This window comes from Ruegeria sp. Alg231-54, assembly GCF_900143525.1.
Taxonomy (GTDB): Bacteria; Pseudomonadota; Alphaproteobacteria; order Rhodobacterales; family Rhodobacteraceae; genus Ruegeria.
Genome location: NZ_FREZ01000007.1, coordinates 167727 through 224039, shown reverse-complemented (window position 1 = coordinate 224039; position 56313 = coordinate 167727). Strand labels below are relative to the sequence as shown.

General features: G+C 56.6%; 55 protein-coding genes and 1 pseudogene (2 of these 56 running past the window's edge). 22 read left to right on the top strand and 34 right to left on the bottom strand.

Going from position 1 to position 56313, the window contains the following annotated elements:
* Window positions 1–1284: the 3' portion of a bifunctional aspartate transaminase/aspartate 4-decarboxylase gene (locus tag DHN12_RS14495; protein WP_108860839.1), read on the top strand. It extends 348 nt beyond the left edge of the window; 1284 of the gene's 1632 nt are visible here — the last part of the coding sequence; its start codon lies off the left edge, out of view; it ends in the stop codon at window positions 1282–1284.
* A 107-nt stretch (window positions 1285–1391) separates the two neighbouring features.
* On the opposite strand, the gene aspT is transcribed toward DHN12_RS14495, so the two are convergent.
* On the bottom strand, window positions 1392–3092 hold the full coding sequence (aspT, locus tag DHN12_RS14490) for an aspartate-alanine antiporter (RefSeq protein ID WP_108860838.1): 1701 nt from the start codon (window positions 3090–3092) through the stop codon (window positions 1392–1394).
* 815 nt (window positions 3093–3907) lie between these two features.
* Here aspT and DHN12_RS14485 point away from each other — a divergent pair.
* On the top strand, window positions 3908–4603 hold the full coding sequence (locus DHN12_RS14485; RefSeq protein ID WP_108860837.1) for an alpha/beta fold hydrolase: 696 nt from the start codon (window positions 3908–3910) through the stop codon (window positions 4601–4603).
* A 225-nt stretch (window positions 4604–4828) separates the two neighbouring features.
* Here the strand turns inward: DHN12_RS14485 and DHN12_RS14480 are convergent, their stop codons facing one another.
* On the bottom strand, window positions 4829–5731 hold the full coding sequence (locus tag DHN12_RS14480; RefSeq protein WP_108860836.1) for a LysR family transcriptional regulator: 903 nt from the start codon (window positions 5729–5731) through the stop codon (window positions 4829–4831).
* Window positions 5732–5821: 90 nt separating this feature from the next.
* On the opposite strand from DHN12_RS14480, the gene DHN12_RS14475 reads away from it, so the two are divergent.
* The gene (locus DHN12_RS14475) at window positions 5822–6550 is read left to right on the top strand and encodes a pirin family protein (RefSeq protein WP_108860835.1); all 729 of its coding nucleotides are present in this window, start codon (window positions 5822–5824) and stop codon (window positions 6548–6550) included.
* Window positions 6551–6568: 18 nt separating this feature from the next.
* On the top strand, window positions 6569–7159 hold the full coding sequence (locus tag DHN12_RS14470) for an isochorismatase family protein (protein ID WP_108860834.1): 591 nt from the start codon (window positions 6569–6571) through the stop codon (window positions 7157–7159).
* Window positions 7160–7363: 204 nt separating this feature from the next.
* Here DHN12_RS14470 and DHN12_RS14465 read toward each other — a convergent pair whose 3' ends face one another.
* From DHN12_RS14465 to DHN12_RS25085, 6 genes are all read right to left on the bottom strand, one after another.
* The gene (locus DHN12_RS14465) at window positions 7364–8290 is read right to left on the bottom strand and encodes a DMT family transporter (protein ID WP_108860833.1); all 927 of its coding nucleotides are present in this window, start codon (window positions 8288–8290) and stop codon (window positions 7364–7366) included.
* Between the two features lie 197 nt (window positions 8291–8487).
* A complete protein-coding gene (locus DHN12_RS14460) occupies window positions 8488–9501 on the bottom strand; it encodes a GlxA family transcriptional regulator (protein WP_108860832.1) in 1014 nt (337 codons plus the stop codon).
* A 343-nt stretch (window positions 9502–9844) separates the two neighbouring features.
* Complete coding sequence (locus DHN12_RS14455) at window positions 9845–10549, bottom strand: SDR family NAD(P)-dependent oxidoreductase (RefSeq protein WP_108860831.1); 705 nt, start codon at window positions 10547–10549, stop codon at window positions 9845–9847.
* Window positions 10550–10926: 377 nt separating this feature from the next.
* On the bottom strand, window positions 10927–12075 hold the full coding sequence (locus DHN12_RS14450) for a hypothetical protein (RefSeq protein WP_159090037.1): 1149 nt from the start codon (window positions 12073–12075) through the stop codon (window positions 10927–10929).
* Window positions 12059–12283 carry a hypothetical protein gene (locus DHN12_RS24455; protein WP_159090036.1) on the bottom strand — a complete coding sequence of 75 codons (225 nt, stop codon included), beginning with the start codon at window positions 12281–12283 and terminating at the stop codon, window positions 12059–12061. Before DHN12_RS24455 ends, DHN12_RS14450 begins: the two co-directional genes overlap by 17 nt.
* A gap of 552 nt (window positions 12284–12835) precedes the next feature.
* Entirely contained in the window at window positions 12836–12970 is a 135-nt protein-coding gene (locus DHN12_RS25085; RefSeq protein ID WP_255415467.1) for a hypothetical protein, read from the bottom strand.
* Between the two features lie 369 nt (window positions 12971–13339).
* Between DHN12_RS25085 and DHN12_RS14435 the strand changes: the two genes are divergently transcribed.
* Genes DHN12_RS14435 through DHN12_RS14425 form a run of 3 tightly spaced genes read left to right on the top strand, consistent with a single transcriptional unit; the run spans window position 13340 to window position 16087 of the window.
* A complete protein-coding gene (locus DHN12_RS14435; RefSeq protein WP_108860828.1) occupies window positions 13340–14998 on the top strand; it encodes a TadE/TadG family type IV pilus assembly protein in 1659 nt (552 codons plus the stop codon).
* Window positions 14995–15528, top strand: a complete 534-nt coding sequence (locus tag DHN12_RS14430; RefSeq protein ID WP_108860827.1) for a TadE/TadG family type IV pilus assembly protein — start codon at window positions 14995–14997, stop codon at window positions 15526–15528. Before DHN12_RS14435 ends, DHN12_RS14430 begins: the two co-directional genes overlap by 4 nt.
* A gap of 1 nt (window position 15529) precedes the next feature.
* Complete coding sequence (locus DHN12_RS14425) at window positions 15530–16087, top strand: TadE/TadG family type IV pilus assembly protein (RefSeq protein WP_108860826.1); 558 nt, start codon at window positions 15530–15532, stop codon at window positions 16085–16087.
* Window positions 16088–16257: 170 nt separating this feature from the next.
* Here DHN12_RS14425 and DHN12_RS14420 read toward each other — a convergent pair whose 3' ends face one another.
* The 3 genes from DHN12_RS14420 to DHN12_RS14410 all read right to left on the bottom strand — a co-directional run bounded on the left by DHN12_RS14420 (window position 16258) and on the right by DHN12_RS14410 (window position 19411).
* On the bottom strand, window positions 16258–18231 hold the full coding sequence (locus DHN12_RS14420) for a pyridoxamine 5'-phosphate oxidase family protein (RefSeq protein WP_108860825.1): 1974 nt from the start codon (window positions 18229–18231) through the stop codon (window positions 16258–16260).
* 68 nt (window positions 18232–18299) lie between these two features.
* Complete coding sequence (locus DHN12_RS14415; protein WP_058277264.1) at window positions 18300–18776, bottom strand: nuclear transport factor 2 family protein; 477 nt, start codon at window positions 18774–18776, stop codon at window positions 18300–18302.
* Entirely contained in the window at window positions 18773–19411 is a 639-nt protein-coding gene (locus tag DHN12_RS14410) for a glutathione S-transferase family protein (protein WP_058277263.1), read from the bottom strand. The genes DHN12_RS14415 and DHN12_RS14410 overlap by 4 nt, the downstream gene beginning before the upstream one ends.
* Window positions 19412–19519: 108 nt before the next feature.
* Between DHN12_RS14410 and DHN12_RS14405 the strand changes: the two genes are divergently transcribed.
* Together DHN12_RS14405 and DHN12_RS25080 are read left to right on the top strand one after the other, a co-directional pair.
* Window positions 19520–20419: a LysR family transcriptional regulator gene (locus DHN12_RS14405; protein WP_058277262.1), complete on the top strand. Its 900-nt coding sequence runs from the start codon at window positions 19520–19522 to the stop codon at window positions 20417–20419.
* Window positions 20420–20856: 437 nt separating this feature from the next.
* Window positions 20857–20991 (top strand): hypothetical protein, encoded by a 135-nt coding sequence (locus DHN12_RS25080; protein WP_255415466.1) that lies wholly within the window; start codon window positions 20857–20859, stop codon window positions 20989–20991.
* A 482-nt stretch (window positions 20992–21473) separates the two neighbouring features.
* Here the strand turns inward: DHN12_RS25080 and DHN12_RS14400 are convergent, their stop codons facing one another.
* From DHN12_RS14400 to DHN12_RS14360, 8 genes are all read right to left on the bottom strand, one after another.
* On the bottom strand, window positions 21474–22079 hold the full coding sequence (locus tag DHN12_RS14400) for a hypothetical protein (RefSeq protein ID WP_234416648.1): 606 nt from the start codon (window positions 22077–22079) through the stop codon (window positions 21474–21476).
* Window positions 21968–24625: a hypothetical protein gene (locus DHN12_RS14395; protein WP_108860823.1), complete on the bottom strand. Its 2658-nt coding sequence runs from the start codon at window positions 24623–24625 to the stop codon at window positions 21968–21970. The genes DHN12_RS14400 and DHN12_RS14395 overlap by 112 nt, the downstream gene beginning before the upstream one ends.
* A gap of 288 nt (window positions 24626–24913) precedes the next feature.
* On the bottom strand, window positions 24914–25147 hold the full coding sequence (locus tag DHN12_RS14390) for a hypothetical protein (protein ID WP_108860822.1): 234 nt from the start codon (window positions 25145–25147) through the stop codon (window positions 24914–24916).
* Window positions 25148–25437: 290 nt separating this feature from the next.
* The gene (locus DHN12_RS14380; protein WP_108860820.1) at window positions 25438–25692 is read right to left on the bottom strand and encodes a hypothetical protein; all 255 of its coding nucleotides are present in this window, start codon (window positions 25690–25692) and stop codon (window positions 25438–25440) included.
* The gene (locus DHN12_RS14375) at window positions 25689–25991 is read right to left on the bottom strand and encodes a helix-turn-helix domain-containing protein (RefSeq protein ID WP_108860819.1); all 303 of its coding nucleotides are present in this window, start codon (window positions 25989–25991) and stop codon (window positions 25689–25691) included. Before DHN12_RS14375 ends, DHN12_RS14380 begins: the two co-directional genes overlap by 4 nt.
* Before the next feature lie 104 nt (window positions 25992–26095).
* Window positions 26096–26359: a hypothetical protein gene (locus DHN12_RS14370; RefSeq protein WP_108860818.1), complete on the bottom strand. Its 264-nt coding sequence runs from the start codon at window positions 26357–26359 to the stop codon at window positions 26096–26098.
* Between the two features lie 81 nt (window positions 26360–26440).
* The gene (locus tag DHN12_RS14365; protein ID WP_108860817.1) at window positions 26441–26626 is read right to left on the bottom strand and encodes a hypothetical protein; all 186 of its coding nucleotides are present in this window, start codon (window positions 26624–26626) and stop codon (window positions 26441–26443) included.
* Complete coding sequence (locus DHN12_RS14360) at window positions 26623–27909, bottom strand: site-specific integrase (protein WP_108860816.1); 1287 nt, start codon at window positions 27907–27909, stop codon at window positions 26623–26625. The genes DHN12_RS14365 and DHN12_RS14360 overlap by 4 nt, the downstream gene beginning before the upstream one ends.
* 157 nt (window positions 27910–28066) lie before the next feature.
* On the opposite strand from DHN12_RS14360, the pseudogene DHN12_RS24830 reads away from it, so the two are divergent.
* A pseudogene (locus DHN12_RS24830) lies at window positions 28067–28171 on the top strand (MBL fold metallo-hydrolase); the annotation flags it as partial.
* A 4-nt stretch (window positions 28172–28175) separates the two neighbouring features.
* Here DHN12_RS24830 and DHN12_RS14350 read toward each other — a convergent pair.
* The 3 genes from DHN12_RS14350 to DHN12_RS14340 all read right to left on the bottom strand — a co-directional run bounded on the left by DHN12_RS14350 (window position 28176) and on the right by DHN12_RS14340 (window position 31885).
* Window positions 28176–29504 carry an FAD-binding oxidoreductase gene (locus DHN12_RS14350; protein WP_108860815.1) on the bottom strand — a complete coding sequence of 443 codons (1329 nt, stop codon included), beginning with the start codon at window positions 29502–29504 and terminating at the stop codon, window positions 28176–28178.
* Window positions 29505–29658: 154 nt separating this feature from the next.
* Window positions 29659–29883, bottom strand: a complete 225-nt coding sequence (locus DHN12_RS14345) for a hypothetical protein (protein ID WP_108860814.1) — start codon at window positions 29881–29883, stop codon at window positions 29659–29661.
* 343 nt (window positions 29884–30226) lie between these two features.
* Window positions 30227–31885: an NAD+ synthase gene (locus DHN12_RS14340; RefSeq protein ID WP_108860813.1), complete on the bottom strand. Its 1659-nt coding sequence runs from the start codon at window positions 31883–31885 to the stop codon at window positions 30227–30229.
* Window positions 31886–32032: 147 nt separating this feature from the next.
* On the opposite strand from DHN12_RS14340, the gene DHN12_RS14335 reads away from it, so the two are divergent.
* Window positions 32033–33490, top strand: coding sequence for an MORN repeat-containing protein (locus DHN12_RS14335; RefSeq protein ID WP_108860812.1), 1458 nt, complete (start codon window positions 32033–32035; stop codon window positions 33488–33490).
* Between the two features lie 5 nt (window positions 33491–33495).
* On the opposite strand, the gene DHN12_RS14330 is transcribed toward DHN12_RS14335, so the two are convergent.
* Window positions 33496–34161: an SDR family NAD(P)-dependent oxidoreductase gene (locus DHN12_RS14330; protein ID WP_108860811.1), complete on the bottom strand. Its 666-nt coding sequence runs from the start codon at window positions 34159–34161 to the stop codon at window positions 33496–33498.
* A gap of 288 nt (window positions 34162–34449) precedes the next feature.
* Here DHN12_RS14330 and DHN12_RS14325 point away from each other — a divergent pair, with 288 nt between their 5' ends.
* Window positions 34450–36024 carry a 2-isopropylmalate synthase gene (locus DHN12_RS14325; protein WP_108860810.1) on the top strand — a complete coding sequence of 525 codons (1575 nt, stop codon included), beginning with the start codon at window positions 34450–34452 and terminating at the stop codon, window positions 36022–36024.
* 55 nt (window positions 36025–36079) lie between these two features.
* Here DHN12_RS14325 and DHN12_RS14320 read toward each other — a convergent pair whose 3' ends face one another.
* The 4 genes from DHN12_RS14320 to DHN12_RS14310 form a co-directional block, all read right to left on the bottom strand.
* The gene (locus DHN12_RS14320; RefSeq protein ID WP_108860809.1) at window positions 36080–36577 is read right to left on the bottom strand and encodes a DUF2141 domain-containing protein; all 498 of its coding nucleotides are present in this window, start codon (window positions 36575–36577) and stop codon (window positions 36080–36082) included.
* A gap of 18 nt (window positions 36578–36595) precedes the next feature.
* Complete coding sequence (locus DHN12_RS14315; RefSeq protein ID WP_199913511.1) at window positions 36596–37237, bottom strand: sterol desaturase family protein; 642 nt, start codon at window positions 37235–37237, stop codon at window positions 36596–36598.
* A complete protein-coding gene (locus tag DHN12_RS24630; protein WP_234416647.1) occupies window positions 37192–37494 on the bottom strand; it encodes a hypothetical protein in 303 nt (100 codons plus the stop codon). The genes DHN12_RS14315 and DHN12_RS24630 overlap by 46 nt, the downstream gene beginning before the upstream one ends.
* Window positions 37495–37670: 176 nt before the next feature.
* Entirely contained in the window at window positions 37671–38462 is a 792-nt protein-coding gene (locus DHN12_RS14310; protein WP_108860808.1) for a 23S rRNA (adenine(2030)-N(6))-methyltransferase RlmJ, read from the bottom strand.
* A gap of 155 nt (window positions 38463–38617) precedes the next feature.
* Here DHN12_RS14310 and DHN12_RS14305 point away from each other — a divergent pair, with 155 nt between their 5' ends.
* From DHN12_RS14305 to DHN12_RS14280, 6 genes are all read left to right on the top strand, one after another.
* The gene (locus DHN12_RS14305) at window positions 38618–39664 is read left to right on the top strand and encodes a rod shape-determining protein (RefSeq protein WP_039523195.1); all 1047 of its coding nucleotides are present in this window, start codon (window positions 38618–38620) and stop codon (window positions 39662–39664) included.
* A 59-nt stretch (window positions 39665–39723) separates the two neighbouring features.
* The gene (mreC, locus tag DHN12_RS14300) at window positions 39724–40626 is read left to right on the top strand and encodes a rod shape-determining protein MreC (RefSeq protein ID WP_108860807.1); all 903 of its coding nucleotides are present in this window, start codon (window positions 39724–39726) and stop codon (window positions 40624–40626) included.
* A 115-nt stretch (window positions 40627–40741) separates the two neighbouring features.
* Window positions 40742–41155: a rod shape-determining protein MreD gene (locus DHN12_RS14295; RefSeq protein ID WP_306418406.1), complete on the top strand. Its 414-nt coding sequence runs from the start codon at window positions 40742–40744 to the stop codon at window positions 41153–41155.
* Window positions 41152–43101, top strand: a complete 1950-nt coding sequence (gene mrdA, locus DHN12_RS14290; RefSeq protein ID WP_108860805.1) for a penicillin-binding protein 2 — start codon at window positions 41152–41154, stop codon at window positions 43099–43101. The genes DHN12_RS14295 and mrdA overlap by 4 nt, the downstream gene beginning before the upstream one ends.
* Window positions 43098–44237 carry a rod shape-determining protein RodA gene (gene rodA / locus DHN12_RS14285; RefSeq protein WP_058273483.1) on the top strand — a complete coding sequence of 380 codons (1140 nt, stop codon included), beginning with the start codon at window positions 43098–43100 and terminating at the stop codon, window positions 44235–44237. Before mrdA ends, rodA begins: the two co-directional genes overlap by 4 nt.
* Before the next feature lie 15 nt (window positions 44238–44252).
* The gene (locus DHN12_RS14280) at window positions 44253–45185 is read left to right on the top strand and encodes a glyoxylate/hydroxypyruvate reductase A (RefSeq protein ID WP_108860804.1); all 933 of its coding nucleotides are present in this window, start codon (window positions 44253–44255) and stop codon (window positions 45183–45185) included.
* A 5-nt stretch (window positions 45186–45190) separates the two neighbouring features.
* On the opposite strand, the gene DHN12_RS14275 is transcribed toward DHN12_RS14280, so the two are convergent.
* From DHN12_RS14275 to DHN12_RS14250, 6 genes are all read right to left on the bottom strand, one after another.
* Window positions 45191–47206: a M3 family metallopeptidase gene (locus tag DHN12_RS14275; protein ID WP_108860803.1), complete on the bottom strand. Its 2016-nt coding sequence runs from the start codon at window positions 47204–47206 to the stop codon at window positions 45191–45193.
* Window positions 47207–47311: 105 nt separating this feature from the next.
* Window positions 47312–48361, bottom strand: a complete 1050-nt coding sequence (locus DHN12_RS14270; protein ID WP_108860802.1) for a molybdopterin-synthase adenylyltransferase MoeB — start codon at window positions 48359–48361, stop codon at window positions 47312–47314.
* Complete coding sequence (gene dut, locus DHN12_RS14265) at window positions 48361–48816, bottom strand: dUTP diphosphatase (protein ID WP_108860801.1); 456 nt, start codon at window positions 48814–48816, stop codon at window positions 48361–48363. Before dut ends, DHN12_RS14270 begins: the two co-directional genes overlap by 1 nt.
* A 15-nt stretch (window positions 48817–48831) precedes the next feature.
* The gene (coaBC, locus tag DHN12_RS14260) at window positions 48832–50028 is read right to left on the bottom strand and encodes a bifunctional phosphopantothenoylcysteine decarboxylase/phosphopantothenate--cysteine ligase CoaBC (protein ID WP_108860800.1); all 1197 of its coding nucleotides are present in this window, start codon (window positions 50026–50028) and stop codon (window positions 48832–48834) included.
* Window positions 50029–50090: 62 nt separating this feature from the next.
* Window positions 50091–50906 carry a ChaN family lipoprotein gene (locus DHN12_RS14255; RefSeq protein ID WP_108860799.1) on the bottom strand — a complete coding sequence of 272 codons (816 nt, stop codon included), beginning with the start codon at window positions 50904–50906 and terminating at the stop codon, window positions 50091–50093.
* Window positions 50903–51781, bottom strand: a complete 879-nt coding sequence (locus DHN12_RS14250; protein ID WP_108860798.1) for an RNA polymerase factor sigma-32 — start codon at window positions 51779–51781, stop codon at window positions 50903–50905. The genes DHN12_RS14255 and DHN12_RS14250 overlap by 4 nt, the downstream gene beginning before the upstream one ends.
* A gap of 49 nt (window positions 51782–51830) precedes the next feature.
* On the opposite strand from DHN12_RS14250, the gene cobU reads away from it, so the two are divergent.
* Genes cobU through DHN12_RS14230 form a run of 4 tightly spaced genes read left to right on the top strand, consistent with a single transcriptional unit; the run spans window position 51831 to window position 55481 of the window.
* Window positions 51831–52403 carry a bifunctional adenosylcobinamide kinase/adenosylcobinamide-phosphate guanylyltransferase gene (gene cobU / locus DHN12_RS14245; protein ID WP_234416646.1) on the top strand — a complete coding sequence of 191 codons (573 nt, stop codon included), beginning with the start codon at window positions 51831–51833 and terminating at the stop codon, window positions 52401–52403.
* Complete coding sequence (locus DHN12_RS14240) at window positions 52400–52978, top strand: histidine phosphatase family protein (RefSeq protein ID WP_108860797.1); 579 nt, start codon at window positions 52400–52402, stop codon at window positions 52976–52978. Before cobU ends, DHN12_RS14240 begins: the two co-directional genes overlap by 4 nt.
* Window positions 52979–53036: 58 nt before the next feature.
* On the top strand, window positions 53037–53921 hold the full coding sequence (locus DHN12_RS14235; protein WP_108860796.1) for a glutathione S-transferase: 885 nt from the start codon (window positions 53037–53039) through the stop codon (window positions 53919–53921).
* A gap of 45 nt (window positions 53922–53966) precedes the next feature.
* Window positions 53967–55481, top strand: a complete 1515-nt coding sequence (locus DHN12_RS14230; protein ID WP_108860795.1) for a YifB family Mg chelatase-like AAA ATPase — start codon at window positions 53967–53969, stop codon at window positions 55479–55481.
* On the opposite strand, the gene gshB is transcribed toward DHN12_RS14230, so the two are convergent.
* Window positions 55478–56313, bottom strand: partial view of a glutathione synthase gene (gshB, locus tag DHN12_RS14225; RefSeq protein WP_108860794.1) — the 3' portion only. Its footprint extends 97 nt past the window's final position; 836 of the gene's 933 nt are visible here — the last part of the coding sequence; the start codon falls outside the window, past its right edge — the gene reads right to left on this strand; its stop codon occupies window positions 55478–55480. The two genes, DHN12_RS14230 and gshB, sit on opposite strands and share 4 nt — an antisense overlap.

The following is a 56313-nucleotide window of genomic DNA, read 5'->3' as shown; positions in this document are numbered from 1 at the left end:
GCGATTGAAAAATTTGGTTTTGCACCGGATGATTTCGTGCTCGAGTTGACCGACGGTATTGTCGGCGACCACTACCCGATGCCCGACCGGTGCATGGAGCACAACGAGGCGATTGTCCACGAATACGTTATGTGGGCGATGTGCGCGGGGCACCGACCGGATGCGAAGTTCGATATCTACGCAGTTGAGGGTGGAACCGCTGCGATGTGTTATATCTTCAAGGCACTCAAGAACCAGCGGTTGCTGAATGCCGGCGACACCATTGCGTTGGGCACACCGATTTTCACGCCCTATCTGGAAATGCCGGTACTTGAAGACTATGGGCTGAAAACAGTGGATGTATCTTCGAAAGAAGAGGACCAATTTCAACTGAACGACGATGATTTCGAACTTTTGTCCGACCCGAAAGTCAAAGCACTATTTCTGGTCAACCCGGGCAACCCGTCTTCAGTCGCTATCAGCCCCGAGGTCACGACTCGGCTTGTCGAGTTCGTAAAGAACCGCCGCCCGGACCTGATTATTTTGACTGACGATGTTTACGGGACCTTCGTTCCAAATTTTCAGTCGATCTTGGGGCATCTGCCTGAGAACACCATCGGGGTTTATTCCTACTCCAAGTATTTTGGTTGCACCGGTTGGCGCTTGGGCGCGATTTTGGTGGCCGAGAACAACATCTTCGACAAGATGATTGCGGAGGCTCCGGACGAAACCAAAGCCGTTGTCAACGCCCGGTACGAAACGTTGACGCCTGATCCATCCTCGTTCAAGTTCATCGACCGGATCGTCGCCGACAGCCGCGATGTTGCGCTGAACCACACCGCAGGTCTATCACTCCCGCAGCAGGTGATGATGACTTTGTTTTCACTGGTCGAGCTTATTGACGAAGAGAAGGCCTATCAGAAATTCTGCTGGGGTATTCTGAAACATCGCTTTGACGAATTGGTCGAAGGGATGGGCATCGAAGTTCCAGATAACCCGCTATTCGACAAATACTACGGTATCATCGACTTCGAATTCTGGCTCCGTAAATACGTGGGCGAAGAGGTGGTCGAATGGATTAAGGAGAATGTCCACCCGCTAGATATATCCTTCAAACTGGCTCAGGACCACGGGATCGTTTTGCTGAATGGATCGGGCTTTGACGCGCCCAACTGGTCAGCGCGGGTATCGTTCGCCAATTTGGATGATAGCGCTTACCGCCAGATCGGAAGAGCGGTGCGCGCGGTGGCCACTGGTTACGTGCAGGCCTACCGTGCCTCGAAAGGACTGCCTTTGCACGGTTGAGATCTAGCAATAGCAAAGAGGAAAGGATCAGCGTGATGATTGGCACACACGCTGATCCCACCCTTCCAAGTTAGGACCACGGTTGTTGCGCCCATTTCCGATTTGACTCACGGAACAAAAGCCACAACCAACGGTCCCCAGAGCGTCAGGAAGATGTTGGCCACGGCATAGGTCATGGTGAAGGCTGGTGTGGGAGTTGAGTTTCCGGCCTTTTCCAATAGTGTCGCAAAACCGGGATTGCCCGAGCGTGATCCGGTCACAACCGCACAGGCCTCAATCGGGTTTTTTATACGCAGGGCGAAATAGTTGATTGGGAACTGCACGATCATGGGCATCAAAGTAACCACTACACCCAACAGCAGCAGCGTGATCCCGTATTCCTGAATCGCCTCTAGTGCGGGCTTGCCTGCATTGAGGCCAACGACACCAACAAACACAGCTAATCCAAAGCTCTGAAGGAAATTCGCGGCCCCACGGTTAATACCGCCGATCTTGGGTCGGCGGATGCGCATGTAGCCGATGATCAACCCTGTAACTAGGCAACCGAGGCCGGACCCCAAAGCCACCTTGGTTCCTGCGATGACAAAACTGATCTCTCCTATCAGAAAGCCGATGGCGACGCCGATCCCCAATGCAATGAAATTGGTTACCGAGGCCGAAGGCGGAACGTAGCCCGCAACTTTCGCAACTCGATTCAGATCGTCCTTGTGACCGACAATACTGACCTCGTCACCTGCGTGTATCTCGGTGTTGTGCAGGACAGGGACATCATGGCCCATGCGGGTGATCTTTGAGATGTGAACACCGCGCCTCTGATCCGCTGTCAGAGCCTCGCTCAATTCTGCCAACGTTTTGCCAGTCAGTTTGCGGTTGGTGACCACTACGTTACGACGTTCCTCTACAACCGTCAGTTCAGGAGGATACTCTCCGATTTCACCACTGGCGCTACGCTCGAACTGGGTCAAAGTCGCTACGAGGCCAGAGACGACCACAACGTCTCCGGCATTGACCACTGTTTCAGGATTCGGATCCACAGGAGCGCCATCGTGGAGTAACCGTTCAACGATTAGATCACCATCATAACCGCTTTCGATGTCTTTGACGGTTTTTCCGGCAATGGTTGCATCGGCATTTACCTGATAGGCTCGGGCGTCAAACCGGTTCATAGGAAGGAACTCACCTTCCTCTAGTTTGCGACCGCCGCCGCTGAGTTTCTGAGCCAGCTTAATCGCTTCTTGCCGCAGGTCGACACGCATGATGATTGGAATGACACTAACTGCCAATATTGGGCCGATCGAGCCGAAGATATAAGTAACCGAGTATCCTACGGCGATGTTGGTTTTTAGCTTTTCTGCCTCATCTGCGGCCAGCCCAAGCAGATCGATGGCATTTCCAGCGGTGCCGATGATTGCAGACTGTGTCAGACCACCAGCGGCCAATCCAGCCGCCAACCCTTTGTCCAAGCCGGCCAACCGGGCAACAACAATAACAAAAAACAACCCCCAGAGGGTCATCATAAACGCGGCAAGTAACTTGGTCAGCGCAGTTCGGTTCAAGGCCGCAAAAAATTGAGGCCCGCCATTATAGCCGACCATAAATATAAAGAGGGAAAAGAAAACATTCTGAACATCGGTGCTAAGGTTGATACCGCCGATCTGGCCAATGAAGACCGCCACCAACAACGTGCCAGCGATGCCCCCCAGTTCGAACTTGCCGACCCGAAACTTCCCTACGCCGTATCCCAGACCCAGACAAAGAAACAGTGCCATGATCGGGAAGGCGCGCAGTTGTTCTGTAATCAATTCCATTGTGAAATCTCCCGCGTCCCAACGGTGGTCCTTTCCGTTCAAGATACAGCGCCTTACTGTATTGAAAACAAAAAATTTAGACGACGGGCGGGGTGCGAACTTTTCGAAAGTACTTGGAACAAAATTTTTTGAAGGGCAGATTCATTTGGAACCTAAAAAGCTATTTCTTGGAATGTAGGTCACGCCATTCACTCTTTGTTTTTTTGGGGAGTGAGTTTTGGCCATCTCGATGGATTTTTGTGTTCCCTTCGGACATGCTGCAGATATTCACGTAAGTTGCAGCGAATGGCGGTTGTTTTTCTGACCTGATCTGCAGGAATGAAGCCATAAGTTTGAACCTCGGGCGACTATGTACAGGACAGCGTCTTCATAAACGCAGTTAAGTATTCAGTCTCTTTCTCTGAGAATTTCAGTTCCGAGAATATGGCGGCGTTGTTGGCGTGCAACTTTTCTTGAGTCTATTGGAAAACAACCAACAAATTTACGCTAGGGAAAAGACGGTCATCCAAGCTGGCAGCTTTTTGCGCTGACCCGACAAGTGCGCCTCAAATCCAATGTCCGCTTCAGGCTGAGATTAGCCAATCGAACGGATTGCGGATAATGGTGCCTCTGAACTCATTTCAGAAGTGTGCTTTTGCAGATGCTCGCGCATTCGAAAAAGAAATGGATCGCAGTCGTCAGATGCATTCTGCGGCCCGTCCAGAGTGGTAGCGACTAAATGCAAGGGATCGGCGCTGAACGTCCAAACGATGCTGTGGACGAGGCGGCCCTGTTGAATCTAATGTCATTACAGTATCGGCGGAGTTGGGCGGGTTATGGCGACATTTGTATTGGTCCATGGAGCGTGGCAAGGGGGATGGTGCTGGGCTCGCGTAGCCGCCCTTCTGCGCAAGGAGAGCCACGACGTTTTCACCCCGACACTGACAGGGTTGGGTGAACGTGCTCACCTCGTGAGTGACGAAACCGATCTGGCCATGCATATCGAAGATGTCCTAGGGGTAATCAAGTGCGAAGAACTCTCTGACATTGTTTTGTGCGGTCATAGCTATGGCGGCATGGTTGTCACCGGAGTGGCGGATAAAGCGCCCGACCACATTCGCTCACTTGTGTACCTCGATGCGCTCGTGCCGGACGATGGGCAGGCGGCCTTGGATGTTTTGCCTGCGGATATCGCGGCAGGGCTTCGTGATAGTGCCGTCGATGGCAAAGTCGCGCCGGGCCCAGCGGAGGCTTTTTCGGTGAATGGAGCAGACTGTGCGTGGGTGGACCGCCGAAATGTCGCCCAACCAATCAAGACACTTGAGCAACCGATTCAACTGGTGAGCGGCGGAGCCGAGCTGTCAAAGCGGACCTACATCTATGCCACCGGCTGGGTCCCAGGGCTTGGCCAACCATTTTTCGAGCGATATCAACATCAGTCGGGGTGGACGGCGATTTCGGTGCCATTCGGGCACTACGTGATGATCGATAGGCCTGACGACTTGGCCCGAATGCTAATGTCCGCAATTTGAACTTGGCCGCCGGCTCCTGCACGAGCGCGCGGACAGCGAATTCGCCCGCATAGGAGTGGTTATTGCTTCCTTCCCGATTGTCCTACTTCAACCACCGCTTCGGGGAAGATGTTGCACATCAATACGTCAACCAGGAGGTCTCGCACCATTAAATTTTTAGCGGCTTGTTGATTTGAGCTGAGTGGATTCCACGTACCGTCATACAGCTCAGTCGAGATTGACTGGCTACAACAGATGTGCGGATTTTAGTGCCTCTATAACGTATTGCCGAACCGCAGCGACCTGCGGAGCGGCCAAGCGTTCAAGGCGGCAAAGTAAATTCAGGGGAACTGGTTCGGTAGACCATTCAGGAAGAAGGCGCACGAGGTTGCCAGCGCGTTCATCCTGTTGCGCCAGCAATGTGGGCAGCATGGCAACTGCATGCCCCGTTAAAACTGCTGTAATTGCGAGCTCCATCGTATTGACTCGCAAGCCGACGGGCGGCGCAACGGCCTCACTTTGACCTGCTTCGTTCTTGAATAGCCATTTGCCTGATTCTTGTGTGCGCAAAACGCATGACACCGAGAGTAAATCAGCAGGCTGGTTGACGGTTCTCATCCGCTCCAATAGCAGCGGGCTCGCGTAAGGTGCCCGCTGCGCTGGCGGTAAGGCTGCCGAGATGAACCGTCCTTTATCGGCGGGGCCGGTCCTGAATGCCAGATCGATGTCTTCTGTCGCAAAATCCGACCTGGAATCGTCTGCATGAAGCTCAAGTTCGACATTTGGATAGCGGGATTGAAGCCCAGTCAGGAGCGGGACAAATACGGTGCCAAGCAGGCTATTGGGGCCCGAGACCGACACTCGACCAGCAATCTTCCCGCCTCTGGCGAAGCCAAGCTCTGCCTCTGCCTCAAGCGCTGCGTCAACAGGCCCCGTGCAGATCTCGAATATTCTGCGCCCGGCTGAGGTCGGGGTCACCGCCCGACCTGACCGGTCCAGCAATACCAGCCCCAATTCAGCTTCGAACAGCGCAAGCTTCTGACTGATCGAGGATTTCGTGGTGTTCAGCTCCGCCGCTGCTGCACTCATCGAGCCAGCACGAACAGTAGCCACCAGGGCCTTGGCGCAGGAATAGAATCTATCGTTCATAATTACGAACAGTAGTTAACAAAGGGATCATTTTCCAGAACGAATGGAGTCCCTAAATTCTGTCCCAGCGAACAGGCCAGGATATGAGAAATGCAGACAGATACGGTCTACCACCCCGCCGCGACACGAGAGTTCAAGGACTTCGGCTTCATGCAAGCGTATATGTCGTTTAAGCCGCATCTGGAAGCAGGGCGGCGCAGGTTCGGCCCGCTGATCACAATCGATGACGGCACGCTGTCCCCCGGCGCCAAGGGATTTGGCCTGCATCCGCATCAGGATGTCGAGGTGGTTACCTTCATGGTAGACGGAGAGGTGTCGCATATCGATCCGGTGGTGCCCGTTCACAACGGCACTGTAAAAGCGAAGGGCCTTCAGGTGATCTCCGCTGGCACCGGTATCCTCCACAACGAAGTGAACAACTCGCGGACAATGCCGATGCGAGCTCTGCAAATCTGGTTCGAGCCGCAATTCGAAGGGTTGGCGCCGGCTTATTCCAGCAAAGAGCTGGAAACCGCGGACCACACCAATCGGTTCCAGCTGGTGCTGTCGCCCGACGGTGCCGAAGGCTCCCTTGTTGTACAGCAGGAAGTGCGTCTCAGTTACGGCAAAATGGACCGCCACGGCGTGCTGAGTTTCAATCCGCACAGCCCTGATCGCAGCCTCTACATCTTTATGATCGAAGGCGAGGCAACTGTTACTGGCCTCCCCCTTGGCAAAGGAGATGGGCTGGGACTGCTCCGCTCCGGAAACCTGGAGATTACGGTCTCAGCCGAAGCCGAACTCCTGATCTTCGATCTGCCTGCTTCCGAAATCTCTTAACCAGAAAAGGACATCAACATGACCTCCCCGAAAACGACCCCCGACAACGCAGCCATCGTTCTGATCGACCATCAGGTCGGCACAATGAATTGGGCAAAATCCGTTGACCGCGATCTGATCGAAGCTAACACCCGCGCCCTCGCGCGGACGGCGACCGAGCTTGGCATGCCGCTGGTGTTGACCTCCAGCATGGAAGACAACATGCAGGGGCCGCTGATGCCCACACTGGAAGAGATCGCGCCAGATGCCTTCGCCGCGCGTATCAAACGCCCCGGCGTAGTGAACTGCTGGGATGACAGCGCCTTTGCAGATGCCTGCCGCAACACCGGACGCAAGCATTTCATCATGGCAGGCATCACCACCGACGTGTGCCTTGCCCCGCCCGCAATCAGCGCCGCCGACGAAGGCTTTGCTGTGACCGCTGTGGTCGATGCCTCCGGTTCCCCGACTGCGCTGACGGATGAGATGGCGTTCCGGAAGATGGAGCGCGGCGGTGTTGACCTCACCACAACCAGCGCGCTGCTGGCAGAGCTTGCGGTCAATTGGGCTAGCGAGACCGGCCAGAAAATCATGCAGATCCTTGGTGAGGAAATCCTGAGCCGCGGATAAACTCTCCGATCCGTCACAAACGATACGGGAGCGGCCGCCCTATCACAGGGCGGCAGCGATTCGCGTTTGAATGCCGTTCAGAATGAAGTAGCAAATGGCCTTTTCTTTGCGCACGAAACTGCAAAGTCTAGTTGCGAAGGTCCGGATTGGGCTGCCACCAGTCTATCAAACTGACTGTAAAAAATGGTAAATCTGAGCCCGGTACTACTGCTTCGGCGATTTCGCGAGAACGGCAGATACTGTGCGTGTCTTGCGGCTTCTAGTGATCGCGATTGCACCCAGGACTAACGCACATGCCAAGGCTTGAGGTAAAGTAATGGTTTCGCCAAAGGCTAGAAATCCAACAGCAAACATCGTGGGTAACTCTATGCTTCCGACCACCGCAGTTTGGGAAGCCCCAATTACAGGCGAGCAGATCGTGTAGATAAGTTGGGGCACGAACGCGGTGACAAGTCCAATACCAACAATGAGAAGCCAATCGGATTGTTCCCCTGGGAGCAACTCTCCAACTTCAGCGCCAAGGATGAGCGGCGCAAGACCCAGTACAGACCCCAGAGAGACTGACGCGATGCGTGCCAACGGCGCAATCCGTGACAACCTGTGTACGAGCACGCAGATTCCGAAGCCAAACCCAAATGGGGCAGCAAGGGATAGCAGCAGAGTTGGTAGATGCTCCGCAGGCACTGATGCGGGCGAGCCAGCAATGACGGCTGCCACCACAATCAGACCAGCGGCCAACAATGCGCGCCTCGTTGGTGCATCAGCGAACACGGCCCAGGCAATGACCAGAGTGAATACTGGATAGGTCATGTAAAGCACACCCACTGTCGATGCGGGCAACTTCTCCAGCGCCGTTACATACCCGATCCACCCAAGCCCCATCACGGCTCCAGCTGAAAGGCCCCAAGTGATCTCTCGCCATTCTTTTCGGTGCAAAATGAGAACAGGAAGCAGAAGAATCGCCGCAACAATGTAGCGGTAGAATGCGACTGCATAGGGTGCGACGCCCTGTTCGGTCAGGCTGCGGCTGAAATAGGGAACTAGTCCGAAACAGATTGAAGCAAAAAGAACACCAAAAACTGCAAATGCGTAAGGGATGGACGGTCGATTTCGCGCAGATGTCGTTGCCATAATCTGGAGCTATCACGCATTTGCTATTTCGTCTTTAGAGATTCGAAGAACGACAGCTTTGTCCGCATCTAAGAGAATGCAAAGCCTAGTTGAGAATGCCCGCTTCGGGCAGCGAGCAGTCACTTATGTGTAAGGCCGTGAAAAGCGACACCGAGCCCTAAGCGATCAATAGGATTGCCAATCTTAAACACCGTCCATCAGGAGTAGTTTGAGAACCGAGACAGGCCGAACATTGTGCGGTGTTCGACAGGAGTCAGTCCTGTCTTTCGTTTGAACAACCTCCTAAACGAAGGCGTATCGGCATATCCGACTGCTTCTCCGACCTCCACCACGGAGCAGTCGGTAGTTTCAAGCAACTGGCGGGCTTCTTCAATTCGCAGCGCCAAAACGTAATCTTGCGGTGACTTACTCGTTGCTTTGCGAAAGCGTCGTGCAAACGTAGTTGGCGACAACCCGGAACGTTTAGCCATTTCTGCGACTGGGTTATCGACGGAGTAATTGTCGGAAATCCATAGTTGAGCCTGTGAGATTATGGCGTCAGCATGAGGTGCCGTAGTGATCATTGAACTGAATGGTGACTGAAGTTCTCCGCGGTTGGCCATAAGCCAGACTTTTGCTGCCCGCACCGCCTTTTGCGTGCCGCCGTAATGCGCGATCAGGAACGTTGCGAGTTCCTGCCACCCGGTTGTCCCACCCGACGTAACGGGTCCGCGGGACGCATCGGCAAAGCAAAGGCCGCGGTCGATGCGGAGCCGCACATTCGGATAGAGCCTTCGAAAAAGGCCTTCCCAAGCCCAATGTGTGGTCGCTTCAAACCCATCCAAAATACCTATTTCCGCCAAATAGACCGCCCCTGTACAGGCTGACACGATACGCGTCTTGGCCAAGTCGCGCTTAGCAAGCCACGCTAAACAAGGATGTAGTTCGGGGTCGAGCCGGTCGTGCGGTGAAAGTGTCAGTCCAGGTACGACAATAATATCAGCGTCGTCTGCGTTCTTAAATGTCTGGTCTGGCACGATCCATATGCCACTTCCGCAACGAAACCCTTCAATGTTCGGGCCAACGAGACTGACGTCAAACACCGGCATAGGCTCCTCGCCGCTCACCAAATGTTCCCAGTCCCGCCCAGCGGCCACCAAAGTGTCGTACAGGCCAAACACGCTGGAGGCGCTGGTTTCTGGGGTGGCAACGATTTGAACCGAATATGGCATCGGCAAAATTCCCAAAGTGGTGAATTTGCCCCCTTATTAGCCGTTCCGCCACTCACGCAAAACGAAAAATGTCGTGCAGTCTTCAAAGGCACGAAGTTCGCTGGAGGTGTTAGCGATGATGAACGCAGTTTGGAGATTATTTTTTGACCGTGAAAAGCCGATCTTTTTGAAGAGACTAGCGCTCGGAAAACTTAGCCGAACAGATGACCAAGGAAGAGGAACCGACAACTGCAAAGTGACGGAAGAGATGTGGAAATCGGTGATCTATATTGGACCAGGCTGTTCACTGGTGAGAGACCGTTAGTTTGAGCAATTTCGATGTCAACTTCGGGTTGTCAGAGAGCTACCACTTTTCTCCGAAGGGTCGAATGTCGAGCTCGAACGTCCAAGCCGACTTGTCTTGTCGGGCCAACATCAGAGCCGTCTCCGCAATCCGCTCTGGCTTGATAAAGAAGTCGTCGGGTTCATCTGGAGCAAAGTTCGTCCGTGTGTCCTCGGTGTCGATCACACCGTCGATAACGAGATACGCCACATGTATGCCCCGCGGGCCGAGCTGCTTGGCCAGTGCATTTGCCAGCGTACGTTGGGCAGACTTTGAAGGAGCAAATACCGTCGTCCAAACGTTCCCACGAAGTGCAGCGGTCGCGCCCGAAACGATGATCACCCCGGAACCACGTTCGGACATCTGAGGTCCTAGAAGCTTTGCGGTGGCAAAAAGACCAAGAGCCCCTACGCGCCAGCTCTGCTCGAACTCGATCTCCGAAACGTCTTCAAGCGTTCCAAACTGTGCGAGGTCTGCGTTGTAAATAACGACATCAATTTCCCCTAGATCGCTCTGGACTGCGGTAAGCGCTTTTTTCAAGTTATCCGGGTCTCCGGCGTCGCATCTGTAGAATCGAACTGACGTATCAGTTGAACCCTCGTCACCGAATGTGGCGCCCGAACGGCTCAGCAGTGCGAGAGAGTAACCGGCATGCTTGAAAATCTCAGCGTATGCGGCGCCCAATCCAGGGCCAAAACCGATGATGACGCAAACCTTGCCATCCATGACTTCTTCTCCTTACAGCTTTCGTCTCTCTGCAATCGTAGCACAAAACTCTTTTGGTTCGTTTGATGAGGGACAGCAAAGTTCGCAAAGCCAGAATTGCAAAGGCTTGTTTTGAATGTCGGGTTTGGGCTGAGATCGGTCCTCAGAAACGATTGAGCCAACGGCAAATTTGTCCGCATAGCGGTTATTGACGCGCTTCGTAGCGAACGTCTGCTCCGAGCCCAAAGCAGACATGTTAGTCCCGCGTAAGGTTTGTTTTGGTGACCCCCAAAGAGGTGATAGTGCCATCCAACTAGTGGATCAGTTTCAATCCAACGGGAGACCGGTACTGTCGAAATAGCGTCTAAATCTTTGCCTTCGGGCCTCTAACTTTACGTTCAGCCGTTACTTGCAAATTCGTCTTCCGCCTCTCCACCCGGGGTTTGATCTACTTCCTCCGGTTCTCCATCAACATCATCGTCCTCCTGGCCGTCGGCATAAACGCTTCCGTCATCCGAAATGCCAAGTGTGGATTTTACCGATTCTTCATCGGGATTGGAGTCACGGACCGCGCCGAGGACGCGGTCTTGCTGTTCCTCCGCGACGATTTTGTCCTCAGAAAAATCGCCTTTGTAATGTCCCAACAAACTGGCCTCCGCGTCATGCACCGCCTCCGCAGCCGCCAACTGATCGTCCGTCGGTTGCGCTATCGTATTTCCGTCCTCATCTGTTGTTACGTCGTGCGCATCTTTCACCGCTTGTGCGGTTTCCAAATCTTCAGGCGCAATCGTACCGGGAGTGGACGCCTCATCGGCAAGAACCTGTTCAGCTTCCTCCAGCGTCATTGGAGCCGTGTCCAAATAATCATACGCCGCAGCAATTTCCTTCACTTCTTCAGGGCTCAAGTCGTAATCTTCACCCATGACATGATTGAAATTTGCGTCGGCTACGGCAAGGCCAGCGGCCAGGCTCACCGGCCCTGTACCTTTCGCATACTGTCCGTTCGCGATATGCGCGAGTTTTGCATTTACACTGGAGTTAATGGCACCATTCAGTTTGCCGAGGTTACGCGGGGCAAGCGTGCCATCATCAAGGAGTTTTGCTTTTCTGCTTGGTGGTCTCGGGGATTGCGCGACACTCGCTTTACTTGTTCGTGTTGTGGTGGTCCGTGCCTTGTTCCCTTTGAATAGACCTTTGACACCGTTTTGCTTCAGGTTACGGCCCAAGGCCTGAAAGTCTTCCTTCACAGCCCGACCCAAACGACTGCCGCTCTTTGACTTACGACTTTTGCTGGCAGACTTCGTATTTGCCCCGTTCAGCGTTTTGTCGGAACCCCATCCCCTTTTGGCACCTTTTTCACCGTTGTTGCCGCCCTTTCCGCCACCGTTGCCACCTCCATTATCCCCTTTTCCGCCGCCGTTACCTCCACCTTTGCCGTTACCATTTTTTGCGTATGCGTAATCGGTAGCGAGAACGGTCACGACTGGCGCGACTACAAATGTAGACAGTACGATTGCGGAGACGCTCACTTTAAGGAAGTTCAACACGGTAGAAATCCTTTTCGTTTAGAGAAATACTGGTCAGCGGCGGCGAACGAATGCCATCCTTAAAAATGTTGCTCAAACACGGCCAGAATGAGGCAGCTATTCGACTTTCAGGAGTCGCTATCTTTAATGGAATATTAACAACTTGGCCTTTATTTCCAAAAGAATCACTTGGGAAAATAAAACTGTTAACAATAGCAGTAGTTTTCAATTTTCTGTTTCCAGCAGCGATCAAAAAAAACCGCTAAATCGGAAATAATAGGTGCGTTAACACTCGGTTAATGTGAGGTCTGAAAAATAGCAAATAGTTTATTTTTACGAGTTGACTATGGTTAAGCAAAACAAAAGGGAGATATTCCCGCCTTTAAACGACGCCGAGGCCGAAACATTTGGCCCGGACAAGAATAGCTCCCTAAAATCTACGATAAGAAGGGCTATATTTGCTGCCCCAATATTGTTGTATTTTCTTCTAATGGCCTTTTTTCTAAATAGAGCGTCTGCCGAAAGCTATATATCGATCCCGTGGTAGATGAAGGCTTTTGCCCTGAGATAGACAATGAGGGTCCGCGCTATCAGACGAGACAGCGAAAGATAGTTCTGTTCGTCCACTCCGCCTGCTGAGCAATCATTCAATTGGTTCCGGAGCTCTGCGCCGCAGCAAACGGCAGAAATGTCCGCAAGGCAGACATCGGGCTGAAATTACTGAACGTCCGCTGCGAGCCCGACCTGCTCATTCGACATAGCGCAGCGAAGGTCGGCTTTTTCATGGGTTGGCCACAAATGCGGCTCGAATCGCGGCCTTCATCGCGTCCTGAGGCCCTTGTTCTTGCGCCTTGCTGGATGCCATCACCAGCTTGGAGGCAGGCGTGTTTCTATGTTTGTTTGCATAGTCTACCATCTGCGCGTTGCCCTTGGTGCTGACCGCAGCGCTGCAGAGTGCTCTGCCAGATGGGATGAATGGCCGTTTTCAAGAAGGCAGCCCCATTTTTGAAGCCTCTATATTAACCAGACATTAATGAATCGTTTTTATTCCATAAAAGATAATCCCTCCAAATGGCCAGTAGGCCGCCGCATTTTTGACATATTCAAATCACAGAGTTTATAGAGTTGCTCTCAGTTTAAAAATAAACCTAATTCCAAAGGCTTAGAAGGCTTTTGAATCAATGCCCTAGTAAATGTTTCCGTAATTGCAATACCTGCAATTGCGAGCTTTCCCCTAATAGAAATGAACTTATGGCAGCTTTTTCGCCGATAAAGGAGGTTATAAATGCCTACGAAATTTGTAAAATCAACAAGCTCTAGCGTTTCTCCTGCATTCGGTGTGTGGAAAGGTGCTCGACGTCTTGCCAGCGACGAGGATGGCGCGCTTACTATATTCGCCCTATTAATGTTTGTGGCTATTGTCGCCTTTGTGGGAATTGGTATCGATTTCATGCGCTACGAGAGCGAACGTGCAAATTTGCAGTACACGCTGGATCGGTCTGTTTTGGCTGCGGCGGATCTTGATCAAAAGGCGGAACCAGAATCTGTCGTTCGTTCGTACCTAGAAAAGGCGGGCCTTCTGGAAAATCTGACCAATATCAATGTAGTCAACGACACTGGTTATCGAGAGGTGTCGGCGACAGCCCAATCTGAGATACAGACCCAATTCATGCACCTCTCTGGTGTTGATACATTGATCGCACCCGCAACGAGCACTGCCGAGGAAAGCGTCGGTGCTGCCGAAATCTCAATCGTATTGGACGTTTCGACCTCGATCGACTTGTTTCAATTAAAAAATGCAACGAAAAACATCATCACAAAGATAGGAAAGAAAAACGGGCATTGGAGCAACGAAGTTTCGTTTTCCCTGATTCCGTATTCCAGCCAGGTTAACGCTGGCGCAGATTTGCTGAAATACTACAATGTCGACCGTTTTCATGGCCACTCGCATTGCGTCAACTTTACCGACAATGAATTTAGCAAGCCTGATCTTTCTCTGACCAGAGTGCTGGAGCAAACGGCTCATTTCGACCCTTACACCGAGACAAAAGAGCCGATTCAAAATCCCGTTTGCCCAATCCGCCCTGGATCAGCGATCCTGCCATTCCAAAACAATGAAACAGTGCTTCATGACTATGTCGATGGCTTGACCAAGCTTAGCAACCCAGTGGCAGACGAAGATTCTGGCCTGGACAACGGTGCAAATTGGGGCCTTATTTTACTGGATCCGAGCACACGCCCAGTCATCAATGGTCTGGCCACTCCTGTATCCGCAGATGGTGATGGTATCGTCCCGGAAGCATTCAAATACCGCCCAATGGATTACAATAGTAACGTTCTAAAAGTTCTGATCCTGGTGTCCGACGGGGACAATACCGATCAGCACATGCTCAACCCCTCGATGCGTACTACCTTGTCGGATTTGTGGTACAATGAGGAAGCCGATCGTTTCTCAGTCTTCCAATCAAATGGCACCCCTATGTATTGGTGGCCTCATGATAACAGCTGGCAGGATCACCCTTACGGCAACGGGGACTCACGTTGCACGACCAAAGGCAGCAAAACTTCATGCGTTAAAGAAGACGAGCCCGGCAAGTCGGTACAGTTGTCCTACGTTGAGCTGCTGAACCTTGTGTCCTTGGAATACATCGAAAACAATATTTTCACCCAGTCGCCAAGTGCCTATGGGCAGTGGGAAAGCAGCGCGTTCAGCAAGAAAAATGCAGTAGCCAAGGATGCGCGCACCAAGCACGTATGCAAGGCAGCCAAAGATGAAGGCGTGATTGTCTTTAGTGTCAGCGTCAATGCCCCTGCGAACGGTCAAAAGGTACTGCAAGGCTGCGCAAGCTCTGCCAGTCATTACTATGATGCATCGGCGCCTGACCTCACAGATGCCTTTACTTCAATCGCGTCCTCGGTTCGTATGTTGAGGTTGACACAATGATGCGCCGGATGTTCTCCGCTCTAACTGAGCTTCGCCGCAAGGAAGACGGCAATGTGACTGTCGAGTTTGTTATCATATTCCCTGCCGTGTTTTTCCTGGTTCTTTCGGGATTGGAGCTTGGCTTAGTAACACTGAAACACGCGCAACTGGAGCGGGCTGTCGACATGACCGTTCGCGACATTAGGCTGAACACCGGCATTAACCCACAGCATGACGATATTAAGGCGGTTATCTGCAACCGAGCCGGTTATATCAGCAATTGTGAAAACAGCTTGCGTCTAGAAATGATCCGTCAAGATCCATTTGCGTCCATAACAGTACCGACCATCCCTGACTGCACTGACTTGTCCGACGAAGTGCGCCCTGTGCGGACTTTTCAAAACGGCCTTGAGAACGAGTTGATGGTTCTTCGGGCCTGCGCCAAGATCAATCCCATGTTCCCGACATCCGCTATGGGCAAGGCAATAGTTAACGAAGAAGGTCAATACGCTTTGACCGCTACAACCGTTTTCGTACAGGAGCCTAACTAGTATGAGGATTAACCGACTTCCGATACACTGTTCAAAACGATTCCTCGGCCGGGAAAACGGCTCGATTTCCGTCGAAGCCGCTCTTGTCATCCCAATCCTCTTTTGGGCGATCATGGCGGGTTATACATTTTTCGACGCTTATAGGCAGGATGCCTCGAACACCAAAGCAGCACATACGATCGGTGACCTAGTTTCTCGAGAAACTCGGGAGATCAATAGCGAATACATTGACTCGATGGTGGAAATGTTCAAATTAATGGTGGCAAATGATACGGATTTGAAAATTCGAATTTCGTTAGTTCTTTACGATGCAGCCAACGACAATCATTCGGTGAACTGGTCTGCAATTCGCGGCGAGTATGTTGAAAAGTTAACGGACGACGATATCGGTCTATATAAAGATCTTCTTCCCCCGATGTCGGATCAGAATACGCTTATTCTGGTTGAAACCTCCAACACGCTTGTCCCGATCTTTAGCGTAGGCTTAGACAATATCGAACTGAAAAACTTCATTTTCACCCGACCGCGCTTTGCAAACAATATTAAAGCGAACGTCTAAGTTCCTGAGCTCGGCAACGAAGGGTCCCCGTAGGTGCCACCAAGGCCCAAGCGTTACTACCTCAGATCAACAGCGGCCGTTCCATCAAGGCGCAGCGGAATCAACTAAAGAGCCCAAACTCACCGATGCTGCTACTGGTACCAATGTCCACTTCTGAACGGATGACGAAATCAGAAGGTAAATGTCTCTCGATGACGTCTCGACTCGTCAACGTTCAATTCGGTGAGGAGTTCTTCGCTCCAATTCATCAAAGCGGCAGGTCCGCACATGAACACTTCACGCTCACTCAGGTCCGCGACGGTCCGGAAATCATTAATCTTCATGCGTCGCTCTTCGAGATTCCGCAAGTTGTCGGAGAGCGTTTCGCGCAGACCGTCCCGAACGGATCGTGCCGCAGATGGGTGACTGCTCACGCTTTGAAAGGCAACTATGCTGAGCTTCACTTGATCCGGTAGCGAGCCATGTCGCGACGCAAAGTGGTTCAAGACGCCGATATCGTCATCACGCCCGGTAAACATAAGCACGATGTCAGTAGAAGTCTGATCTGGGTTTGCCTTTGCCACTTGCTGAATGCCGTCCCACATTGACATGAAAGGCGTAATGCCCACTCCGCCCGCGATCCAAAGCATCTTTGGCGGGACACTAGGGGGTGTGCCGTCGTGCCCCTCTGCAAAACAACTAAACCCTGCACCAGCCCCCTTGAAGACGACCGGAAGATTCCTGTCGATATGCTTGTCCGCATTGTCGTGCAGGACATTTGACGCCAATCCGCCCGGTTTGCGTTTGACGGTGACGTTGACATGATCGGTCCCACGGAACGTATTGAATTTCGGATCATACCTTGGCGCGCTGGAAAGCGTCCAAGTTCGGATATAATCTTCGTTCACCAACTGGGGGTTCGCCTCGTTCATATGGCTGTAGCCGACGTCCAAAATGCCTGAGAAATCAAATACACCAAACCCACCGGGCAAAGGGGCATTGACTGGCGATGAGAGTTTAAAAGTGAATGTCTTAATATTGTCGGACAAAACTTGTGTAGAGACAAGCGTAGCCGAGATCGCGGCAGCGTCGTCATAGGGCATCGCAGAATGCCCCATCTGTTCTAATTCTTGCCGCAAGAGCTTTACCGGCGGATTGTAGGGTGAAAACTGCTCTTCAGACGTAAGTTTTAGGTTAAGCCCATCCGCGACAAAGACCGCCCCTGTTACTTTGATACGTGTCAGCAGGCTCACCCGTGGCATAAGCGTTTCTGCCTTCTCAGCGAACAGATTTTCTGCCTCCCCAGTGACATACAGGACGTGGCCCGTGATGAAATCTGGAAACACGAGACCGACCTGAGGGTTTGTCTCGATGTTACCCAAAGACTGGTAAAAACGATTGCCGGAATGGTCAGGCAAAACCAGATAAGTTGTTACTTGATCACCTTCGACTTCTTCATAGATGCGGGTAAAGCTCGGCGCACCGCCGCGATGGTTAACACCCATATCGGTTAGAGTGTCCGAAGCATCGCTCTCAGCAATGTGCCTTGTCGCCAGAAAGACCGTGCTTGCGCGATCAACCAAGGCTTTAGCGCTGGCGGGCAAGGCAGATGTAATCGTGTCAAAGCTGTCATAAGACAGTTCGGCCGCGCGCTGAAAGTGCGCCAATCTGCGCTCAGTGATGTATTTCGGACAATTCCCAAGATGCTGGTCGGAATGAAGCCGAAGCCGCACCTTTCCAGTATTTTCGACGATGGACTCGCCGATTGTCCCGGCGATTTTGTTACGCCGCCGGTTGCTGAAATCGACCCCAACGCCAGCAAAAAGCCGCGCTTCTTCGGCAGACGCCAAGTCCTGCTGCAATGCGCGCGCAAATGGATCATAGGGGTTGGTCTCGGCAACCACATCCGTTGTGTTGCCGCCCAACACCTTGATCCCGACAGAAGGATCGTCATCCGAGGTTGTGACCAAAATACTGACCCATGGGCGCCCCTGTTGGTCGAGCGTTGCCAAGGGCAAGTAAGACAGACCAGCAAAGAAATCCGCGTGCTGCTGCGGCATATTGCTATCGATGAATTGCGGAATGGCATCGATGAGCTCTTTGGGTGTTTTGCGCCGCTCTTGCAGCAGCAATTCCCCTTTGTGCGACTGATGTTTCTGCGCCATTGTCTGACCTTCACGCGGATTTCATTGGATTTAATTTTCAGGGGCATTTGATGCCCTTGAAAGTTTGATTAGAGGCCCAAGTCGCTTAGACTTGGATGATCATCGGGGCGGCGCCCCAAAGGCCAGCGGAACTTGCGGTCCGTCTCTGCGATCGGATGTTCGTTGATGCTGGCGAACCGCCGTTCCATGTAGCCACTTTCGTCAAACTCCCAGTTCTCGTTGCCGTAGGCCCGGAACCAGTTGCCGCTGTCATCGTGGTACTCATAGGCGTATCGCACGGCGATGCGATTGCCGTCATGGATCCACAACTCTTTGATCAACCGATAGTCCAGTTCCTTGGCCCACTTTCGCGACAGGAATTCTTCGATCTGAGTGCGACCCCGCGGGAATTCCGCTCGATTGCGCCAATTGCTATCCTGCGTGTAAGCGAGTGCGACTTTCGCCGGATCACGACTGTTCCAACCGTCTTCGGCAAGGCGGACCTTTTCGATTGCCGACTCCGTTGTGAAAGGTGGTAACGGATAGCGTGGCGCTTCTGCGGTCATGTCGCTGCCTCTGCCTCTGCTAAAAGTCCAGCTGCGGTAGCTGGCATTGCTTCAAACCCAGGCAAAGCTTCGAAACGGGATATCCACGCTCGTACGTTTGGATATGGGTCGAGCGAAACGTTCCCCTCGGGCGCATGCGCTGTATACGAATATGTCGCCACATCCGCGATCGTCGGGCGGTCACCAACAAGCCATTCTCGGCCCTCAAGTCCATGTTCCAGTTTCTGCATCGCCTTCTCGGCGGTTGCGGCTGCGAAATCTGCGTTCAAAGGTGCTCCAAAAACAGTGATCAATCGCGCGGCGCATGAACCAAACGCAATTTCACCAGCTGCGAGTGTGAGCCAACGCTGAACCTTAGCCTCACCAATTGGAGTGCTAGGTATCCAGTCAGGCGCATAAGCCCGCGCAAGGTAGACAAGGATCGCATTTGAATCTGGCACAATTACATCGCCATCTTCGAGAACAGGAACCTGCCCATTCGGGTTCATCGCCAAAAACTCAGGCGACTTATGCGCACCAGCTGCCAGATCAACGGGAATGGTTTCATGCGCGATCCCTGCAAGTTTTGCGAACACCAAGGCACGATGCGCGTGACCTGATTTGGCGAAATGGTGAATACGAACGGCGTTTGGCATCTGAGTCTCCAGTCATTTTGAACCTTCTAAGACGGTAATACCCGTTGCATAATTGTGAGATAATCGCCATTTTTGGTGTAACTTTAAGCCCTGAGGGGGCGCAATGACATGGACAAGATTGATCGCATGCGCGCATTTGCGCTGGTCGCAAAAAACGCTTCTTTCACCATCGCAGCGCAGCGGATGGGGCGCTCCGCGCGTCTAGTCAGCAAATATGTAGCCGATTTGGAAAACGCGCTCGGTGTTCAATTGCTAAACCGCACGACACGCAGCGTGGCATTAACAGATGCAGGTGCGACCTACTTGGCGTTGTGCGCACCGCTCCTCGACGCGTTTGATGAGCTTGAAGAACGGGTCAGAAACGAACAAGCGTCGCTACGTGGCACGATCCATATCTCCGCTCCCACAGGTTTTGGCACATTGCGCCTCGCTCCCTCTCTCGCTCGATTTGCTGCAAAACACCCGAATGTCGAACTAGATCTACAGTTCTCGGATCGCAGGGTGTCCATAATAGAGGAAGGGATCGACCTTGCCGTCAGAATTGGTCCGATGCGTGATAGTTCGCTTAAGGTGCGGCAGCTTGGTCGGATGCCCTTGGTCGTATGTGCCTCACCCGACTATTTGGAGAGAGCAGGTAAACCGACCCATCCACGCACTCTAGCCACCCACGAATGCATTCTCGACGGCAACATGACAGAGCCGACAATCTGGAAATTTGACATTGATGGCCAAGAAGAGGCGGTTCAAGTGAACGGGCGCTTTAGAATGAGTGCTCCGGCAGGATCGGCCCGCATCGCCGCAGCGGGTGCAGCAATCGCGCGATGCCCGGCTTATACGGTCGCGGACGCTCTGCAATCTGGCCAGCTGGTGGAGCTTTTTGCCGAATACCGGGTCACACCGTATGTTGTTGCCGCACTCTTTCCGCAAAACCGGCACCTCACAACCAGAGTGCGTTCGCTTATTGATCACCTCGCAGGTGATCCAGCATTATGCCCTGACGGAACATGAAGCCGTTTCCATCTGGTGCAGGTAGGTCCCCAAATTTCATAAGAGAAAGACGGCGCGCTTATGGAATGTGTATATAGAGCCATACCTAGCCTGATTGAGAAAGCGGACATTGAGTGCGATAACCTAAATGGCCGCTTCGTCCGCAAAGAGGTCATTCATGACTTTTCAGCGAACGTCTGCATCTGGCTTTGAAACGGACACGGATGAGCGATTAGCCTGCCGCTGACTGCGGTTTTGTATTCGGGAAAATCGAAAAGGAAGCGTGGGCGGGGTTCTGATGGCAGCCGCGGCGTTTCTCAGAAAATCAAAAATTTTTTCGGAAGGAGTGACGGGCTGTGGGGGCCAAGCTCCACTCGCCCCCGTGTTTTTGTCGGGGTGGGGGGTATTTTCGGGATTTTGCCTGACCTGACAAAACCCACCCCGACGCCTACCTTTCGATGGACGAAGCCTCACTGCATGCTGGTACCAGGCCGATCTCATTGTGTATCCTGATCGCCGTTGGTTTCGGGTTTCGCGGGTTGGATGACGCAGGCCACGTCTCGCGTATTCTCACTACGTCAGCGGCGCAGTAGTACTTTGCGCCATGTCGCTGGATACACTCGTGGTAGTCTGCCCCGACATATGTCCGGTCACGGCGATTGCCTTTTCGAATGCGAATTAGGAGAACAGGTTGCAGGTCGTAGTGCCAGCAGGTGTCACAGGCCGCACAGGCAAGGATGTCCCTGCCGAGGATACCGAACAACCGTGTGGCGACCTCCACGGCGGCGGATTACCGTCCAGAAATTCGAATATGAGGCGCGTCGCCTCTATGGTGACAACCCAGGATTTGCAGGACTGTGCGGCGCGCTTCCTGCGCTCATGACGGTTCGTGAGCGGGCCTCGAAATGATGGGTTGCGCCAATAAGAGCCAATACGCGCCTACTGCCACCCCCACTTCTATTTGTAAAAACTGAAATCGTGTTTTGAGTATTTCCAAACATATCTGCGCGGACGAGTTGGCGCTTTTTGGCCCAACTTGGCGCACACTCAATGAAATCAAGCACTTAGCTTTTTTTCACTTTTTTACCCCCTCACACCCACTCAAAAAGAGAATTCGGGCGCTTTCGCTGATTTCAGGTGCATTTTTCGTCCGCTCCACACGAAACACCCATCTGGTCTTTCGACCGGTGCGACTTCCGAGGTTAATGCGCGCGGCCCTGAGCGTGTAGGCGTCATCGACCTTGGTGTCGCGGTTGCGTCTCAGGTATCCTGTCACCGCTTGGATGGATGGTCTCGTGTCGCCCGGAAACGCCTTTTCCATGATGCGATCACCGACATGGGCGTTGATTTCCTGAGCGGTAATCCATTCACCCTCGGGCGGCTGCAGCATCCCGCCGACTTCGATCAGGGTGATGGCTTGCAGGAGGTGGCTTAGGCCGGACGGTGCGGTCCCGTTGACATCCTCCTCCCCTGCCTCGACCCACAGGTCGAAGAAGTCCGGTGCGTCGACCACGTTCAGCACGGGTCTGGCCACCTCGCGTTCCCACTGAGGGAACCGGCTCTTGGGTTTTACTGAGACCACCTTGGCGGTGGCGATGCAGGCGAGTGCGCCGATGATGCGGCCTCGGTTTTCGCGCGTCCATGTGAGGATGTCCGGGTGCTTGAAGTCACGCAGGACCATGTTTTCGATGCCGCGCGGCACGAGGCGGATTTCAACGGCACGAGACGCAGTATCCCGGCCATGAGGATGTTATTGCCGGTCAGGGCGACAACCATGCCGGACGGCCCGGAGTAGGTCTTGGACACGCCCAGCACCCGACCGTTCCACATACCTGACGTGACGAGTTGGTGTAGGTCGCAGTAGCTGTTGCCGATGGTCGAGCCGGTGCGGACGTTATCGAAGGCGAGCAGCGAAGCGCTTTCCATGACCGTGCTGGTGATCAGCTTGCCGCGTTCCTCCCGGTCGTCAGGCACCTGCGTCATGGCGGCGATTTGGCCGGTGACGGCGCAATTGAGGCAGTCGAGCAGGATGGACTTGCCGATGCCTGCGCTGGGCGCTGTCAGGGCGTTGAGAGGTATCGCAGACCCGTAAAGGCTGGTTTTGTTTTTCAACAGTGAAATCGCCAGCATCAGGGCGGCGGCAAAGTCCGTGTCTGTATCAAACGGGAAATCACACAGCCACTCATCGCGCAGGAACGCGACGGCCTCCTGTGGGTCGCCCCATTCCTCGACCTCGGTGTCACCAGTTTCCAGCCACAAGCCTGAGGGTTCGTGGTAACCAGACCCGGACAACAACTGACCGTCATACAGCACCGGATGCGAGGCCACGCCTTTCAGGGTGGGCAGCATTGGTCCCACTGATTTGGTCATGTGGTTAACGAGGCCGGTGGGCGCGAACACGGGTGTTTCGATCACGCCCCTATCCGAATGTGTCACGCGCTGAAAATAAGCGATATGATGCAAAAGCCCGATCATATGCCCGGTGGTGAGGGGTTCAGTGCGAACGACAAGGGCCGGGTCTTTAATCGGCTTGCCATCCTCGTCGCGGACGGCTTCGCCCTCGTGGTCACGCCGTGTGGTGGTGAGGTAAGTTGAACGGGTCTTGCGGATACCGACACCGACGCCGCCATAAGAGAATGCAAGACGCGCCTCGCCCAGCAACGATTCAAGCAGCGGTGCACCATCCATGAGTAGGTTCGGGTCAGCGGTGTCTATCACCACCTTGTCGCCGGTATCCCGCGCCGCCTCGGTCACGAACACAGTGCGAGCGCGTTTGCGCGCCCGGTCCCACTCGGTCTTGGCTTTCTGGTCCCGTGCCTTCTGTTCCAGCGCCGCGATGGCCTCGGGGTTATCCTCGACGGCTAGGGCCAGTTCAATGGCATCTGGGTCTAGGACATTCCCGACCCGCTCGACATGCAGCGCCCAGCGCGCCCGTTGGTCCGCCACGCGCGCCTGCCAAATCTCATTGTATTCCTCGTCGCTACCTAGAACGTAGGTTTTCTGGACGCCGTGCGCCTGGCTGACGATGCGGCGGTTTTGGGCGTACACAATCGCGGTCGCGCGCCCGCCTCCGTAATCCGGTTCCAGCGGGTCGGACAGATTCTCGCCCTCGTATGTGGCCGGGTCTCTCAGTATGTCGCCGACCGTGACAGGTGTGCCGCTGCGGGCGAGATAAACCACGTATGAAGCGTGGAGGATTGGGCGCTCGCTGCTAATCTGTTTTTCCAATTCCGTACGACGCCCACGCTGGACGAGCCGTTCGACCTCGGCGTCGACCTCCGCGTCACTGGCAACCTCACCAACGATGGCGTTGGCTTCCTTTATCAGGCATTGGTCCAGCCAAATCTCGCGCTGGGTGGTGGCATCCGACGCGGTTGCGCCTTTCGCCTCCTCGACCATGCGGGTGTAGGTGCGTTCCTCAGCCGCAGTCAGGTCTTTGAAGACCTCGCGGGTGTCGATCAGGCGCTCACCCTCGCTGATGAGCTGAGCGGGTTCAGGGCGGCGCTGTTCCATACCCTCGCCGCACACGGCCCCACCGGCATAGTCCAACCGCGAGGGTTGATACATGCAGGGGTCGGTCGTAGCGCGGATGAGTTGTGCGCCGCTGCCCGAGATGAAAATGTAGCCGAACCTGTTCAGCCACATACGCTTGAGCAGAACGTCAGCGGCACGGGGTATGTCCGTGGCATCCGCGACACCGATGTAGAGGCGCTGCCCTTTCAGCCCGATCAATTGCTCGTCGGTCTCGCTGTCGTAAACGAATGAGGATGAGGACGGTGCCCACACAACGTCATGTTCCTCAAGGTCGGGGATGACCCGGCACAACTGCCCCCACAGTTCGTCAGGTGACAGGACCGCGTGGCCCTCCCGTGGGTCGTAGTCCATTGCCATAATGCCGGGGCCGTCGCTCCAAACGAAATGGCTCTCGGTTCGGGTGATGCCTTGTTCCCTGTAGCGAGCCTTTGAAAACACACCCACGCCGTCGACGTCCACGGGAACGATTGGCAACCCGTAGGCCATGACATCCACACCCGGTATTACTTTGTCGTTCAAAACTGCGGCGAACTCGGCCATGTCCGCGACGCCATCCACGTAGGCGCTTCCCTCGTTTAGGTAGCCCACCGTTTCCTTGTGCAGCGTCCCGTCCGCGTCGCGGCGGTAATGCTTGCCGCCGGTCTTTGGGTCCACCAACTGGATGTTGGTGTATTTGATCTGTTTAGGAGCCATCGCGGCGTTCCTTCCTGTTGGACGCGCGGGGCCAGCCCAGCGCGCCGGGGTATCAACCGCGTTAGGCGGCGTTTGTTTTGTGAGTTGGGTTTTGGGTCTGTTCCAGCGCCGCGAGGTGCCGTTCTGGTTTCCGGGGGGCGCGCGAGGCGAAAACGGCGTGGTCACCCCTCTCGAACCGCCAGCCCTTGGCCCCGTTGACGAGGGTGCAGCGGTGACTACTCATGGCTGGGTCCTCCGACGCCGACGCCGCTGTGGCGGAACCTCTGTCGGGCGCTGTTCGCGGATGTGCTACCCTCGGGCTACACGCTCGGCGATGCGCTCACTGGCCCCGAACAGGGCTTGTTCAATTCGGGAAAGTTCGGCCTCGGGCTCACTCGGGTCATGCTTGACCGTGAGCGTCACGTCGCCGCGCTTGACCTTGTATCGACCGGGCGAGTGAACGAGGGTCGCGCGATGCTGATGAGCCAGAGCCCGCAATTGTGTCAGGAAGTCGTGTTTTCGCTGAATTTCGGAGGGCTGCATTACATACCCCCTTGGTCGTGGGGTTGCGACACGCTACTCTCGGACCCGTCGAGGCACTTTCGTGATCGACGGTGCATCGAGTGGGCGTCGTCCTTTTGGGCGGCGCTTATTCGTTCGTGTGACACGGTGGCACCCCCTTCACATCGCTGAGCGGTCGGAGTGTGACCCGAGGCATGGGCAGTTCGAGGCGGCACGCGACTTCACGCAGCCCTGCGGCCTCGCTATCGCTGTGGACGACCAGACGGCATCCCAGCATGTTCGCGGCCTTGATGCGTTCGGGGAGGTCCAACTCACGCGGCGTGGTCATCCCTCCCGAACATGTTCAGTGAGCGCGCACCCTCAACGTCAACGCGGCGCTGGGCCTCAGCGAACAGGGCGCGCGTGTCGTATGTGGCTCGGCCATTCAGGTGGATTACGGGCAAGTCCCACCGTTCGAGGGAACGGGGTGAGGTTTCAAACCCGGCCATGGCCAGCAGTTCGGCCCCGCGCTTACGGGACACGCGCTCAGGGCATGGGTCGGGGAGGGGTAGGATATAGGCGCTCATGCTGCCACCCCTTTCGATTTCGGTGTGGCGTTGGGCTCATTGATCTCGGGCATGTCGCCCTGTTGAATCCGGTTCCGCTCTTTGAACGCAACGATGCTCTCGCCCTCTATCAGGGTGAGGCCGTTGCAGCTGTAGGCCAGCAGTTCGCCCCGATTGATGAGGCGGTAAATCGTGGACGGATTGCAGCGGGTCAGGGCCGCAGCCTCAACCACTGTGCAGTCCGCCATGGGATGAAAGGAATAGGAGGCGTCCCGGCTAGGAACTTTGTTGCGGGTCTCGCTCCATGTTCGTTTGGGCATTGGGTGTCACCTTGTTCAAGACATTGGTGACACCCCATAAAAAGGACATTTTCGCAGAAGGATACAGCTAGTTTTGACGAGGCTTAGCGGTCGTAAAAAAGTAATTACTTTAGGGACCGTTTAAAGGCGGTCCACTTGCCCGGTTTGATGCCCTCTCGGGCCTCATCCGGCGAAGCGCCCAGCGCGAGCGCGTCGTGATAGTGCGTCACGGCGGCATGGTTCCGAATCGCTAGGGCCGTCTCTTTCACCGCCATGTCGATGGCGTCACGCCGGGGCATCTTTCCAACCTGTTCCTCAATGATGGCGAAAGCACGTTCGATACGCTCGGCGGCTCTGCGTTTTGTCGTGGAACCCCCTACGGAGCGCATCCGCTGCCTGACGATGGGTGCCGCATCCTCATGGGCGCTGCGCGCAAACGTATAGGCCGCATTCGCTTCGATGTGATCCTCTCAGGGGTCAGGCCCGTCGAGGTTCAGCAGACGCAGCGCAGCGAAGTCCAGCGCGCCCACCTCACCCGGTGGCAGCGCCGCCAGTCGCTCGGCCTCTTTCCGGCTCACTTTCAGGCGGCGCATGATTTCGGCGATGGTATCGACGCGCTGGGCGTTGGCGAACGGGTTGGGTTTCGGCTTGGTCATGACCAACCCCCTAGCGCCACATCCGTCTCACGCTCGGCCTGTGGGTCTATGATGCTGGCGAGGAGACGGCCCCACGCCATCATGACGGCGGCTTGTTCCCTGCGCCGTTCCGCGCGCTGATAGACGCCCAGAACCCCGCCTCGTGTCCCGCTCTGCATGTGGTTCAGAACCGCATCCACAACACTCTCGGGAAAACTGGCCCCACTCTCGCCCAGCAAGCTGGCGAATGTGCGCCTCAAATCATGAATGGTCCAATCGGTGACGCTCCGCGTTCCCTCATGGATGATGCGGTTCAGGTTCGACTGGCTGGCGAACACGCGGCCCGACCGGTTTGGGAACACCGGCCCCTTGGGGTTGACCTCCCGGCGACGTTCGAGGATTTCGCGCGCCTGTGGCGGCAACGCAAAGCGGTGTTCCACCCCGTTCTTGGTCGTGGTGTCGGGCTGGGTCCATTCGGTCAGGTCCGCGTCCATCTGGTCCCATGTCAGGGCCAGCCCCTCGCTGATGCGGCACGGGACGCAAATCATGAAGCGCAGGAAGTCACGGCGCACCGGGTCAAGGTTTTCGGCCTCCTGCCAGAGCGTGTGCAGTTCCTCGGCGCCCAGGACACGCGCGCGGGCCGCACCCGTGGCAGGACGCTCCACCATCAGGGCGATGTTGCCGTCGATCATCTCCTCGGCCACGGCGTAGTCGAGGAACCGTTTGATGGCGAGGTAGCGAATATTCCAGTTCGTCCCAGCACGGTTTCTGAACAGGGCGCGCAGCGGCTTGATGGTGATGCAGTCGGGTGTGAGGTCCATCACGCCCAGCGCGCTCAGGACATGCTCGGCACCGCGCCGGATTGAACCCACGTAAGCCTCGTCCAGCTTTCGACCCTTGCGGGCCTTGGAACGGCGCTCGGCGAAATCGGCCATAAACGGGTCCATCAGTTCGCGGCACGTCATTTGTGCCTGTCGTTCGGCCACGCGCTGGGCGGTCTCGCGGCGTTGGTCCTCAACCGGGTCCGCACCACCACGCACCGCAGCCTTGGCGGCTACGGCGGCGGCTCTGGCCTCCTCAAGGGTCAGTTCCGCGTGATTGCCAAGGGTGAGGGTGCGGGTCGGGTAGCGTTTGCCGTCTGGGCGGGTGCCGCGCGGCTTGTACTGAAAGCGCCACGCCTCGCTGCGCTTGTTCACAGCCAGCGCAAGGCCCTCCACCTGCGTGTCTCTCAATATGATGGGCGTGGGCGCACCGGCCTCACGTTTCCGCACGGCGGCGGCAAAGGTTTTCTTGTTAATCGTCATAGCGTCATCCTCGGTACATCATTCAGGTGCGGACGCTATGCGGACAATACATGCGGACACTAGCGGAAATCAATGCGTGGCCTGCGGAAGTCGTGGGTTTTCTTTTGCCTTTTTTACTAGCTTTATCGCCTTTCAGTGCGAGGGCTTACGAGGTTTGGTGCATATGATGGTCTATCACATGCCATTTCCGGCGGCCGGCTTCGTTGAACCCCGTGGCGATGGGTTCCGCTTTGTGCCCGTCAGCTATCAGATGATGGGATAGTTCCCTAGTATCCCGGGTCCGGCCGCACCTTTGAACCATCTGTAAATCGGGACAGGCGAAAGGCGGCCGGATCAACGCATGGCGTCGTTTCACAAACCAGATCAGCCATTAAACGTCCGGCTCCGGGGCCGATCCCAAATCCATGGCCTGAAAACCCCGTGGCGATGAACATACCCGGCATGGTATCGACTGAGGATATCACCGGAATGGCGTCCGGGGTGACGTCGATTAAACCTGCCCAGCTTTGAACGATCTCTGCCTGCTTCAGCGCCGGGAACCCTTTGCGCGCGCGTGCCCATGTCTGCCTCAGGACCTTGGCTGAGGGCTCAGGGTCCAGCACACGGCAATGTTCGAATGGCGTGACGTCGGTGTGCAACCATGATCGGTCTTCGCTCGCCTCTGCCGCCCAGCGCTTGGAAAGCCTGAACCGCAGGGATCGCCATTCCTGTCGGAACGCCGAAACAAACTGCAGCGCAAGCCGAAAACTATCCGGGACAATATCAACCGTATTCTCGTGCCCGGATGCAAGTGAATAACCGCCATCGGCCCTTTTTCGCATCGCGAAGTCATCTGACCATATTGCTGTTTCCGGCCCGTTCACCGGTGAAGTGCGTAAGACCGTGTTGAGAACCTTAAGCTGTGGCAGGTCAATCCCCGCATTGCCCGCAAACAGCCGCGACCACGCGCCTCCGGCAAGAACCACCCGTGCACAAGCCACCCGACCACGTTCGGTAAACACACCTGAGACATAACCGTTCTCGACATCAACGCTGCGCACTGCGCAGTTGGTCATCAGGCACGCCCCTTTGTCTCGTGCGGCTTCAGCGATCGCAGGGGCGGCCCATTGCGGTTCAGCCCGTCCATCCCGTGGCATGTGCAGGGCAACTTTCAACCCCGATTGATTGTCGGGCAGCAAGCCATCCAGTTCAGCACCCGAAACCATCTGAGCGCCAGTGTGCAGACCTTCAACATGGCGCATCCAGCGTTCAAGATTTGCATGATCCCGCTTCCCCGAGGCGCCAAAAAGGATGCCGGAACGCGCAAACCCGGTTTGGCGCCCTGTGCGTTGATCCAGATCCTGCCAGATCTGCTGCGCTTCTAGCATGAGCGGGATTTCCCGAGGGTCCCGCAGCCCCAAACGCACCCATCCCCAGTTTCGGGAACTTTGTTCGCCCGCAATATGGCCTTTTTCGCACAGCAAAACCGACGCGCCCCGCTCTGACAGCTCTAAAGCTGTTGATGCGCCGATGATCCCGCCGCCTATGACCACAACGTCAACAGACTTGGGCAGATGCAGATCAGGTTCTACAGGAGTTGGTTTTGGGCCGGGCATCCGCCGCTCTTACTTCATTGCTCGGACTGCAATGAATGCGCGGTATCAGGCAATAGGCAACATGCCGCCTGATGCACGGATCACAATTTTCACAAGCTGTGGTTATAGTGCCAGAATGATCTGTGGCACTGTTGGATTGAACAGGTCCAGGCCGTTAAGCCGCGCCGCAGAGTTCAGCCCACTTCTGACGCAATGTGGCTGTCAGTCCGGCATCGTTGCCGGACAAATCTTCACCCATGCTTTCTTGTGAAGGCAGTTCAGGCAGAACCGAAGAGGCCACAGATTCCGCTGGTTCCGATTTTTGCTCTGACGGCATCTCAGCCCCCAAAAGGTCGGCAATGGCAGAATCAACCTGATCTTCGTCTAGTTCATGACCCATGGTTTCCATCGAACGCCACGGAAGTGGCGAGTGGAGTGGTCTATCGTATTGCTCACGCATTTTCACACCAAATCGTTAACACAGACACGCAATTCATGATGCGTAACAAACAAAACTCGCTCATAAACACCGAGGCACTTAAGAATGCGCCGCATCTGCCCCACATGAGGCGGCAATTAAGCTAAAATGTGTCAGAAAAATGTCCAGATTTCAAGCGTGTCAAAAGGCCTAAGCCGAATCTAGATACGCACTGCCCCCGCCATAGGGACAATGAACAAAAGTGTGCCATCAAGCACCATTTTTGGAAACGATCGGAGACTTAAAAAATACGCGTGGTTTCAGCTCAAGACCGATCACGCCAACGATTCACAATCGGGTATCTGCGATCCAACCAGAAGGCTCGCTTGGTCAAGCGCGTGCCTGGTGCGGACTGGAACCGCTTGTATTCGCTGATATAGATCAGATGCTCTACGCGACGGGCGACATCTGCTTCGAATCCTGCTGCTTCGCAATCAGCGATCGAGCCATCGCGGTCGACCAGGATTTCCAGGATCGCGTCCAGTTCCGGGTAGTCCGGCAGGCTGTCACTGTCTTTCTGGTCTTCGCGCAGCTCGGCACTGGGGGGTTTATCGATGACCGACGGTCGGATCACCTCACCTTCGGGGCCCATCATCCAGTCACGGTGATTGGCATTGCGCCAGCGGCATGTTTCGAACACGCGCGTTTTATACAGATCCTTGATCGGGTTATAGCCGCCATTCATGTCGCCATAGATGGTCGCGTAACCCACGGCTACCTCGGACTTGTTGCCCGTGGTCAGCAGCATTTCACCAAACTTGTTCGAGATCGCCATCAGCAGCAAACCGCGCAGGCGGGATTGGACGTTTTCCTCGGTCAAATCCGCCTCGAGCCCGGCAAACAAAGGTGCAAGAGTGTCTGTCACCGCCGCCCGACTATCCGAGATCGGAACATAGTCGTAATGTACGCCCAGCGCCTTGGCGACGGCTTCGGCGTCATCCAGCGAGGCCTGGCTGGTGTATTCCGACGGAAGCATCACGCAACGGACGTTTTCCGCACCGATTGCGTCAACGGCAATTGCCGCGACCAACGCCGAGTCCACTCCACCCGATAGCCCCAACAACGCCTTTTTGAAGCCGGTCTTGCCCATGTAATCGCGCAGGGATTGGACCATAGCGTGATAGTCCTGCTCCCATTCATCCGGCTGCGGCACAACTTCAGCAGGCACAATACGCCAACCCTCATCACCGCGCTCCAAATCGACATGTGTTACGGCCTCATCGAAGACCGGCATTCGAAAGGCCAGTTCTCCGCCCGGATTCAGGCCGAAAGTCGCGCCATCAAAAACCTGATCGTCCTGACCGCCCACCATGTTCAGATAGATCAGCGGTAAACCGGTCTCGACCACACGGGCGACCATATGGTTCAGGCGCACATCATATTTGTTGCGAAAGTAAGGTGAACCATTGGGGATCAGCAGAAACTCGGCCCCGGTTTCTTCCAGTGTTTCCGAAACATCCGGGTGCCAGCTGTCTTCGCAAATCGGGCTACCGATCCGCGAGTTGCCAACCGAGTACGGCCCCCCCAACGGGCCCGCGTCGTACAGGCGCACCTCGTCGAACACGGTTTCATTCGGCAAGTGATGTTTCAGCACCTTGCTGCCGATGCGACCGCCCTTGAGGATCAGGTAGGCGTTGAAAAGCTTACCGTCTTCTGTCCACGGACCGCCAATTGCTATGGCGGGTCCATCGGCACATTGCGCAGCCAGCGACTGAACCGCTGCCATGGCCGCTTGGTGGAACACCGGCTTCATCACCAGGTCCTGGGTGTTGTAACCGGTAATGAACATTTCGGGGAAAGCCACAAGGTCGGCACCAGCTTCACGCCCCTGCTTCCACGCCGCAAGCGCCTTGTCCAAATTGCCTTGGATGTCCCCAACAATGGGATTGAGTTGTGCCAGAGTAATGCGGAAACGGTTGGCCATGCTGCCCTCTTGCCCTCGTCAGTCCTAATGCCATTTAGCAGATCGCACCGCGAGTGAAAGTCAAATGCGGCAAAACACGTTGCTCTGTCCGCACGGGTATCTTAGTTTTGCTTTAAAACGTGACAACCGGGCAAGGCAGGAAAAACCATGAACGCTATCCGCATTTCTTTGGCCGCCACGGCGATGGCTTTGCTGGCCACATCCGCCTTTGCGCAGGACGGGCAGGTTATCGTTGCGGATGATGATGTTGGCGGCGTGTACGAGGGCACTTTCCTGAACGGCCTGCGCCACGGCGAGGGCACTTACCGCCTGCCGAACGGGTTCGAATATGTCGGCGAATGGGTCGAAGGCGAAATTCAGGGCAACGGCATAGCGCGCTATGTCAACGGCTCGGTCTATGAGGGGATGTTCGCGAAGGGGCAACCCGAGGGACAGGGCAAGATCATCTACCCCGACGGCGGCAGCTATGAGGGGGATTGGGCCGATGGATCGATCAACGGAACCGGAGTTGCTAAATACACCAACGGCGTCCAATACGAGGGCAGCTTCAAAGACGCCCGCTATCACGGCAAAGGCGTTCTGACCGACCCCAGCGGTTACGTCTACGATGGCGACTGGAAGGATGGCGTCAAGCACGGCGAGGGCAAAATCACCTCGACGCAAGGCAGCGTCTACGAAGGGCAAATCAACAACGGCCTGCGCGATGGCCAGGGTACTCTGACCGTTCCGGATGGCATGACATATACCGGTGATTGGTCTCAGGACCGCATGACCGGCAAGGGCCGCTTGTTGCAGGCCAATGGCGACCTTTACGAGGGCGATCTGGTTGATGGGCGCCGTCAGGGCAATGGCAAGGCCACCTATGCCAACGGCGCGACTTATGAGGGCGAATATGCCGATGACCGCCGCCATGGAAAAGGACGCTTTCTTGGGACCGACGGGTTTGATTACACCGGCGAATGGGTGGACGGCCAGATCGAAGGGCTGGGTGAGGTCACCTATCCTGACGGCGCGACCTATACCGGTGATTTCAGCGCAGATCTGCCGCACGGCAAAGGCGTTCAGACCTATCCGGATGGCACCGTTTATGACGGCGAATGGACGGCTGGCATCTTTGAGGGCAACGGCAAAGCCACGTATCCCAACGGTGTTGTTTACCAAGGGAAGTTCAAGAACGGCCTGAGCCATGGCACGGGCGTTCTGACATTCGCGAACGGGTATCGGTACGAAGGCGACTGGGTAGATGGCGCGCGTCAGGGCAAAGGCAAGGCGACCTTTCCGGACGGAACATCCTATGAAGGTGATTTCCAAGACGGTCAGCGTCACGGCGAGGGAACTATAAAGACCCCACGCGGATTCAGCTATACCGGCGGCTGGGCCGAAGGCAAAATCAGTGGTCAGGGTGTGGCAACTTATGCTACCGGTGACGTGTACGAAGGCACCTTTCTGGATAACAAACGCCACGGCAATGGCACGATGCGTTATGCCAATGGCCTGGAAGAAACCGGCGTTTGGGAAAACGGAGTCCTGCCCAGTGAGAACGTAAGTGCGCCCGACGCGACGGATACCGAAACCGAGCCTGATACATCCGCCTCTGACGGGTAATCAAGCTACCAGGGTACTGGCTTTCCAGCCCAGTCAAAAAACCCACCCGTATCAACAGGGTCCAAGGCGGCTGCGACGGCTAGCAAGTTCCCAGCGGCCTCATCAGGCGCAACCGCTGGGTGCCGCCCGACATATTTCCGGGTGAATGCTGTCGTGACCGTACCGGGGTGCAAGGCGACGCAGATCGCCTGTTTATGGCTCCGGGCAAGCTCGATCGCGGATGTGCGGACAATCTGGTTCAGCGCCGCCTTGGACGCCCGATAGCTGATCCATCCACCAAGCCGGTTGTCACCAATCGACCCCACGCGTGCAGACAAAACGGCAAGGACGGCGCGCCGGTCGCGCGGCAGCAAGCGCGCGGCATGCGCAAGAACTAACGCAGGTCCGACCGAATTCAGCGCGAACTGATCCATCATCGCCGGCGCGGATAGCAGTCTGATGGTTTTCTCGGGGGTGGCACCATTAACCTCAAGAGCGCCAGTCGCGACCAGGATCAGGTCGAACGGACCGGAAACGCCCGCCAGCGTCCGATCTACGATCTCGGGGTCGGTCAAATCAAATCCGTCCTGTGACCGGGACAATGTGGTGACGTCGACCGACTGTTGCCGAAGCCGGTTGGCAATTGCACCTCCGATCCCACCCGAGGCGCCGATGATAAGTGCTGTTTCCATGCGGGTTGAACTAGCCGTCGGCAATGCGTGATCAACACATGTGGGAAAAAAGAAATCTCTTCATATGCCGGAGGAAAATTCGTTCTTTTCATTCCCACCGCGCGATGTATAACCTCAACCCCATGATCAACCGCGCAGATATCATGATTGCCGACACCGCCCTTCGCGGTGCGTCTCTGCGTGGCCTACTGATCCTAATCCGCCTCTGAGCGTGCCATCCGGCGCGCCCGCTCAGAGGAGGACGCCCGCGCGCCATAGGCTTTAGGACAGAAGAAGAAAGAGAATCCCATGACCAACGTGACCGACCAAGACCGCGTCTTGATCTTTGACACAACCCTGCGCGATGGCGAGCAAAGCCCCGGCGCAACTATGACCCATTCGGAAAAGCTGGAGATTGCCCAGCTGTTGGACGACATGGGCGTCGATATCATCGAAGCGGGGTTCCCAATTGCCTCCGAAGGTGACTTCAAGGCCGTATCCGAAATTGCCGAACGGTCAAAGAACAGCCGAATCTGCGGCTTGGCCCGCGCCAATTTCGCCGATATCGACCGCTGTTGGGAAGCTGTGAAACATGCTGGCAAAAGCCGCATCCACACCTTCATCGGCACCTCACCGCTGCACCGTGCCATCCCGAACCTGACACAGGACGAAATGGCCGACAAAATCCACGAAACGGTCAGCCATGCGCGCAATCTGTGCGAAAACGTGCAGTGGTCGCCGATGGATGCTACGCGGACCGAGTGGGATTACCTCTGCCGCGTGATCGAGATTGCGATCAAGGCCGGTGCGACAACGATCAACATTCCTGACACGGTCGGCTACACGGCACCGATGGAGTCTGCTGATCTGATCAAACGTCTGATCGAAACGGTTCCGGGCGCGGATGAGGTGGTCTTCGCGACCCACTGCCACAACGACCTCGGCCTGGCGACCGCGAACTCGCTGGCTGCCGTTGCGGGTGGTGCTCGTCAGATTGAATGTACCATCAACGGCCTTGGCGAACGCGCCGGCAACACCGCGCTGGAAGAGGTGGTGATGGCACTGCGTACACGCAATGACATCATGCCCTGGAACACCGGCATCGACACGACCAAGATCATGCATATCTCGCGCCGGGTCGCGACGGTGTCGGGCTTCAACGTGCAGTTCAACAAAGCCATCGTCGGCAAGAACGCCTTCGCGCATGAAAGCGGTATCCATCAGGACGGCATGCTGAAGAACCGCGAAAACTTTGAGATCATGCGCCCGGAAGACATCGGTCTGTCCGGCACGTCTTTGCCGCTGGGCAAGCACTCGGGCCGTGCGGCGCTGCGTGATAAGCTGAACACGCTGGGTTATGAGGTTGGTGACAACCAGCTCAAGGACATTTTCGTTCGGTTCAAGGAACTGGCCGACCGTAAGAAAGAAGTGTTCGACGACGATCTGATCGCGTTGATGACGCTGGATGATGACGACGGCAACGATCACCTGCAACTGGTTTCGATGAAGGTTACCTGCGGAACCGTCGGCAAGGCCGAAGCCACCATCGAGATGGAAGTAGGCGGCAAGGAAATCATCGCCACTGAACAAGGCGACGGCCCGGTCGACGCTGCCTTCCGCGCCATTCGAGTTGTGCATCCGAATACGGCGCATCTGCAGCTTTATCAGGTGCACGCCGTGACCGAAGGTACGGACGCGCAGGCCACGGTATCGGTGCGTCTGGAAGAGGACGGCATGATCGCAACCGGCCAATCCGCCAACACCGATACAGTCGTGGCCTCGGCCAAGGCGTATATCCACGCGCTGAACCGCCTGATCGTGCGCCGTCAAAAGGCGGGCCCGGGCGCTGACACCCGGGAAATCAGCTACAAAGATCTCACTTGAACAAAAAAGAGGCGGTCGATTGTCGACCGCCCCTTCTCTATTATCTCCAGTCGCATTACGGCCAATAGAACAAGGTCAGATCTGCTGGCTTTTCTGTCCCGATCAACGAGTAGTCATACACCGGCGTGTCGTTGAGATCGTTCAGCCCCGATACTGCATACCCTTCAGTTGGTATGAAGTTCGCGTCATAGTTCAGATCATAATCCCCGTTTTCGTCGTGAAACGCGATAACAGCAAAATACCCGCTGTCGAGGTCGTGAAAGTCGAAGCGGAGCGGGTCCTCGGACGCTGGTGCTTCAAGATAACCAGCAGCTTTGGTGTAATCCATGTTGTCGAAGGCTGTCGCCTGGTCAAAGGCCATGACAATCACGTTGCCCTTGGTGCTCCGCGCACCGTGCAGATTGACGGTCAGACCCTTGTCTTGCGAGGTCCCTGTGGTGGAAGCCGCTGCTTGGTCAATATCTGTGGTGAACCCCGAGGCGACCCAGGCGCCTCCGACAAACAGACCTGCCGTCACGATGGCCGCCACGATGCGTTGTGTGTTGTTTGGCATCTTTTGCGCTCCTACGCCTTACTTAGCGGGTTTACTCTGTTTACGACCGTTCTTTGGCTGCCAGCCCGGAGGTCCGAAGAAAACACCCAGCTTGTTGCCGAACCCCGGCATGTTCCGGACATCCTTGAACAGGCGGGCAAAGCCGTGAAGGAAGGCGACGAAGGGATTGATCGAGTCGATCGGTTTGACGAGGCCATAGACCACCTCTTCCTTTTCTTCCTCGAACGTTCCGAACATGCGGTCCCAGATGATCAGAATCCCGGCATAGTTCTTGTCCAGGTATTTCGGGTTTGATCCATGGTGAACGCGGTGATGCGACGGCGTGTTGAAGATGTATTCAATCGGGCGCCACAGCTTTTTGATAACTTCGGTATGCAGGGCCGTCTGATACAGCTGCACCAGCAGTTCCGCGACCAGCACCATGAATGGGTTGAACCCCAAAAGCACAAGCGGCAAGTGGAAAAACAACGGCCAGAAGCCATCCAGCGGACCATGGCGATAAGCCACTGATATATTGAAGAAGGGAGAGCTATGGTGAACCGAATGCGTTGCCCAGAGGAAGTTGATCCGGTGCAGAATCCGATGCTCCCAGTAATAGGCCAGGTCTGCAAGGATCAGCACGATGATGAACGAAGCCCATGTTGTCGGAATATCGAACACGGCAAATTGCGAAGCCCAGACATAGGCCCGATATAGAAACCAGCCAACAGAACAAAGCTGATACTGATAAAGAAAACGAGCGTAATGAAATTGGTGACGGTGTCACCCATCATCTGCCAGTTCAGCTTTTTGACGACTGCGTATCGGATCAATTCGAAGGCCAGAAAGGCCATGGCGAAAACGAAGAACCAATCGTCAATCAAGGTTTCCCAGTAATTCAGATGAAAGTCACTGATATGGCGGCTTAGGAAGTCCATCGAAGCAATCCGATTCCCGCTTATTGTCATGCATGACAGTTTATTTACGAGATCACCGCCGGAAATCAAGGTCCCGGCGGTGAAAAAACGGTTTCTCCTGCAAGTCCATTGCTGTCACAGCAGATTTTTCTCCTGCGTGGCATACTTTGGGAAAACCCCATGTGATCACTGATTGCTCATCCGCGCAGTTTGCCGAACAGGCCGTCCAACGTTTCGGCGCACTCGTTCAGACCATAGGGCGCGTTCACTACAAACATTCCCGATCCAACCATACCGTGCCCTTCACGCGCGGCCGGAAAGTGGACCTCGTGGTGCAGAACCTTGGCGAAATCCCGTTTCGCCAAAGCGTCGCGCATGGCCTGATGCCGTCCATTGGCCAGTATCGGATACCACAGCGCGATCACACCCACATTCCATTTCCGATTCAGCGATGCGATGATGCCGGGCAGTCTGTCATAATCGGATTTGACCTCATAACTTGGATCAATCAGCAAAACGCCACGGCGCGGCGTTGGCGGCAGCAGAGATTGGGCCAGTTCAAAGCCATCCTGCCTATAGGTCCGGGCCCCGGTCGTGATCATGGCGTCAGACAGCGCCCGGTATTCCTGCGGATGCAATTCAGCAAGATGCATCTTGTCCTGCGGACGCAGCAGGTTCGCCGCGATCAAGGGCGACCCCGGATACGCCGTTTTGCCATACCGATCATGCACAGCGACAATGGCCCTGCTCAGGGGATGGTCGGCGTCAAACCAGCCTTCAGTCAACGCACGTTCAATTCCCACAGCTGCTTCACCGGTCTGAACGGCTTGATCCGAGTCCAACTGGTACAACCCCCGCCCCGAATGGGTTTCGATGTAGCTCAGCGGTTTGTCTTTTTGGGTCAGATAGGCCAACGTTTCTGCCAAAATTGCGTGCTTATGGACGTCCGCAAGGTTACCTGCGTGGTAAATATGTTGATATGAGAGCATGATGCCTTCTAAAGTCCCTGCAATTAAGGCGGAAAGGTGCTGATTGTCGCGGAATCAGCCCTTTTACCGGGCGAGTTGGCACCCTATAAGTCATCCGTCCCGGAACCGTCGAGTCGCGGGCAGTAGAAAACTGACATACAGGATCAGGGAAAAATATGGGGATCTTTGGCAATCTGGGCGGCCTGTTCACAGCGGACATGGCTATCGACCTTGGTACAGCGAACACGCTGGTTTACGTCAAGGGCCGCGGTGTTATCCTGTCTGAACCCTCTGTGGTGGCGTATCACGTCAAGGACGGCGTGAAAAAGGTTCTGGCTGTTGGCGAAGACGCCAAGCTGATGCTGGGCCGGACCCCCGGATCGATCGAAGCCATCCGCCCGATGCGCGAAGGCGTGATTGCCGACTTTGATACTGCAGAGGAAATGATCAAGCACTTCATCCGCAAAGTGCACAAGCGGTCAACTTTCTCGAAACCCAAGATCATCGTCTGCGTCCCCCATGGCGCGACCCCCGTTGAAAAGCGCGCGATCCGGCAATCGGTTCTGTCCGCAGGCGCCCGCCGCGCCGGTCTGATTGCCGAACCTATTGCAGCCGCGATTGGTGCCGGCATGCCCATCACCGACCCGACCGGCAACATGGTTGTCGATATCGGCGGCGGCACCACCGAGGTTGCTGTTCTGTCGCTGGGTGACATCGTATATGCCCGCTCGGTCCGCGTTGGCGGTGACCGTATGGACGAGGCGATCATCTCTTACCTGCGCCGCCAGCAGAACCTGCTGGTCGGTGAATCCACGGCCGAGCGGATCAAGACCACCATCGGCACTGCGCGCATGCCCGACGACGGCCGCGGCCAGTCGATGCACATTCGCGGACGCGACTTGCTGAATGGTGTGCCCAAGGAAATTGAAATCAGCCAGGCCCAAGTGGCCGAGGCGCTGTCCGAACCCGTCCAGCAGATTTGCGAGGCGGTAATGACCGCACTGGAAACCACTCCGCCTGATCTGGCGGCGGACATCGTGGACCGGGGCGTGATGCTGACCGGCGGCGGTGCGCTGTTGGGTGATCTGGACCTTGCCCTGCGCGAACAGACTGGCTTGGCCGTGTCGATTGCCGACGAAAGCCTGAATTGTGTGGCTTTGGGCACCGGCAAGGCGCTGGAATACGAAAAACAACTGCGCCACGCGATTGACTACGAAAGCTAAGGCGCGCACCCTTTACCACATAGGGTAAATTCGGCACGAGCAGCACGGGAAGGAGTCCTGTGGCAAAAGACCGATCACAGCGCGATGAATACACAACCCCCTTGCGCCGCCTGCTGCTGGGGATTGTTGTGTTGTGTCTGCTAGGCATCTTTCTGATCTGGCGGATCGACAGCCCGCGTGTGGAACGGTTTCGCGCACAGGTCGTGGACAGTGTTGTGCCGTCGATGGAATGGGCCATGGTTCCGGTCACCGCTGCCGTCAATCTGGTGCGCGATTTCCAAAGTTATCAACGACTGAGTGATCAGAACCAGGAATTGCGCAGCGAATTGCGTATCATGCGTGCCTGGAAAGAGGCCGCGCTACAGCTGGAACAGGAAAATGCCCGCCTATTGGATCTGAACAATGTGCGTCTTGATCCGCGCCTGACCTATATCACCGGGGTGGTCATGGCCGATAGCGGCTCGCCCTTCCGCCAGTCGGTCCTGCTGAACGTGGGTGAGAGAGACGGGATCAGGGACGGCTGGGCCACCATGGACGGGATTGGCGTGGTCGGCCGCATCTCGGGCGTTGGCCCCGACACCGCGCGTGTCATCCTGATGACAGATGCATCCAGCGCTATACCGGCCACAATTCAACCGTCTGGCCAAACCGCCCTGATCACCGGCGACAATACCCAATCCCCATCGGTGGAGTTTCTGGAAAACCGCGAACTGGTACGTCCGGGCGACCGCGTGGTAACCTCGGGTGATGGCGGCGTGTTCCCCGGAGGGCTGCTGATCGGGCAGATCACCGAAGACCCTGGTGGGCGTTTGCGGGTGCGTCTATCCGCAGATTTCGAACGGCTAGAGTTCCTTCGCGTTCTGCGCTTCCACTTGGCCCCGGTGATCTCGGATCCGGGCGGCATCGTGGGTCCACGGCAACCCGAGGCCGCCCTGACCCCGCCGGAGGTCGGCGATGGATAGGCAAACCTCGCATCTTTGGCTCAAACGCTGTTTGTACGTGTTTCTGGCGTTACTAATTATGTTCCTGCATCTTCTGCCTCTGGATACACAACCGGACCGGTGGCCGTTTCCGGACATGCTTATTGCGTTAACGTTCGCCTGGGTTCTTCGCCGACCGGAATACGTTCCCATTTTTCTGGTTGCTGCGGTGATGCTGATGGCCGATTTGCTGCTGCAACGACCTCCGGGCCTGCTGGCAGCACTTGTGGTTTTAGGATCGGCGTATCTGCGCTCAGCCGCGCCCGGAATGCGCGACGCCGGGTTTATGGCTGAATGGACAACGGCCGCTGTGGTGATTGCGGGAATTTTCATTTTGAACCGCGTTGTTCTTGCTATTCTGTCGGTACAGCAAGCAGCGTTGGGTCCTGTGGTGATACAAGTGGTTCTGACAATTGCGGTTTATCCTCTGGTCGTTCTTCTCAGCCAGAATGTGCTTGGCGTTCGGCGCGTGTCAGTGTCGGACCCTGGCACAAGAGGGGCCCGGGCATGAAACAACGGAATCCCAAAGCGCAAGGACTGGCCTACAAACGCCTACCGCGCCGCGCGTTGATCCTGGGTGGGTTGCAGACTGCGTTTATCGGTGGCCTGGCAGCGCGAATGCGCTTTATGCAAGTGGATCAGGCTGACGAGTACCGCCTGCTGGCCGAAGAAAACCGGATCAACATTCGTCTGATCCCGCCAACGCGCGGGCGCATCTATGACCGCAACGGCCAGATCATCGGACAAAACACGCAGTCCTATCGTATTGTTATGGTCCGTGAAGATGCGGGCGACGTCGACAAAGTCATCGCCAAACTTTCAGAACTTATCCCGCTGACTCAGGAAGAGATTAATCGCGCCAAGACCGAGATGCGTCGCTCTGCTCCGTTCCTGCCAGTCACGCTGGCCGATCAGGTCACGTGGGAGGATATCTCCAAGGTCGCTGTCAATGCGCCCGCCCTACCTGGCGTTACGCCCGAAGTGGGCATGGCCCGTCAGTATCCCCGCTACGAGGATTTCGCTCATGTAGTTGGTTATGTCGGGCCGGTCAGTGACTATGACCTCAGCCTGATCGAAGATCCCGAACCGGTGTTGCGTATCCCCCGGTTCCAAATCGGCAAGGTCGGACTGGAGTCCAAACAGGAAATCACCCTGCGCGGGAAAGCCGGCGCAAAACGTGTCGAGGTCAACGCCACAGGCCGCATCATGCGCGAGCTTGACCGGCAAGAAGGCGAGGCCGGGGCCGATCTGCAATTGTCCGTTGATGCGGATCTGCAGCAATACGCCCAGGCGCGCTTGGCCGGTGAAAGCGCGGCTGCCGTCGTCATCGACTGCGAAACCGGGGATATCCGGGCCATCAGTTCTGCCCCCAGTTTCGACCCGAACCTGTTCGTGCGCGGGATATCGGTCGCGGATTACCGGGCATTGACTGAAAATAACTACCGCCCGCTGGCCAACAAGACGGTTCAAGGCACCTACCCGCCGGGTTCGACCTTCAAGATGATCACCGCTCTTGCCGCGCTTGAGGCCGGAGTGGTTAGCCCCGGCAACACCGTCTATTGCCCAGGGCACCTGAAGGTCGGTAGCCGCCGCTTCCACTGCTGGAAGCGCGGCGGGCATGGGACAGTGGATCTTAACTTGTCACTAAAGCGCAGCTGCGACGTCTACTATTACGATGTCGCGGTGCGTACCGGCATCGACAAAATCTCGGAAATGGCGCGCAAGTTCGGACTGGGCGTCAAACACGACATCCCGATGTCAGCTGTCGCTGCCGGTTTGGCGCCCAACCAGAAATGGAAAGAGCGGGTCCATGGCGAAGGCTGGCTGGTAGGCGACACGGCGAATGCCTCGATCGGGCAAGGGTTCATGCTGGCCTCGCCCCTTCAGCTTGCAGTCATGACGGCAAGGATCGCCACGGGCCGGGCCGTGACGCCCCGTCTGGTGAGGTCCGTCAATGGCGTCGAGGAACCATCAGGCGCGGGTGAGCCGCTGGACGTCAATCCGTACAACCTGAATCAGGTGCGCAAAGCGATGTTCTCGGTCTCAAACGACAGGGCCGGCACCGCCTATCGCAGCCGCATCATCAATGATGAATTCCGCATGGCCGGTAAGACAGGGACCAGCCAGGTGCGCAACATCACCAAGGCCGAACGCGCGGCTGGCGTAATCCGCAACGAAGACCTGCCGTGGGAACGGCGCGACCACGCGCTGTTCGTCAGCTATGCGCCGTACGACAATCCGAAATACGCCGTGGCAGTAGTGGTGGAACACGGCGGTGGCGGATCCAAGGCAGCGGCCCCGGTCGCGCGGGACATCATGCTGCAGGCTCTGTACAACGGCACCCCACCGCTTGAGGCTTATCCGGTTGCAGATCGTGACCGCATCAAGGAACAACAAAAACGGCTTGAGGGCGACCGCCGCCCCAAAGCGCGACCTGATGAAAAGGACCGCGCATGAGCTATCTTGAGTACGCCGTCAAATCCACGCCAACAGGGTTTCGCAAATTCCTCTATATGAACTGGCCGCTGACTTTGTTGCTGATCAGCGTCGCCAGCGCCGGATTCCTGATGCTGTATTCGGTCGCGGGCGGGTCCTGGATGCCCTGGGCCGAACCCCAGATTGAGCGGTTCGGACTGGGACTGACCGTTATGTTCATCATCGCGTTGGTACCGATCTGGTTCTGGCGCAACATGTCCGTCTTGGCCTATCTCGGCTCGATCGTTCTGCTGATATTTGTGGAACTCTTTGGCACCATCGGCATGGGTGCGCAGCGTTGGATCGACCTTGGTTTCATGAGGCTCCAGCCTTCCGAAGTCATGAAGATTGCGCTGGTCATGGTTCTGGCTGCCTACTACGATTGGTTGCCGTCTCATAAGACATCGCGACCGCTCTGGGTGCTTATTCCGGTCATCCTGATCCTGATCCCTACGGCTATGGTTCTGAAACAACCCGATCTGGGCACCTCGATCCTGTTGTTGGCCGCAGGCGGGGGACTGATGTTCCTAGCTGGTGTGCACTGGGCTTATTTCGCCGCCGTTATCGCGGCGGTGGTCGGCTTGATTGCGACCGTGTTCAACAGTCGGGGCACCGAGTGGCAGTTGCTCAAGGATTATCAGTTCCGCCGAATAGACACTTTCCTTGATCCCTCCACCGATCCGCTGGGTGCAGGCTATCACATTACCCAGTCGAAAATCGCGCTGGGGTCAGGCGGCTGGAACGGGCGCGGGTTCATGCAAGGGACACAGTCGCGCCTGAACTTCCTGCCCGAAAAGCACACGGACTTCATCTTTACCACGCTCGCCGAGGAATTCGGGTTTGTCGGAGGCATCACTTTACTGACCCTTTACGCCCTGATTATCATCTTCTGCATGGTCACGGCTTTGGCGACAAAGGACCGGTTCTCATCCCTGGTCACCTTGGGGGTTGCGCTCAACTTCTTCCTGTTCTTTGCAGTCAACATGTCCATGGTCATGGGCCTTGCACCGGTTGTAGGCGTGCCCCTGCCAATGGTCAGCTACGGCGGGTCCGCCATGCTGGTTCTGATGGCCGCCTTCGGCATTGTTCAAAGCGCGCATATTCACCGCCCCCGCTGAATTGAAAGGCCCTTCATGCCCGTCAACATCCTGTTTTCCGCGCGCCCTGAACAATGGCCCGTATATGAACCTCTGCTAACAAAAGGGTTGTCCGAAACCGGTCTGGATTTCCGTCTGGCAACCGAGTTTGAGCCTGATCAGGTCGACTATGTTGTCTATGCACCGACAAGCGGGTTGCTGGATTTTTCACCCTATACACGTTTGAAGGCGGTTCTGAGTCTTTGGGCAGGTGTTGAAAAAATCGCGGGCAACGAAACGCTGACCGTGCCGTTGGCGCGGATGGTGGACCACGGGCTGATGCATGGCATGACGGAATGGGTCGTCGGCCACGTGCTGCGCTATCACTTGGGCATGGACCGCTATATCACCGTGCAGGACGGCGAGTGGACGCCCGACGCCCCGCCGCTTGCCAGTGAGCGGAACGTGTACGTGCTGGGCCTTGGTGCATTGGGAGAAGCCGCAGCAACCGCGCTTGCCGCGCTGAATTTTAAAGTGACCGGTTGGAGCAGAACCGCAAAGGATATCCCTGGGGTAACGTGCCTGCATGGCGTTGAAGGTCTGCGCGCCGCGTTGTCCAGTGCCGAGATCGTTGTCCTGTTGCTGCCCGACACCCCCGCAACGGAAAACGCGCTGAATGCGGACACTTTGGCCTTGCTGCCCAAAGGCGCTCGGATCATCAATCCCGGTCGCGGTCCATTGATCGAAGACGACGCGTTGCTGGCCGCACTGGATTCAGGACACATTGCCCACGCCACGTTAGACGTATTCCGCGTGGAACCCCTGCCGCCGGAACACCCGTATTGGGCGCATGCCAATGTGACCGTCACGCCGCATATCGCGTCGGAAACCCGCCCGGCGACCGCAGCTCAGGTGATCTGTGAGAACATTATCCGAGGCGAGGAAGGAAAGCCCTTCCTGCACCTCGTTGACCGCCATCTGGGCTACTGATCCGGTCAGGCCGCGACTAGCCCGCGGCCTTTCAACAGCGCTTCAACCCCTGGCAAACGTCCGCGGAACGCAAGATACAGGTCTTCGGCTTCGCGGGACCCGCCTGTGGACAGAATATTGTCCTCAAGCGCTTTGGCCCGTTCCGCATCAAAGGCTCCGCCAGCTTCTTCGAATGCAGCAAATGCGTCTGCATCCATGACCTCAGACCACATGTAGCTGTAGTAGCCAGAACTATAGCCGTCGCCCGCGAAGACATGCGCAAAATGCGGTGTCGCATGGCGCATACCAATGGCTTTTGGCATACCGATACCGGCCAGTACCTCGGCCTGTTTCGCCATCGGATCAGATTGTGCCGCGCCATCATGGAACGCGAGATCGACCAAGGCTGAGGCTACATATTCCACGGTCTGGAACCCCTGGTCGAAATTCGCGGCCTTCAGAACCTTCTCAAGCATATCTTGCGGCATCGGTTCACCAGTTTCGGCATGGGTCGCAAATTCGGCCAGTACTTCGGGCACCTCCAGCCAGTGTTCATAAAGCTGGCTGGGAAGCTCTACGAAGTCACGCGCGACGCTGGTGCCAGAGATGCTTTCATAGGTCACGTTGGACAACATCTGATGCAATGCGTGACCGAACTCGTGGAAAAGCGTGCGCGCATCGTCATAAGACAGCAGCGCCGGGTCGCCCTTGGCGAAGTTGCAAACGTTGATCACGACGGGGGCTTGCACCTTGGGGAACTTTGCCTGGCTCCGCATGGCGCTGCACCATGCGCCCGATCGTTTGGAACCCCGCGCGAAGTAGTCACCGATGAAGACAGCGATATGCTGCCCGTCGCGTGTTACGTCCCAAGCCCGGCAATCGGAGTGATAAAGCGGCACGTTCAGCGGGGCAAACTCCAGCCCGAACAGCCGGTTGGCGCAGGAAAAGGCCGCCTCGATCATACGATCCAGCTGCAAGTACGGCTTCAGCGCAGCTTCATCCAAATCATGTTCAGCCTTGCGGCGCTTTTCGGCGTAGTAGCGCCAGTCCCACGCCTCGAGCGGACCGTTGATGCCATCTTCCTGCATCATCGCGGTCAAGGTTTCGGCGTCGGCGTCAGCCCTTGCCTTTGCCGGCCCCCAAACCTGCATCAGCAGATCGCGAACGCGGTCCGGCGTTCGGGCCATTTCGGTTTCCAGTTTGTAGTCCGCGAAACTGGAATATCCCAATAGCTTGGCACGTTCTTCGCGCAAGTTCAGGATTTCAGCCGCAATCTCGCGGTTGTCCGTTTCACCCCCATTGGCACCACGCGCGGTCCAGGCCCGATACGCTTTCTCACGCAGATCGCGGCGCGGCGAGAATTGCAGGAACGGTACAATCAGCGACCGCGACAGAGTGACGACAGGACCATCAGTACCCTTCTCTTCCCCGGCAGCGCGGGCTGCATCCACGACGAAACCCGGCAAACCTTCCAGATCATTCTCGGTCAGGTTCATGAACCATTCGCGCTCGTCCGCCAAAAGGTTTTGAGTGAAGGACGTCCCCAGCGTGGCAAGGCGCGACTTGATCTCTTGCATGCGGGTGTCATCGTTGCCTTCCAAAGCCGAACCAGCGCGCACAAAACCGCGATGGGTCAGCATCAGAACGCGGGCCTGTTCATCGGTCAGGTCAAGCTGATCCTTGCGCACCCACAGGTCCGCAACTCGCCGAAACAGCGCCTTGTTTGACGAAATCCCCGAAAAATGCGCCGAGAGTTTTGGTGAGAATGCGCGTTGCAGTTCTTCCCGCGCCGGGTTGCTGTCGGCACCTGCAACGGTGAAAAAGACAGACAGAACCTTGTCCATCTGCTCTCCAGCCGCCTCAAGTGCCTCGATTGTATTTGCAAAACTGGCTGGGTCGGATTTGTTGGCAATCGCGTCGATCTGCACGTTGTGGGCGGCCATCGCCTTGTCCAATGCAGGCGCAAAATCATCATCCGAAATCTCGGCAAATGGCGCGATTTCAAATGGAGTGGTCCAGGCGGACAGGATCGGGTTGGTCATGCGGATCTCCTTTGCTGGTCAAGCTAGGGAGGCGGGCCGAAATGGTCCAGAGGGGGTGCCCGCGATACAGCCGAAATCTCTAGCCAATCTAGCGCGACAGTAGGCTTACGCGTCGACTTCTCCGCAAATGGGGCAATCTGAGCGTCGGGCCAAGGTGATCTTGCGGCTTTCGCCATAGAGCGCGTCATAGATCAGCATTTCGGCGCGCAGGGCCTGCCCGGCCCCGGTGATCACCTTGATCGCCTCAACCGCCATCATCGACCCCACAACGCCGGGCAACGGGCCAATAACCCCCGCTTCGGCACAGGACGGGGCCAGACCGGGGGCCGGTGCCTCAGGGAAGATACACTGATAACAAGGCGCATCGTTGGCCGGGTCAAAGACGCTCAGCTGACCTTCCCACTGCGACAGGGCACCTGAAATAAGCGGTTTTCCCAGTGCGACCGCAGTACGATTGGCCAAATATCGCGTGTCAAAATTATCGGTGCCGTCCAGGATCAGGTCAAAATCGGTGAACAGGTCTGCTGCAATCTCATCAGTCAAACGACGATGGTAGGGCAGAACAATCACGTTCGGGTTTTGCGCCTGCATGGCTTGCTGGGCCGAAAAAACCTTGGGCATGCCAATGTCGGCATCGCGGTGGATCACCTGCCTCTGCAGATTGGCGTTTTCAACAATATCGTCGTCGATCACGCCGATGGTGCCCACACCAGCCGCCGCAAGATACTGCAACGCAGGCGCACCAAGACCGCCCGCGCCGATCACCAGCACACGAGCCTGTTTCATCTTTTTCTGCCCCGGCCCGCCGAGTTCGCGCAGGACGATGTGGCGGGCATACCGCTCCAACTCGGTCTCAGAGAACTTCTCAGACTGCATCGCGGTTTCCTCGGCTGGTTGTGGCGCGGCACGGTTGCGCAGCGTTTTGAGCACCTTTCCATAGCTCAACACCAAAACCGCGGCACCACCTAGGATCAACCACAATGCCGCAGACCCGCCGGTTGCCTCGCGCAGCGGGTTTCCATCCGGCAACGTCAGTTGGATAACAAGTACTCCGATCAGCAAAACGCTGACCGACACGGAGCGAGCAGTTCGGGACACCCCGGCCACGTACCCAATGCCCCACAGAGCACCGGCAAGGATCAGAACCAGAAGCATCAACCGCGCCCAGTCGAGCCAAAACCGCCTGCGCCGCGATCCGTGTCGCTGAGCACCTCAACGGGTTCAAACGCAGCTTGCACGACTGGGCCGACGACCAGTTGCGCGATGCGTTCGCCATGCGCAATCTCAAAACTTTCCTGACCGGCGTTCAGCAGGATCACCCCCAGCGGACCGCGATAGTCACTGTCGATCGTACCGGGCGTATTGGGCAGGGTGATTCCGTGTTTCAGCGCAAGGCCCGACCGGGGGCGCACCTGCACTTCGTACCCGTTGGGAATTTCGATCCGCAGGCCCGTAGGAACCAACGCGCGCTGCCCCGGTTCCAGCGTGATCGACGCGCCATTTGGCAGGTTCGCCCGGACATCTGCACCGGCCGCGCCAGTCGTTTCATAAGACGGCAAAGCGATGGCCGGATCGGCCCCGTCTTCGCGGATCACACGAATTGCTACCATCACTGCACCTCTTGTTCAGCTTGTCAGAGCGTCGGCGATCTTTTGCGCCAGACGTTGCGCCACTACATCCTTGCTCATGCGCGGCCATTCTTCGGCCCCTTCGTCCGAGATCAGGGTGACCGCGTTTTCCGATCCCCCCATGATGCCCGTCGCAGGGCTGACATCATTGGCAACGATCCAGTCACAGCCCTTGCGCGCACGTTTAGCGGTGGCGTGTTCAAGAACGTTGTCGGTTTCTGCGGCAAAGCCAACCACCAACGTCGGCCGTCCCGCATCCAGCCTGGACACGCGTTTGAGGATGTCGGGGTTCTCAGCAAACTCCAGCAACGGAAGACCATCGCGGCTTTTCTTCAGCTTCTTGTCCGAAGCCGCCGCCATGCGCCAATCCGCAACCGCAGCAGCAAACACACCCGCATCTACCGGCAGTGCAGCGTCGACCGCGTCAGACATCTGCTGCGCGGTTTCCACGCGGATAACCTGCACCCCTTCGGGCGGCGAAACATCGGCAGGGCCGGTAACAAAAACCACATCAGCGCCCAGCGCAGACAACGCCCGTGCCACCGCGGTGCCCTGCGCGCCCGAGGACCGGTTGGCGATGTAGCGCACAGGGTCGATCGGTTCATGTGTAGGGCCGGAGGTGACCAGAATGCGCTTGCCCTTCAGCGGACCGTTGCCAAGTTGCGCCTCGACCGCGGCCACAATCTCAAGAGGCTCCGACATTCGACCTGGGCCGTACTCTCCACAAGCCATGTCACCCTCATTTGGGCCAACGAACCGGATACCATCTGCCTGCAGTTGCTTGAGGTTGCGCTGTGTTGACGGATGGTCCCACATGCGGACATTCATCGCCGGTGCGCACAAAACCGGGGTATCTGTCGCCATCAGCAGGGTCGAGGCCAGATCGTTGGCCAGCCCAGCCGCCATCTTTCCCATCATGTCCGCCGTTGCCGGTGCGACCACGATCAGATCCGCGGACCGTGACAGTTGAATATGGCCCATCTCGGCCTCATCCGTCAGGTCGAACAGATCGCGATAAACCTTCTCTCCGGCCAGTGCCGAGACCGACAGAGGCGTCACGAACTCTTCGGCCGCGCCTGTCAGAACCGGTGTCACCGAGGCACCACGTTCTTTCAGCCGCCGGATCAGATCCAGCGACTTGTAGGCCGCGATTCCAGCGCCGATGATTAGAAGAATACGTTTCGATGCCAGCATACTGTGCCCTTCCCGTCCCGGTCGGCCCGACATTAGGCAAGGCCAACGGACAGTTCCAGCGGTTAATTCTGTGTCTCAAACGCCAGGCAAGGGTCTTCACGTTCGATGCCGGGGCTGTCGATCACAGCGTCGAACTCACCGTCGATGATGCCATCCTCGGACTGACCCAGCACGAAAACTTTCAAACCGGGGCGTAGCCGGGACAGAAAGGTTGGAATCCCCCTGTCCTTACGGGCATGACCATTGCCGGTGATCACCGCAACCGGTCCGCCGGTATCCTCCACAGCGCGCAATATGGCCCTTGTCAGAACCGCATCCCGCAACCGTTGGATTGCGACCAGTTGCGGCAAGGCAGTCTCGGGTATTGCATTGCAATGGGCAGCGAGTTGATCAGCCTCACGCTCGGCCTGCTCATCTTTCGGCAGTGGCACCGTCAATCCATAACGGGCAGCATCAGCACCCAGAGCCGTGGCGGCGCCACGTTCGATTGCCGCGCGCGCCGCCGCGCGCGGAACCATGGCACCGTAAACCGGCGCGTCTGAGGCCTGAAAGACCGGGTAGTACATGCTAAGCGGCGGCCAGCCGGATTCGAGCCACTTCAGAATTCTGGCGAGCTCTTCCGGATCGGAAATGGCCTTGTCCGCCAGCCGTTGGGCGCTCTCTTCAGTCACCATCTCCCAGACGACGGCCGAGGGGTTGATGGCCCCCAATGCCTCAGCTTGTACGATGTGGTGCTGCGGGTTGTCGTGAATTTCACCTAAAATCACAACGTCAGCAGACGTCATCGCAGTCAGTACGTCGTCAGGTATCAAATCATCAGCACGACCAGGAGAGGCCATAACCACAAGTGCACAAAGCAGAATCGCAAAATGTTTCATGCGATGAAGTGTTGCACCTCACGGGATTGGGCTTCAAGGTTCTTGCGCATTTTCACAAAAGCTGCCGCCTCAAGCTGACGCACGCGTTCCTTGGACAGGCTAAGTTCTTGCCCAAGACTTTCCAGCGTTCGGGCGGGTTCGCGCAACTTGCGTTCGCGGACAATGAACCTTTCGCGATCATTCAAAGCCTGCATTGCCGTCACCAGCCATTCGCGCAATTGCTGAGTATCGTGCCTGTTTTCGACGGCTTCGGCGGCTTGTTCACGCTCATCTTCCAGCGCATCGATCCATTCCCGGCCGTCTTCATCTGCCGATTGAACGGCATTTAACGAGAAATCGGAGCCGGACAAACGACCTTCCATCATTTCCACGTCCCGCAACGGAACGCCGATCTCTGCGGCAATCATCTGATGCAATTGATGCCGGTCAAGATCCATGCCATCGGACGCGGCCTCACGCTCTAACCGGGCCTGCACACGTCGCATGTTGAAGAACAGGGATTTTTGCGAAGACGTGGACCCGGTGCGCACCATTGACCAGTTGCGCATCACATAGTCCTGAATGCTCGCCTTGATCCACCAGACCGCATAAGTCGAAAACCGCACGCCCCGGTCGGGGTCGAACTTGTCGGCAGCTTTCATCAATCCTAACCCGGCCTCCTGGATCAGATCATTCATCGGCGCCCCATAGCGTTTGAACTTGGCCGCCATCGAAATGGCCAGCCGCATATAGGCCGTTATCAATCGGTGAAGGGCCTGTTCATCGCGGTCGTCCCGCCACGCATATGCCAGCTTCAATTCGGTTTCCGCGTCCAGAAGCTCGGCTTTCATTGCCCTCCGGGACATCGAGAAGTCGTTCGCATTGTCCAGTGCCATTGAAATCTCCCCTTTTCACAGGCGCGGGCCGGGGTTGCTTTGCCGACCTATGAACGATACGCAAAACAAAACCGGGTGGATCACATGGAAGGTAATTATCGTGAGTCCGGATTTAACCTTTGTGTTGGGCGGTGCAGCTTCGGGTAAGTCGGTTTTTGCCGAGCAACTCGTTGTTTCATCGGGAAAAAAGAGGGTTTATCTTGCAACATCACAAGTGTTTGATGATGAGATGCAAGATAAGGTCCAGCGCCACATTTCCCAACGTGGCGAGGGTTGGGAGACGGTTGAGGCCCCTTTTGACCTCGGCCCGATACTGGCGAATTTGCCCCCGAACTCTGTCTGCCTGATCGACTGTGCCACCATGTGGCTGACCAATCACCTGCTGGCGGAAAGCGATCTGGAACAGGCGCAAAGCGCGCTTTTACAATCGCTACGCTTGTGTTCCGCACAGGTCGTCATCGTCTCGAACGAGGTTGGACACGGGATCGTCCCTGACAACGCGCTGTCCCGCCGGTTCCGCGAAGCGCAGGGACGGTTAAACATCGCATTGGCCGCCGAGGCCGATCTGGTGGTGCAAGTTACGGCTGGCCTGCCGTTGGTATTGAAGGGGCGACTGGATTGACACGTCTGCATCTCGTGCGCCACGGCCCAACTCATGCCAAAACGATGGTCGGCTGGTCCGACTTGCCTGCTGACCTCAGCGATCACGCTGCCGTTGCCCGGTTGCATGACCACCTGCCTGCGGACGCTATCTTTGTTTCCTCTGACCTGAGCCGCGCCGCCGATACTGCATCGGCCATTCAAGGCACACGGCGGCGGCTGCAACATCAGTCTGCGCTGCGCGAAATCAATTTCGGCACTTGGGAGCTGCGCGCCTTCAAAGAGATTGAGGCTGAAGACCCCGAACTTGCCTTTGCATATTGGGACAACCCCGGCGATGTGCGCCCACCAAACGGGGAAAGCTGGAACGAGGTCCGCGCGCGTGTCGACGCAGCCGTTGACCAATTGATCCAACAACACACAGGATGCGATCTGGTGGTCGTGGCGCATTTTGGCGTAATCTTAACCCAGGTCCAAAGAGCTCTCGACGTTGACGCGCAAGAGGCTTTTGGCCACCGCATCGACAACCTTTCGGTCACCGAAATCACGCATCACGGCGATCGCTGGTCTGTCGGACGGATCAATCATCTTCCGTGATGCAACCGCGCACAAATCACTGATTTACTGAGCAGGTCGGCCACGCCATCCTTGCCGCATGACTTATGATTTGTTTATCGGAGACCGCCTGTTTTCCAGCTGGTCCATGCGCGGGTGGCTGATGCTTGAGAAGTTCGGTCTGCCCTATCGATCCCACATGATCGGCCTCTATTCCGGCACCATGGCCGAGGATATGAAGCCCCTCGCGCCGGCCCGCCTTGTCCCGGCCCTGCGATTGCCCGACGGCACCGTGGTTGGGGAAAGTCTGGCGATGGCGGAAACCCTTGCCGAATTGCATCCCGAAGCGGGGCTTTGGCCCAAAGACCCCGCCGCGCGCGCCACCGCGCGGTGGCTTTGCACCGAAATGGTAGCCGGGTTTAGCGCATTGCGCGGGCAGTGTCCGATGCAGCTTGAACAATGCTGGCAGGGGTTCACTCCGTCGACCGAAACACGCGCCGATCTTGCAAGGATCGAGACCTTGTGGGCCCATGCCCGTGATGTGTCTGGCGCGGACTCCGGTCCTTTGTTTGGCCACTATTCCCTTGCGGACGTGTTCTATACGCCGGTCGCGGCTCGGATTATTGGCTATGGCTTGCCGATCGCTGATGCCAATCGCGACTACTGCCTTGATTTGCTGTCGGATGCTTCTGCCCGCCAGTGGCGTGCGATGGGGCTGACGGTCAACTACGACCCTTTTCCATACCCAATGGATCTGCCATCAGAGCCCTGGCCAATTGCCGGTACTTCGCAAGCAAAAGCGGTAGATGGTACTACGTCAATCAACGACGCCTGCCCATATTCCGGCAAAGCCATCACCGCAGTTCTTGAACTGAACGGCCAGCGCTGGGGGTTCTGCAACCGGTTCTGCCGTGACAAAACAGTCGCTGATCCCGGTGCCTGGCCAAAATTCACCGAGATGACCCGCGCCGTTAACGATTCTTAAACCGCGGCCGTGGCAGCAACGACCTGTTAACCAAAAAGGTCATTCATGGTTGCCCGTGCCCACACAGTTGCTTTTCAAGGGGTCGATGCCCGCCCGGTCGAGGTGCAGTGCGCCGTCTCGCCGGGCCTACCCGCATTTTCCATCGTCGGGCTGCCCGACAAAGCCGTGTCCGAGGCGCGGGACCGCGTTCGCAGCGCGTTGAGCTCGATGGCCATAGCGTTGCCGTCAAAACGGATCACCATCAACTTGTCGCCTGCCGACCTGCCCAAAGAAGGCAGCCATTTCGACCTGCCCATAGCTATTGCATTGCTGTCCGCGTTAGAGATCATTCCGCGGGACGCCGCCGAAGGTTCGGTTTCGCTGGGCGAGCTATCTTTGGATGGCTCACTGGTTCCTGTGGTCGGTGCCCTGCCTGCTGCAATGACTGCGGCGGCTGAGGATCGGGCCTTGCTCTGCCCACGCGCCTCCAGTGCCGAAGCTGCTTGGGTCGATGCAACACAGGTGATCGGCGCTGGGTCGCTTGGGGACGTGGTGCGACATTTCTCGGGCCAGTCTCCGCTACCCGCCGCACAGCCCGGCGAAGTCACACTTGAGCCCTGCGCGCGTGACCTGCGCGACGTCAAAGGGCAAGAACGTGCAAAGCGCGCCCTTGAAATCGCAGCGGCGGGTCGACACCACCTGATCATGACCGGCCCTCCCGGTTCCGGCAAATCCATGTTGGCCGCCCGCCTGCCCGGGATTTTGCCGCCGCTGACACCGACCGAAGCATTAGAAACCTCGATGATTCAGTCGTTGTGCGGGCTATTGGACGAAGGTGGGATCAGTCGCAGTCGCCCGTTTCGCGAACCTCATCACACGGCGTCCATGGCTGCGATCGTTGGTGGCGGCAGGGGCGCGAAACCGGGTGAGATTTCATTGGCTCACAACGGCGTTCTGTTCATGGACGAATTCCCGGAATTCCCGCGCACAGTTCTGGAGACACTGCGCCAGCCGATCGAAACTGGAGAGGTCATGGTCGCGCGTGCAAATGCCCATGTGAAATACCCCTGCCGGTTCATGCTGGTCGCGGCGGCCAACCCTTGCAAATGCGGCTACCTCACCGATCCCGGGCGCGCTTGTTCCCGCGCACCTGTTTGCGGAGAGGATTATCTGAGCCGAATCTCCGGACCGCTGATGGATCGGTTCGATTTGCGGATTGAGGTGCCGCCGGTCGGATTCACCGATCTGGACCTGCCACCCTCCGGCGACAGTTCCGCCACCGTTGCCGCGCGTGTCGAACAAGCCCGGTCGATTCAGGCAGAGCGGTTTTGTGATACACCGTCCACCCGTCAGAACGCCGACGTAGAGGGGAAGCAGCTGGACGAAATTGCCGCCCCGGATGCTGAAGGCAAAGACCTGTTGCTGAAGGCAGCCGAGCGATTTGGCCTGTCCGCCCGCGCTTTTCACCGAATCCTGCGTGTGGCGCGTACCATCGCTGATCTGGACGGGGCACCGGATGTCCGGCGCCCTCATATCGCCGAGGCGCTGAGCTTTCGCATCAGCGCCAAGGTTGCGCTTTAGAGCTTGGCCTCGATCGCTTGCCAGATCTTTTTGGCGACGTTCACGCCATTAAATCGTTCGAGTTCCTGAATGCCGGTCGGCGAGGTCACGTTGATTTCTGTCAGGTAGTCACCGATCACATCGATTCCGACAAAGACCTGACCTTTTTCTTTCAGCAATGAACCAATCGCGGCACAAATTTCCAGATCGCGCTCGGACAGACCAATCTTTTCGGGACGACCGCCCACATGCATGTTCGAACGTGTTTCGCCCGCGGCCGGTACGCGGTTGATTGCACCGACTGCGTCACCGTCGACCAAAATTACACGCTTGTCGCCATTGCTGACATCCGGCAGGAATTTCTGAACAATCAAAGGCTCACGCGAAAATCCGGTGAACAGTTCGTGCAGCGAAGTCAGGTTGCGGTCATTCGCATCCAACCGGAAAACTCCTGCACCGCCATTGCCATAAAGCGGTTTTAGGATGACGTCGCCGTGCTTTTCCTTGAACACCTTGATGGTCTGCAGATCCCGCGCAATTGTTGTCGGCGGCGTCAGGTCCGGGAAATCCAGAACCAGCAGTTTCTCGGGGTAGTTCCGTACCCAGAACGGATCATTCACAACCAAAACTTGCCCCTTTAGACGGTCCAGCAAGTGGGTTGATGTGATGTAATGCATGTCAAACGGCGGGTCCTGGCGCAGCCAGATCACGTCGAACTCTGACAGGTCCACTTCACGCTCGGCGCCAAGTTCCGCCGGATTGCCCGCCACGCGCTGAACTTTCATGTCCTGACCGCGCGCGGTAATCCGCCCCTCTTGATAGGCAAGCTGGTCCGGGCTGTAAAAAAACAGCG

What these genes read in the sequence shown, in the direction of transcription:
- DHN12_RS14425 (WP_108860826.1), top strand. Translation starts at nt 15,530, where the DNA reads ATGAGGATTAACCGACTTCCGATACACTGTTCAAAACGATTCCTCGGC.
- DHN12_RS14255 (WP_108860799.1), bottom strand. Translation starts at nt 50,906, where the DNA reads ATGAAACATTTTGCGATTCTGCTTTGTGCACTTGTGGTTATGGCCTCT.
- DHN12_RS14370 (WP_108860818.1), bottom strand. Translation starts at nt 26,359, where the DNA reads ATGCGCTCCGTAGGGGGTTCCACGACAAAACGCAGAGCCGCCGAGCGT.
- DHN12_RS14420 (WP_108860825.1), bottom strand. Translation starts at nt 18,231, where the DNA reads ATGGCGCAGAAACATCAGTCGCACAAAGGGGAATTGCTGCTGCAAGAG.
- DHN12_RS14395 (WP_108860823.1), bottom strand. Translation starts at nt 24,625, where the DNA reads ATGGCTCCTAAACAGATCAAATACACCAACATCCAGTTGGTGGACCCA.
- DHN12_RS14460 (WP_108860832.1), bottom strand. Translation starts at nt 9,501, where the DNA reads ATGCCATATTCGGTTCAAATCGTTGCCACCCCAGAAACCAGCGCCTCC.
- DHN12_RS14230 (WP_108860795.1), top strand. Translation starts at nt 53,967, where the DNA reads ATGGTTGCCCGTGCCCACACAGTTGCTTTTCAAGGGGTCGATGCCCGC.
- DHN12_RS14375 (WP_108860819.1), bottom strand. Translation starts at nt 25,991, where the DNA reads ATGCCCAAACGAACATGGAGCGAGACCCGCAACAAAGTTCCTAGCCGG.
- DHN12_RS14415 (WP_058277264.1), bottom strand. Translation starts at nt 18,776, where the DNA reads ATGACCGCAGAAGCGCCACGCTATCCGTTACCACCTTTCACAACGGAG.
- DHN12_RS25085 (WP_255415467.1), bottom strand. Translation starts at nt 12,970, where the DNA reads ATGGTAGACTATGCAAACAAACATAGAAACACGCCTGCCTCCAAGCTG.
- DHN12_RS14470 (WP_108860834.1), top strand. Translation starts at nt 6,569, where the DNA reads ATGACCTCCCCGAAAACGACCCCCGACAACGCAGCCATCGTTCTGATC.
- aspT (WP_108860838.1), bottom strand. Translation starts at nt 3,092, where the DNA reads ATGGAATTGATTACAGAACAACTGCGCGCCTTCCCGATCATGGCACTG.
- DHN12_RS14390 (WP_108860822.1), bottom strand. Translation starts at nt 25,147, where the DNA reads ATGCAGCCCTCCGAAATTCAGCGAAAACACGACTTCCTGACACAATTG.
- DHN12_RS14275 (WP_108860803.1), bottom strand. Translation starts at nt 47,206, where the DNA reads ATGACCAACCCGATCCTGTCCGCCTGGACCACTCCATTTGAAATCGCG.
- DHN12_RS14400 (WP_234416648.1), bottom strand. Translation starts at nt 22,079, where the DNA reads ATGGTCCTGCGTGACTTCAAGCACCCGGACATCCTCACATGGACGCGC.
- dut (WP_108860801.1), bottom strand. Translation starts at nt 48,816, where the DNA reads ATGGTAGCAATTCGTGTGATCCGCGAAGACGGGGCCGATCCGGCCATC.
- DHN12_RS14405 (WP_058277262.1), top strand. Translation starts at nt 19,520, where the DNA reads ATGGACAAGATTGATCGCATGCGCGCATTTGCGCTGGTCGCAAAAAAC.
- DHN12_RS14320 (WP_108860809.1), bottom strand. Translation starts at nt 36,577, where the DNA reads ATGCCAAACAACACACAACGCATCGTGGCGGCCATCGTGACGGCAGGT.
- DHN12_RS14350 (WP_108860815.1), bottom strand. Translation starts at nt 29,504, where the DNA reads ATGCCCGGCCCAAAACCAACTCCTGTAGAACCTGATCTGCATCTGCCC.
- DHN12_RS14310 (WP_108860808.1), bottom strand. Translation starts at nt 38,462, where the DNA reads ATGCTCTCATATCAACATATTTACCACGCAGGTAACCTTGCGGACGTC.
- cobU (WP_234416646.1), top strand. Translation starts at nt 51,831, where the DNA reads ATGAACGATACGCAAAACAAAACCGGGTGGATCACATGGAAGGTAATT.
- DHN12_RS14475 (WP_108860835.1), top strand. Translation starts at nt 5,822, where the DNA reads ATGCAGACAGATACGGTCTACCACCCCGCCGCGACACGAGAGTTCAAG.
- DHN12_RS14360 (WP_108860816.1), bottom strand. Translation starts at nt 27,909, where the DNA reads ATGACGATTAACAAGAAAACCTTTGCCGCCGCCGTGCGGAAACGTGAG.
- DHN12_RS14295 (WP_306418406.1), top strand. Translation starts at nt 40,742, where the DNA reads ATGCTTATTGCGTTAACGTTCGCCTGGGTTCTTCGCCGACCGGAATAC.
- coaBC (WP_108860800.1), bottom strand. Translation starts at nt 50,028, where the DNA reads ATGCTGGCATCGAAACGTATTCTTCTAATCATCGGCGCTGGAATCGCG.
- DHN12_RS14330 (WP_108860811.1), bottom strand. Translation starts at nt 34,161, where the DNA reads ATGGAAACAGCACTTATCATCGGCGCCTCGGGTGGGATCGGAGGTGCA.
- DHN12_RS25080 (WP_255415466.1), top strand. Translation starts at nt 20,857, where the DNA reads ATGGACGAAGCCTCACTGCATGCTGGTACCAGGCCGATCTCATTGTGT.
- DHN12_RS14455 (WP_108860831.1), bottom strand. Translation starts at nt 10,549, where the DNA reads ATGGATGGCAAGGTTTGCGTCATCATCGGTTTTGGCCCTGGATTGGGC.
- DHN12_RS14410 (WP_058277263.1), bottom strand. Translation starts at nt 19,411, where the DNA reads ATGCCAAACGCCGTTCGTATTCACCATTTCGCCAAATCAGGTCACGCG.
- DHN12_RS14340 (WP_108860813.1), bottom strand. Translation starts at nt 31,885, where the DNA reads ATGGCCAACCGTTTCCGCATTACTCTGGCACAACTCAATCCCATTGTT.
- DHN12_RS14430 (WP_108860827.1), top strand. Translation starts at nt 14,995, where the DNA reads ATGATGCGCCGGATGTTCTCCGCTCTAACTGAGCTTCGCCGCAAGGAA.
- mrdA (WP_108860805.1), top strand. Translation starts at nt 41,152, where the DNA reads ATGAAACAACGGAATCCCAAAGCGCAAGGACTGGCCTACAAACGCCTA.
- DHN12_RS14365 (WP_108860817.1), bottom strand. Translation starts at nt 26,626, where the DNA reads ATGACCAAGCCGAAACCCAACCCGTTCGCCAACGCCCAGCGCGTCGAT.
- DHN12_RS14480 (WP_108860836.1), bottom strand. Translation starts at nt 5,731, where the DNA reads ATGAACGATAGATTCTATTCCTGCGCCAAGGCCCTGGTGGCTACTGTT.
- DHN12_RS14335 (WP_108860812.1), top strand. Translation starts at nt 32,033, where the DNA reads ATGAACGCTATCCGCATTTCTTTGGCCGCCACGGCGATGGCTTTGCTG.
- DHN12_RS24630 (WP_234416647.1), bottom strand. Translation starts at nt 37,494, where the DNA reads ATGGACTTCCTAAGCCGCCATATCAGTGACTTTCATCTGAATTACTGG.
- DHN12_RS14325 (WP_108860810.1), top strand. Translation starts at nt 34,450, where the DNA reads ATGACCAACGTGACCGACCAAGACCGCGTCTTGATCTTTGACACAACC.
- DHN12_RS14485 (WP_108860837.1), top strand. Translation starts at nt 3,908, where the DNA reads ATGGCGACATTTGTATTGGTCCATGGAGCGTGGCAAGGGGGATGGTGC.
- DHN12_RS14305 (WP_039523195.1), top strand. Translation starts at nt 38,618, where the DNA reads ATGGGGATCTTTGGCAATCTGGGCGGCCTGTTCACAGCGGACATGGCT.
- DHN12_RS14345 (WP_108860814.1), bottom strand. Translation starts at nt 29,883, where the DNA reads ATGGGTCATGAACTAGACGAAGATCAGGTTGATTCTGCCATTGCCGAC.
- DHN12_RS14235 (WP_108860796.1), top strand. Translation starts at nt 53,037, where the DNA reads ATGACTTATGATTTGTTTATCGGAGACCGCCTGTTTTCCAGCTGGTCC.
- DHN12_RS14250 (WP_108860798.1), bottom strand. Translation starts at nt 51,781, where the DNA reads ATGGCACTGGACAATGCGAACGACTTCTCGATGTCCCGGAGGGCAATG.
- DHN12_RS14380 (WP_108860820.1), bottom strand. Translation starts at nt 25,692, where the DNA reads ATGAGCGCCTATATCCTACCCCTCCCCGACCCATGCCCTGAGCGCGTG.
- DHN12_RS14435 (WP_108860828.1), top strand. Translation starts at nt 13,340, where the DNA reads ATGCCTACGAAATTTGTAAAATCAACAAGCTCTAGCGTTTCTCCTGCA.
- DHN12_RS14270 (WP_108860802.1), bottom strand. Translation starts at nt 48,361, where the DNA reads ATGCTTCTGGTTCTGATCCTTGCCGGTGCTCTGTGGGGCATTGGGTAC.
- DHN12_RS14280 (WP_108860804.1), top strand. Translation starts at nt 44,253, where the DNA reads ATGCCCGTCAACATCCTGTTTTCCGCGCGCCCTGAACAATGGCCCGTA.
- DHN12_RS14465 (WP_108860833.1), bottom strand. Translation starts at nt 8,290, where the DNA reads ATGGCAACGACATCTGCGCGAAATCGACCGTCCATCCCTTACGCATTT.
- rodA (WP_058273483.1), top strand. Translation starts at nt 43,098, where the DNA reads ATGAGCTATCTTGAGTACGCCGTCAAATCCACGCCAACAGGGTTTCGC.